General features: G+C 57.8%; 52 protein-coding genes (1 of these 52 running past the window's edge). 20 read left to right on the top strand and 32 right to left on the bottom strand.

The features are described from left to right. A protein-coding gene (locus tag VMY05_02765; GenBank protein HUV30003.1) for a fibronectin type III domain-containing protein crosses the window boundary here: on the top strand, positions 1-578 show its 3' end. The gene continues 2,596 nt to the left of window position 1, outside the view; only the last 578 of its 3,174 coding nucleotides appear in the window; its start codon lies beyond the left edge, outside the window; it ends in the stop codon at positions 576-578. Positions 579-684: 106 nt separating this feature from the next. On the opposite strand, the gene VMY05_02760 is transcribed toward VMY05_02765, so the two are convergent. From VMY05_02760 to VMY05_02745, 4 genes are all read right to left on the bottom strand, one after another. Next, complete coding sequence (locus tag VMY05_02760) at positions 685-2,250, bottom strand: hypothetical protein (GenBank protein HUV30002.1); 1,566 nt, start codon at positions 2,248-2,250, stop codon at positions 685-687. A 58-nt stretch (positions 2,251-2,308) separates the two neighbouring features. Further along, complete coding sequence (locus VMY05_02755) at positions 2,309-5,299, bottom strand: PEP/pyruvate-binding domain-containing protein (GenBank protein ID HUV30001.1); 2,991 nt, start codon at positions 5,297-5,299, stop codon at positions 2,309-2,311. A gap of 133 nt (positions 5,300-5,432) precedes the next feature. Next, positions 5,433-6,794 (bottom strand): NADP-specific glutamate dehydrogenase, encoded by a 1,362-nt coding sequence (gdhA, locus tag VMY05_02750; protein HUV30000.1) that lies wholly within the window; start codon positions 6,792-6,794, stop codon positions 5,433-5,435. Positions 6,795-6,986: 192 nt separating this feature from the next. After that, complete coding sequence (locus VMY05_02745; GenBank protein HUV29999.1) at positions 6,987-7,682, bottom strand: response regulator transcription factor; 696 nt, start codon at positions 7,680-7,682, stop codon at positions 6,987-6,989. On the opposite strand from VMY05_02745, the gene VMY05_02740 reads away from it, so the two are divergent. From VMY05_02740 to VMY05_02695, 10 genes are all read left to right on the top strand, one after another. After that, complete coding sequence (locus VMY05_02740; protein ID HUV29998.1) at positions 7,681-9,900, top strand: alkaline phosphatase family protein; 2,220 nt, start codon at positions 7,681-7,683, stop codon at positions 9,898-9,900. The two genes, VMY05_02745 and VMY05_02740, sit on opposite strands and share 2 nt — an antisense overlap. A 199-nt stretch (positions 9,901-10,099) precedes the next feature. Continuing rightward, positions 10,100-10,753 (top strand): TetR/AcrR family transcriptional regulator, encoded by a 654-nt coding sequence (locus VMY05_02735; protein ID HUV29997.1) that lies wholly within the window; start codon positions 10,100-10,102, stop codon positions 10,751-10,753. After that, positions 10,750-12,048: a TolC family protein gene (locus VMY05_02730; protein ID HUV29996.1), complete on the top strand. Its 1,299-nt coding sequence runs from the start codon at positions 10,750-10,752 to the stop codon at positions 12,046-12,048. Before VMY05_02735 ends, VMY05_02730 begins: the two co-directional genes overlap by 4 nt. 1 nt (position 12,049) lies before the next feature. Next, a complete protein-coding gene (locus VMY05_02725; protein ID HUV29995.1) occupies positions 12,050-12,937 on the top strand; it encodes an HlyD family efflux transporter periplasmic adaptor subunit in 888 nt (295 codons plus the stop codon). Continuing rightward, positions 12,934-13,848 (top strand): ABC transporter ATP-binding protein, encoded by a 915-nt coding sequence (locus VMY05_02720; GenBank protein ID HUV29994.1) that lies wholly within the window; start codon positions 12,934-12,936, stop codon positions 13,846-13,848. Before VMY05_02725 ends, VMY05_02720 begins: the two co-directional genes overlap by 4 nt. Then, a complete protein-coding gene (locus VMY05_02715) occupies positions 13,845-14,591 on the top strand; it encodes an ABC transporter ATP-binding protein (protein ID HUV29993.1) in 747 nt (248 codons plus the stop codon). The genes VMY05_02720 and VMY05_02715 overlap by 4 nt, the downstream gene beginning before the upstream one ends. Further along, the gene (locus VMY05_02710; GenBank protein HUV29992.1) at positions 14,584-15,690 is read left to right on the top strand and encodes an ABC transporter permease; all 1,107 of its coding nucleotides are present in this window, start codon (positions 14,584-14,586) and stop codon (positions 15,688-15,690) included. Before VMY05_02715 ends, VMY05_02710 begins: the two co-directional genes overlap by 8 nt. Before the next feature lie 2 nt (positions 15,691-15,692). Next, the gene (locus VMY05_02705) at positions 15,693-16,805 is read left to right on the top strand and encodes an ABC transporter permease (protein HUV29991.1); all 1,113 of its coding nucleotides are present in this window, start codon (positions 15,693-15,695) and stop codon (positions 16,803-16,805) included. Between the two features lie 127 nt (positions 16,806-16,932). Further along, on the top strand, positions 16,933-17,421 hold the full coding sequence (gene bcp / locus VMY05_02700) for a thioredoxin-dependent thiol peroxidase (GenBank protein ID HUV29990.1): 489 nt from the start codon (positions 16,933-16,935) through the stop codon (positions 17,419-17,421). A gap of 19 nt (positions 17,422-17,440) precedes the next feature. After that, entirely contained in the window at positions 17,441-18,340 is a 900-nt protein-coding gene (locus VMY05_02695) for a TIGR01777 family oxidoreductase (GenBank protein HUV29989.1), read from the top strand. A 58-nt stretch (positions 18,341-18,398) separates the two neighbouring features. On the opposite strand, the gene VMY05_02690 is transcribed toward VMY05_02695, so the two are convergent. Continuing rightward, entirely contained in the window at positions 18,399-19,877 is a 1,479-nt protein-coding gene (locus VMY05_02690) for an RtcB family protein (protein ID HUV29988.1), read from the bottom strand. A gap of 50 nt (positions 19,878-19,927) precedes the next feature. Further along, positions 19,928-20,353 carry an archease gene (locus tag VMY05_02685; protein HUV29987.1) on the bottom strand — a complete coding sequence of 142 codons (426 nt, stop codon included), beginning with the start codon at positions 20,351-20,353 and terminating at the stop codon, positions 19,928-19,930. A gap of 175 nt (positions 20,354-20,528) precedes the next feature. On the opposite strand from VMY05_02685, the gene VMY05_02680 reads away from it, so the two are divergent. From VMY05_02680 to VMY05_02655, 6 genes are all read left to right on the top strand, one after another. Further along, the gene (locus VMY05_02680; GenBank protein ID HUV29986.1) at positions 20,529-20,855 is read left to right on the top strand and encodes a metalloregulator ArsR/SmtB family transcription factor; all 327 of its coding nucleotides are present in this window, start codon (positions 20,529-20,531) and stop codon (positions 20,853-20,855) included. Between the two features lie 76 nt (positions 20,856-20,931). Beyond that, on the top strand, positions 20,932-22,230 hold the full coding sequence (locus VMY05_02675) for a permease (protein HUV29985.1): 1,299 nt from the start codon (positions 20,932-20,934) through the stop codon (positions 22,228-22,230). Positions 22,231-22,243: 13 nt separating this feature from the next. Next, positions 22,244-22,483, top strand: a complete 240-nt coding sequence (locus tag VMY05_02670; protein HUV29984.1) for a thioredoxin family protein — start codon at positions 22,244-22,246, stop codon at positions 22,481-22,483. A gap of 65 nt (positions 22,484-22,548) precedes the next feature. Next, the gene (locus tag VMY05_02665; GenBank protein ID HUV29983.1) at positions 22,549-23,070 is read left to right on the top strand and encodes a nitrophenyl compound nitroreductase subunit ArsF family protein; all 522 of its coding nucleotides are present in this window, start codon (positions 22,549-22,551) and stop codon (positions 23,068-23,070) included. Further along, positions 23,070-23,762, top strand: coding sequence for an aromatic aminobenezylarsenical efflux permease ArsG family transporter (locus tag VMY05_02660; protein HUV29982.1), 693 nt, complete (start codon positions 23,070-23,072; stop codon positions 23,760-23,762). The genes VMY05_02665 and VMY05_02660 overlap by 1 nt, the downstream gene beginning before the upstream one ends. Positions 23,763-24,078: 316 nt before the next feature. Further along, positions 24,079-24,987: a mechanosensitive ion channel family protein gene (locus tag VMY05_02655; protein ID HUV29981.1), complete on the top strand. Its 909-nt coding sequence runs from the start codon at positions 24,079-24,081 to the stop codon at positions 24,985-24,987. A gap of 37 nt (positions 24,988-25,024) precedes the next feature. Here VMY05_02655 and VMY05_02650 read toward each other — a convergent pair whose 3' ends face one another. From VMY05_02650 to VMY05_02615, 8 genes are all read right to left on the bottom strand, one after another. Beyond that, complete coding sequence (locus tag VMY05_02650) at positions 25,025-27,049, bottom strand: S9 family peptidase (GenBank protein HUV29980.1); 2,025 nt, start codon at positions 27,047-27,049, stop codon at positions 25,025-25,027. A 156-nt stretch (positions 27,050-27,205) separates the two neighbouring features. After that, a complete protein-coding gene (locus VMY05_02645; protein ID HUV29979.1) occupies positions 27,206-27,736 on the bottom strand; it encodes a nucleoside-triphosphatase in 531 nt (176 codons plus the stop codon). Positions 27,737-27,755: 19 nt separating this feature from the next. Next, positions 27,756-27,959 (bottom strand): DUF6485 family protein, encoded by a 204-nt coding sequence (locus VMY05_02640; protein ID HUV29978.1) that lies wholly within the window; start codon positions 27,957-27,959, stop codon positions 27,756-27,758. A 316-nt stretch (positions 27,960-28,275) separates the two neighbouring features. Then, positions 28,276-28,773, bottom strand: coding sequence for a zf-HC2 domain-containing protein (locus VMY05_02635; protein ID HUV29977.1), 498 nt, complete (start codon positions 28,771-28,773; stop codon positions 28,276-28,278). Further along, on the bottom strand, positions 28,770-29,282 hold the full coding sequence (locus VMY05_02630; GenBank protein HUV29976.1) for a sigma-70 family RNA polymerase sigma factor: 513 nt from the start codon (positions 29,280-29,282) through the stop codon (positions 28,770-28,772). Before VMY05_02630 ends, VMY05_02635 begins: the two co-directional genes overlap by 4 nt. Positions 29,283-29,324: 42 nt before the next feature. Further along, a complete protein-coding gene (locus tag VMY05_02625) occupies positions 29,325-30,353 on the bottom strand; it encodes a hypothetical protein (GenBank protein ID HUV29975.1) in 1,029 nt (342 codons plus the stop codon). 169 nt (positions 30,354-30,522) lie between these two features. Further along, positions 30,523-31,176, bottom strand: coding sequence for an isochorismatase family cysteine hydrolase (locus VMY05_02620; GenBank protein HUV29974.1), 654 nt, complete (start codon positions 31,174-31,176; stop codon positions 30,523-30,525). A gap of 212 nt (positions 31,177-31,388) precedes the next feature. Further along, positions 31,389-32,576 carry a glycosyltransferase gene (locus tag VMY05_02615; protein HUV29973.1) on the bottom strand — a complete coding sequence of 396 codons (1,188 nt, stop codon included), beginning with the start codon at positions 32,574-32,576 and terminating at the stop codon, positions 31,389-31,391. Between the two features lie 326 nt (positions 32,577-32,902). On the opposite strand from VMY05_02615, the gene VMY05_02610 reads away from it, so the two are divergent. Both VMY05_02610 and VMY05_02605 read left to right on the top strand, forming a co-directional pair. Next, complete coding sequence (locus VMY05_02610) at positions 32,903-33,214, top strand: metalloregulator ArsR/SmtB family transcription factor (GenBank protein ID HUV29972.1); 312 nt, start codon at positions 32,903-32,905, stop codon at positions 33,212-33,214. A gap of 74 nt (positions 33,215-33,288) precedes the next feature. Then, positions 33,289-33,459, top strand: coding sequence for a hypothetical protein (locus tag VMY05_02605; protein HUV29971.1), 171 nt, complete (start codon positions 33,289-33,291; stop codon positions 33,457-33,459). Positions 33,460-34,133: 674 nt separating this feature from the next. Here VMY05_02605 and VMY05_02600 read toward each other — a convergent pair. The 4 genes from VMY05_02600 to VMY05_02585 all read right to left on the bottom strand — a co-directional run bounded on the left by VMY05_02600 (position 34,134) and on the right by VMY05_02585 (position 36,552). Then, positions 34,134-35,105: an alpha/beta hydrolase gene (locus VMY05_02600; protein ID HUV29970.1), complete on the bottom strand. Its 972-nt coding sequence runs from the start codon at positions 35,103-35,105 to the stop codon at positions 34,134-34,136. A gap of 192 nt (positions 35,106-35,297) precedes the next feature. After that, on the bottom strand, positions 35,298-35,690 hold the full coding sequence (locus tag VMY05_02595; protein HUV29969.1) for a VOC family protein: 393 nt from the start codon (positions 35,688-35,690) through the stop codon (positions 35,298-35,300). Between the two features lie 170 nt (positions 35,691-35,860). Continuing rightward, entirely contained in the window at positions 35,861-36,274 is a 414-nt protein-coding gene (locus VMY05_02590) for a hypothetical protein (protein HUV29968.1), read from the bottom strand. 17 nt (positions 36,275-36,291) lie between these two features. Then, positions 36,292-36,552 carry a helix-turn-helix transcriptional regulator gene (locus tag VMY05_02585; GenBank protein ID HUV29967.1) on the bottom strand — a complete coding sequence of 87 codons (261 nt, stop codon included), beginning with the start codon at positions 36,550-36,552 and terminating at the stop codon, positions 36,292-36,294. Between the two features lie 490 nt (positions 36,553-37,042). On the opposite strand from VMY05_02585, the gene VMY05_02580 reads away from it, so the two are divergent. Then, positions 37,043-38,845, top strand: coding sequence for a glycosyltransferase family 39 protein (locus VMY05_02580; protein HUV29966.1), 1,803 nt, complete (start codon positions 37,043-37,045; stop codon positions 38,843-38,845). 127 nt (positions 38,846-38,972) lie between these two features. Here VMY05_02580 and VMY05_02575 read toward each other — a convergent pair whose 3' ends face one another. From VMY05_02575 to VMY05_02510, 14 genes are all read right to left on the bottom strand, one after another. Continuing rightward, positions 38,973-39,590, bottom strand: a complete 618-nt coding sequence (locus tag VMY05_02575) for a class I SAM-dependent methyltransferase (protein HUV29965.1) — start codon at positions 39,588-39,590, stop codon at positions 38,973-38,975. 164 nt (positions 39,591-39,754) lie between these two features. After that, entirely contained in the window at positions 39,755-40,039 is a 285-nt protein-coding gene (locus VMY05_02570; protein HUV29964.1) for a PaaI family thioesterase, read from the bottom strand. Positions 40,040-40,172: 133 nt separating this feature from the next. Continuing rightward, positions 40,173-40,592: a NifB/NifX family molybdenum-iron cluster-binding protein gene (locus VMY05_02565; GenBank protein HUV29963.1), complete on the bottom strand. Its 420-nt coding sequence runs from the start codon at positions 40,590-40,592 to the stop codon at positions 40,173-40,175. Then, a complete protein-coding gene (locus VMY05_02560) occupies positions 40,573-40,920 on the bottom strand; it encodes a DUF134 domain-containing protein (protein ID HUV29962.1) in 348 nt (115 codons plus the stop codon). Before VMY05_02560 ends, VMY05_02565 begins: the two co-directional genes overlap by 20 nt. A 142-nt stretch (positions 40,921-41,062) precedes the next feature. Then, entirely contained in the window at positions 41,063-42,217 is a 1,155-nt protein-coding gene (locus tag VMY05_02555) for a peptidase C39 family protein (GenBank protein ID HUV29961.1), read from the bottom strand. A gap of 4 nt (positions 42,218-42,221) precedes the next feature. Next, entirely contained in the window at positions 42,222-43,100 is an 879-nt protein-coding gene (locus VMY05_02550) for a RimK family alpha-L-glutamate ligase (GenBank protein HUV29960.1), read from the bottom strand. After that, the gene (locus tag VMY05_02545; GenBank protein HUV29959.1) at positions 43,088-43,738 is read right to left on the bottom strand and encodes a hypothetical protein; all 651 of its coding nucleotides are present in this window, start codon (positions 43,736-43,738) and stop codon (positions 43,088-43,090) included. Before VMY05_02545 ends, VMY05_02550 begins: the two co-directional genes overlap by 13 nt. Positions 43,739-44,147: 409 nt before the next feature. After that, positions 44,148-47,165 (bottom strand): protein kinase, encoded by a 3,018-nt coding sequence (locus VMY05_02540; protein ID HUV29958.1) that lies wholly within the window; start codon positions 47,163-47,165, stop codon positions 44,148-44,150. After that, on the bottom strand, positions 47,155-49,824 hold the full coding sequence (locus tag VMY05_02535) for a protein kinase (GenBank protein ID HUV29957.1): 2,670 nt from the start codon (positions 49,822-49,824) through the stop codon (positions 47,155-47,157). Before VMY05_02535 ends, VMY05_02540 begins: the two co-directional genes overlap by 11 nt. Then, complete coding sequence (locus tag VMY05_02530; protein ID HUV29956.1) at positions 49,814-52,420, bottom strand: protein kinase; 2,607 nt, start codon at positions 52,418-52,420, stop codon at positions 49,814-49,816. Before VMY05_02530 ends, VMY05_02535 begins: the two co-directional genes overlap by 11 nt. Before the next feature lie 367 nt (positions 52,421-52,787). Continuing rightward, complete coding sequence (locus VMY05_02525; protein HUV29955.1) at positions 52,788-54,644, bottom strand: glucodextranase DOMON-like domain-containing protein; 1,857 nt, start codon at positions 54,642-54,644, stop codon at positions 52,788-52,790. Positions 54,645-55,187: 543 nt separating this feature from the next. Then, on the bottom strand, positions 55,188-56,018 hold the full coding sequence (locus VMY05_02520) for a phosphotransferase (GenBank protein HUV29954.1): 831 nt from the start codon (positions 56,016-56,018) through the stop codon (positions 55,188-55,190). Between the two features lie 583 nt (positions 56,019-56,601). Further along, positions 56,602-57,027, bottom strand: a complete 426-nt coding sequence (locus VMY05_02515) for a nuclear transport factor 2 family protein (protein ID HUV29953.1) — start codon at positions 57,025-57,027, stop codon at positions 56,602-56,604. A 74-nt stretch (positions 57,028-57,101) separates the two neighbouring features. Beyond that, positions 57,102-57,671 (bottom strand): hypothetical protein (locus VMY05_02510; protein ID HUV29952.1); only part of this gene is annotated, 570 nt, incomplete at its 5' end.

Below are 57,671 nucleotides of genomic sequence, written 5' to 3'. Positions count from 1 at the left end.
CCACGATCGACAGCCCCCTGCCCGGTGAAATCGTGACCTCGCTCACGCCGACCCTGTACGTCCAGAACAGTGCCGACCCGGAAGGAGACTCGCTCACTTACGAATTCCGGCTGTACAACGAAGACGGCACGGTTCTGCTGGCCTCGGCCACCGACATCCCGGAGGACCTGGACGTCACGGGATGGACGGTCCCGGAGGGAATCCTCCAGCGCGGCCAGCCGTACGGCTGGCAAGTGCGCAGCCGCGATGACTCCCTTTACTCATCCTGGATGCCTTTTGCGCTGTTCTCCGTGCTCATTCTCGGAGCAGAGTCTCAGGCGCAAAATCTTGTTGTCTACGCCTATCCCAACCCGGTCAGCTTCAGCCAGGGGGGACATGTCACGTTTGTCCTGCCGGTCGAGCCGGTCGAGCTCGTCATCAAATCCGTCTCGGGCGGCACCGTCCTGGCCAGGAGCGGTCTCTCGGGCAACTGGATGTGGGACGGCAGAAACGCCGAGGGCTATGAGGTCGCCACCGGTATCTACCTGTGGTACGTTGCCGGCAGGGATCGTAAAGGGAAGCTGATGGTCGTGCCGTAGCGGCTCACCGCACTCCCGGTCAGCACCCCCGCTCTCGCTTCACGCCCCCCGCCCCCCAAAAGTTCGCTCTTACCGCCCGAATTCGGTACCATGTACGCCGGCGGCGCTAAGGCCCGGCATTAACCGGCCGTGCGTCCCTGGTGACATCGACAAAGTCGTACAACCCTTCCCAGCTCGAGTAATAGCATCGATCAGGCAGCAACGGCAGCTCGGTGCCGAAGTAGCGGTCGAAGATGACCCGAAAGTTGTTGACCGGCGACAGGTCGTCTCGCAAAAGGCGCAGGCAGGGGTCCGGCACGTAGAGGGCGTTGAGAATGGAGAACAACCGCCGGTGATACGCGGGGTTGAAGTCGAGGCTGTCCGGCCGGATGCGGGCGCCGTGGTCGGCCTGAAGGACTATGATCGGCGGGCGAACCGACCGGGCGAGAATCGTATCGATGGCTGCCAGCGTCAGCGCGTTGACGTACTCCAGTTGCGACGGATAGTCCAAGAGGTACTCTTCATAGGTGCCCCCCAGCCTGAGGAAGTCGTCACCGTCGTGATAGAAGAACATCCGATCAGCGCTGACCGCCCGCCCGTCGGCGCCGAAAACAAACGGCGGATGCGGAGCCAGGATGTGAGCGAAAACAAAGACCGGCTCATCCGAGCGAGCCCAGTCACCCAGATGGTCAAACGTGTACAACAACGACCGGCGGTGCCAATCGTACTGCAGCGACGAGAGAGCGGGCGAGGCCAGAGCCAGGAGACCGGGAATCGGCGTGATGTTCAACAGTGCGTTACCTAACTGGCCCGGCGACCACCGGGGCGCGACATAGACCTCCGCCGCCGCCCGTTCGGTAGTCGGCAACGGCGATGCGAAAACAACACTCTTGTACCCCGCCAGCCTGAGGCTCCGGGCGAGCCGACTGCTCCAGATCATGCGCAGGAGCGGCGAACGGTCGGAAGCGTCCCAGCCCGCAAGGCTGTCAAGATAGGTCAAGTTCAGTGAAGAGGCCAGCGAGAGCAGTGTCCGGCAGTAATTGGACCGGCTGCTCCTGGAGACGAAAAAGCCCCGTTGCTCAAGCTGGCGGTAAAACTCGCTGTTGTCATAGTTGAACGTCTCCGCCAGAACGTCCTCACCCGCGTAGCCGTCAAGGATCAGGTAGTAGATGTCCGGCACCGCCTGCGGATCGGAAGGCGGTGAGAGGCGAACAATCCCGGCCTCGGGAACGGCCTTTCGTGCCAGCCGTGCATACCCGATCTGCACCACCGACAGGCCCACCAGGATGACCGCAGCCACATTCAGAAGCGGCGTGAGCCTGCTGACCGCCCGGCGAGTCCTCACGACGACGTATACGACGGCAAGGAACATGACACCGAGGAGCGGAAAGAGATACCGGTTTCTTCCCAGGACAATGTCACCGGGCGTTAGCGCCAGCACGGCGTTCTTCACGTGCCCGTAGGAGAAGAAGAACAGCACTGCCAGGGAGACCAGCAAAGCAGCCTTATGCGGGTCGCGGACGAACAGGCGTAGCAAAAGCCACGCCGCCATCGCCGGCAGCAGCACGAACAGCAACGGCACGACGATCTCTCGAAACCGGAACAGATCGGCATTCCGGGCAAAGAGGTACAGAACCGGGTAGAGCATAAAAAGGAGCGGATGAAACGCGCGAGCCCGTCTGGTCGAATCCATGCGGTGGTCTGCCTCTTAACTTTGTACCCGTGCCCGCCCGAGGGCGGTCGACAGGCACTCACTCGGAATACTGATTTCCGGCCTGATTCACAACTCCCGGCTTGAGAATGACACCCTTATGCTGGTGGCCGTTCATCTTGACCACCAGCGGCTGGTCGAAATAAAGGTGGCGCGTGTATGCTTTCCGGTTGGCGGTCCTCTGCTGCAGCAGCCACGACCAGTCAACAAACCCGTCGCCGATGTCGACCGAGAAGTAGCCGACCATGAACGATGTGATATTCTGGAAGAAATGCGAACCCTGCGACGGCACGACCCGCAGATCGGCAAAACCGGCTTCAATGATGACACGGGCACCTGAAATCTCATCCCAGCCCACGGGAATACCCAGCCAGGGATCAGAGGATCCCCAGCGGCCGACACCGATGAGAAGGTAAGGCCGGCCTTTGTCGGTAAGGACGGCGTTGTAGATGCCCACCTCCCTGGCCACCTCACGGCTCCGGGAACGCTCGAACGCCTCCGTGTCCACCATAACGACATCGTGAATGCCGTCAATCAGGCCGTTGCCCAGGACCTGCGAACACTGGCAGATGCAGTCCCCGGGGTCGATGCCTTCGACGTCGACGTCGTCGGACTCACGGCTCTGGACGAGCGGCCGCATCTGGAGAAGCGCAAACTCCTTGGGCTGGCCCTCGGGGACCTGGTAACTGACCGCAAACTCCATCTCCACCGGTGAGCTCATGCCCCAGCTCCCCAGATCGAGCGAGAGGCGAAGTATCTCCGGCAGGGGAAACAGGCCGTTCTTCAGGATTGGCGCAAAGGTAACCAGCCGCGTGCCCGGGCGCGCCAGACCGTCGTACACGGCATTGTTTTCCGCCGAATGGGTCGACGCCACCGGGGCCAGGGTGTTGTCCATCTCGGCCGTCTCGAGTCCGTACTTGCGCAACTGAATCTCACGGCTGAGATCAGGCCGTCCGTCCGGTTTCTCCAGTTCCAGGGCATAGAACTGTTTCTGTGAGTACTCCAGAGTGCTTTCGATGTCCGAGAACTGGATCAGGTGCCTGGGATAGCGGGGACAGAAGCGCACGGCCAGGCCGCCTTCAGCCACCGTCTTGCCGAGTCCCAGGGCGACCGAGGCGATGCCGTCGGAGGCGGACATGGGCGGTGTCGGATAGAAATTGTGCGAACGGGCGACGCCTGAGAAATCAGGGTAGAATCGCCGCTCATGCCGGTTGCCGACAAGCCTCTGGAGAATCACCGCCATCTTCTCCTCCTCGAGGCGGTAGGGGGTGGCCCGCATGTAGTTCTTGGCATGGTGCGAAAAGGTAGAGGCGTACACCCGCTTGATTGCAGCAGCCAGTTCTTCCAGTCTGACAGTCATGTCCCGGTGGGTGTTTGGCAGCATATACGTCTTGTAAACGCCGGCGAACGGCTGGTACTTGGAATCCTCCAGAAGACTGGAGGACCGCACCGCCAGCGGAAACCGGATGACCTCCAGGAATTCCTGGAGTTGCTTGATCACCGCCTCGGGGAGCCGAGCCTCGAGAAACCGCCGGTATATCTCCTCGTCGTCAGTCGACTGGATAGCGAAGCCATACAGACGGTTGCCCGCCACGAACTCATCGAACACGTCGGTACCGATCACCACCGCCGCGGGAACGCCGATCTGGACGCCGGCAAAACGGTTGCGGATACCGTAGCTGCTCAGCAGTGAGTTCACGAAGCCAAGCCCGCGCGCCTTGCCGCCGAGCGAGCCTCCACCGATCCGGGCGAAACTCGAGGTTATGTCAAAGCTCTGAATGTCGAAGTCCGAAACCAACCCCAGTTGCTGCTCCCGGCGAAAATCACGCAGCGAACCTATCAGCGAACGGCGCAGTTCCTCCGTGGTTGCATAATCGCTGGCCCGCTGGGGCCGTAGCTTATGGGCCAGCCAGAACTCCGTCCTGGCTTTCAGCCAGTTGGAAAAGTGGTTTCGTTCGGAATGATACAGCAGCGACTCGTCCGGAACGGTGTGAAGTTTCTCCTCGAGAGATTTCAGATCCGTTGCCCGACCCGCCTCGCTGCCGTCAGGAAGGCGGAAGATAAAGTCACCGAAGCTGAAGTGTTCTTCCATGAACCGGCTCAGTTCGTGCAGCAGCAACGGCGAGGTCTTGATCAGGAACGACAGGTTCATTTCCCGGGCGACTTTCTTGAACCGAGGCGAGTCCGATTGCAGGAGAATGGGGATGTCGAAGTGCAGGGCCTTTACCGCCTTGGCAAAGCGGATCCCGGCCTCCGGGTCAAGCTGCCCCTCCCGTGGGAATTCGATATCCGCTACAACGCCGAGAACGCTGTCTTCGTAGCGCTTGTAGTAAGCCCACGCCTCCTCGTAGGTAGAGCACAGGAGTATTTTCGGGCGGGCCCGCATGCGCAGCAGCTTATGCGAGATATTGACGCCTTCGGAGATAAGATTCTGGGTATGGCGGACCAGCTCGGTGTATATCATCGGCAGGAACGACGAGTAGAAGCTGACGTTGTCTTCAATTACGATGATCGACTGCACGCCGACGGACCGCGTGTCGTGGTCGAGATTCTGACGATCTTCAATGTACTTGATGATGGCGATGAGGATACGATGGTCCCCGTGCCATATGAAAACCTTGTCAAAGACGGAGGCATCATACCGGGACGTCATTTCGGTCAGTTCCCGGTTGTCGTACGTCAGAAGCACGACCGGCACCTTGAGATCCTCCTGCTTGATGCCCGCGGCCAGTTCAAAGGCGTTCATGTCGCCAAGGTTCATGGTCGTAATGATGAGGTCAAAGCGATCCTGCTCGCGGGCCATCCTGATCGCCTCCGCACCGCTGGCGACGCGCGTCAACCCGGGCGCGTGGGAGAGATTAAGGTCAATATACTCGGAGAGGATCATCTCGTGCAAGCGGCCGTCCTCCTCGAGGATAAAGGAGTCGTACAGGCTGGACACCAGCAGAATCTCATTGACGCGGTAGCGCATGAGATCCTGGAATTCCTGGAAGCGGCGGACGTACTTACGCCCTGTTACCTGTTCGTCCAATCTTCCCTACCGCGTTTCCGAGTGAACAGTTGCCGGGCCGGGTTGCGGAGGATAGCACGGCCATATCGGCCAAAATACAAAACGGAATGGCCGAAAGCCACTCCGTTTTGCTATGGAAGGGCAAAGGCCGGACTCACACGACTCCCTGGTCCATCATCGCATCGGCAACCTTGAGGAAACCGGCGATGTTGGCTCCGTTGACGTAGTTGCCCGGCGTTCCAAACCGCTCAGCGGCCTGGACACACGCCTGGTGAATACTCTTCATGATAAGTCTCAGGCGGTCGTCCACCTCTTCACGCGTCCAGCCGTACCGCATCGAGTTCTGGGCCATCTCAAGGCCCGAAACGGCGACACCGCCGGCGTTGGCCGCCTTGCCCGGGCCGTAGAGAATCCCGCGCTCGAGAAACAGTTTCACGCCCTCAGGCATCGTCGGCATGTTGGCTCCCTCAGAGACGACGTACACACCGTTGTCCAGCAGATTCCGAGCGTCCCTGGCGCCGATCTCGTTCTGGGTGGCGCTGGGGAAGGCGCAATCCGCCTTGTGATTCCACAGCGGATTGTAGTCCAGACCCGGGTCCAGGGTGGCATATGTCGCTGCCGCGAATTTCTCGGCGTACTCCTTGATACGACCGCGACGAACGTTTTTGAGCTCTTTGATGAAGGCAAGCTTGTCACGATCGATACCTTCAGGGTCATGCACGTAGCCGCCGGAATCGGAAACGGTGAGCACGTTGGCTCCCATGTCCAGCAGCTTTTCGGTCGTAAACTGGGCAACGTTGCCGCTGCCGGAGACAAGGCACGACTTGCCCTCAAGTGTCTCGTTGCGACTGGCCAGCATCTCGGCGGCAAAATACACCGAACCGTACCCGGTGGCCTCGGGACGAATAAGTGAACCACCCCAGTTGAGACCCTTGCCGGTCAACACACCCGTGAACTCGTTTCTGATCTTTTTGTACTGCCCGAACAGGAAGCCGATTTCTCTGCCGCCGACGCCGATATCACCGGCCGGGATATCGGTGTTAGGGCCGATATAGCGCTGCAGCTCCGTCATAAAGGCCTGACAGAACCGCATCACTTCGTTGTCACTCTTGCCCTTGGGATCAAAATCCGAACCGCCTTTGCCGCCACCTATCGGTAAAGTAGTCAGGCTGTTCTTGAAAACCTGCTCGAAAGCCAGGAATTTCAGTATGCCCAGGTTAACCGACGGGTGGAAACGGAGACCTCCCTTGTAGGGACCGATGGCGCTGTTCATCTCGATCCGTATACCCCGGTTGATGTGAACCTCACCCTGATCGTCCACCCACGGGACGCGAAATATGATGACTCGCTCCGGCTCAATAATCCGCTCCAGGATCCTGGCTTTGCGGTACTCCGGGTGCTTGTCGAGCACGAGCGTCAACGACTCAACGACTTCATGGACGGCCTGGTGAAACTCCGGCTCTGCGGGGTTCTTGGCCCTCACCTCTGACATGACTTCATCTACATAAGCCGCCATCGAATACTCCTTGCTATGCCATTAGCCGTTTCTGTCGTTTTGCACCTTCCCGCTGCGCGGGGCGGTCGATACGATCCCGTAAATCTATGCAATAACCCGAGTCCGACAATAGGGATAAGACCCCATTCTGACGAGGAAAAGTACCTAAATGCGTCCTGAACGGACAACCGCTCCGGTCATCCGGTCATGCGCTCAGGGCTGAATGATGTGGTTGCGAATACAGTACTTGACGATGTCCGTTACGTTCTTGGCGCTGAGTTTCTTCATGATTGAGGCCCGGTGAGTCTCGGCCGTCTTCGGCGAGATATTCAATACCTCCGCAGCTTCCCTGGTCGAGTATCCATCGGCCAGCAGACGTGACAGCTCTTTCTCGCGCTGCGTCATAATCCCGCCCGGCTGCTGCTCTTTGACAAGCGGTTTGACATACTCGGCCACCATGTCCTGGCTGGCCGGTCCGGAAATATAAAAGTCTCCCGCCGCCGCTTTCCTCACGGCGTATATCAGTTCCTCAAACTCGCAGTCTTTCAGCAGGTACGCGCGCCCGCCGGCTTCGAAGGCTTCGCGCATATGATTCTCGTTCCGGTGGTCGGAAAGAAACAACACCTCTGAGCCGGGGTACATACTCCGAATACGGCGGCAGGCGGCCAGGCCGTCCAGCACCGGCATGAGAGCATCCATGATAACGAGATCCGGCTTCAGGAGAGCCGTTTGCTCCACGGCCTCACGGCCGTCGGCGGCTTCGCCGGCCACTTCGACCCCCTCTTGTTGCCCCAAAAGCGCGGCCAGGCCGCGGCGAAACAGCCTTTGGTCGTCAGCGATAAGGATACGTATCATCTTGGATTGCATGAGAACCTGCCAGCCGGGAAAATAGCACTCGAAGCCGCCCATGGCAACTGTTTGCCCTTCCGAACTGCCGGCCCTGGCCGGCCGGGCCCACGGCAGCACGGACCTGCATCACCCGGCCATCCAAATCGATTGCCTGCTGCCGGACCGGCAGTTATACTGCGGCGCCCGTAAGTCCAGCGGGAAAGTCACTGACCAAAGGATTGGTTTGTACACTCGATGTATTGTCCTGGTGGCGGATGGCGGTCGAGCTGACCTGACCCAGCAGTTGCTCGAAGCCGGCCGGCTGCCGAATATCAAGACCCATATCACTGACCGGGGCTGCTACCGCACGGCGCTGTCGGTATTCCCGAGCACCACCGGGCCGGCGCACATCCCGTTCGTATCCGGCCTTCACCCGGGCACGGCCAACGTACCGGGCTATCGCTGGCTGTGCCGACGCACGCATGACGCCAGGCGGCGAGACGTCTACCGCCATCGCAGCCTTAATAGCCCTCGCGGTCTCATGCTGGGCCGGGACATGGACCCGGAGAAATCCATCTCCCTGTTCGAGTATTTCGACAAGCCCAGTTCCATCCTTGAGTTGGTCGATTACTGCCCCAACCAGCATCTCTACAAGCTGATCGCACGCCGGCTGTATCGCATCGTGCGTGCCCACGGCAGCGACGACTGGGACCCCGTTGACCGGATGGTCGAACGCCTGGTGATCGAGCGGATCCGCGCCGGCAGCCATTGCATCATCGCCAGCTTCTTCGGCATCGACGAATACTCGCACCTGTACTCCCCCTTTCACGACAAGACCGTCGGCGCCTACGAGACAATTGACCGCGCCGTCGGGAACATTGCCGACGTGCTCAAGCAGAACGGGTCCTACGACGAGACCATTCTCGCCGTGGTCAGCGATCACGGCCTCTCGGCGACCACCGTCCATATTCCGCTGGTCGATCTGGTCAAGGCTCATGAGTTCAACCCTTACTACTATCCGAAACTGTACCGCAGCCGGCATGACAGCGCCGTCATGGAAAGCGGCAACGCCATGGCACAGATCTATTTCAAGCGCGGCGAGAAGTGGGGAGCGCACTGGCAGTACGACGAGATGATGAACGATTCACGCATCGGCCGACTGTTTCGAACGCTCGTCAACACCGACGGGGTCTCGTTCGTTGCCGCCCGGGCGGGCGAGAACGGCATAATCTTCGCCGGTAAACGGGGCCGCCTTCGGGCCGTTCGAAACGACGGCCGGTACGAGGTGACCGTCGAGGATGACAACCCGTTGCGCGAGCACCCTGCCGGCACCTTTACCGCCGACGAGTTGTTTCGCCTGACGTACTTTCATACCTATCCCGACGCCGTCAACCAACTGTTCATGCTGCTGGCCAGCCCCCGAAGCGGCGACGTGGTGCTCAGCAGCGAGCCGTCGTACGATCTGCGCCTGCAGCACGAGGACCCGGAACACCACAGCTCGCACGGCTCCCTGCACCGTGAGCACATGCTCGTCCCCCTGGCCCTGAGCGTACCGTTCAAAGACGATTACGTGTACAATTATGACCTCGTGCCGACCATTCTGGCCCTGACCGGCCGGCAGCCCGCCCGTCCGCTAGACGGCCGCGTGCTGCAAATCCAGGACGGCCACATGCTCAGACCGCAGGCCGCTGATGAGGCGGCCGTGAGGAAGGAAAAAGACAAACCCGGCCCGGAGGAGAAAAACGGGCTCTCGTCCGTCGTCATCACCATCGGAATAATCCTGACCGGCCTCATACTGGTCGGATTGTTCAAGGAGCCGATCAACGCCTTCGGCCTCGACCTGATGACCCGCTACGGCCAGCAGTGGGTGGACGTGATTCTCTTTCTGGTGACCGCCGTTTCCTCGACGCCGCTGGCCCTTCCGATCTGGGGCTACGCCGTGCTGGGAATCGCCCTGGGATATAATATCTTCCGGCTGGCTTCAGTGATGGCCGTCGGCTCGGCGTTAGGATCATTCGTCACGTTCTCGCTGGGCAGATACTTCGCCGACCGGCCCTGGGTCCAAAAGCGTTTCCCCAACATACGCCAACACCCCTGGACACGGGGAAAGTCGAAGAAATACGTGACCCTGATCCTGTTTCTGGGCACGGCGTCACCGATACCGTGCGACGTCCTGTACGTAGCCTGCGGCGCCAAGCGGTTCCCGGCACTGCTGTTTCTGGTCACCATGGTGGCCGCCCGTTTCGTGCGGTATGTGTACCTGGGTTACGGTTTCGCTTACTTCAGCAAATGGATCTAAGCCTGCAGCCAAGCTTGTCGAAACTGAGAAAACGGAATTGATACTCGCAAATTACCGGCTGTCAATATACCTAACTCATTGCTTTGTAAATCATTAAGACCAGCCGGAAACGCGTCTGTCCAGGCGGAGGAAAACCGCTTGACACGAGTTGCAACAGTCGTATATTAACTAACAAGTCAGTTTAACTTACTGGTTAGTTATGAACAATGCAAAACCACCCTTACCGCTCGATCCTGACACCGGCCCGTCCCTCTCCACCCGCGAGAGAATCATCATTGCGGCCCGGGCTGAGTTTGCCCGTCACGGACCGGCCGGGGCGCGAGTGGAGCGGATTGCCCGTAACGCCGGTGTCAACAAGGCGATGATTTACTACCACTTCAACTCGAAAGATCAGCTTTACCAGGCCGTCTTTGAGCACCATTTCGAGATCATCAGCCAGCGACTCAAGAGCCGACTGGCCGAGCCGGAGACGGTTGAAGACACGTTGCGGGCGGCAACTGATTTCTGGGCCGAGACATTTTCCGAAATGCACGAATTCCGCTCCCTCGTCCTGCGCGAGCTGGCCCGCCCGTCCGAGGAAGTCATCGGCCGAATCGCACAGTTGATGTCGGCGTCCGGCCTGCCACAGGCGATTCAGCAGACCTTCGCCGAGGAAACGGCCGCCGGCAGGTTTCGCCGTGCGGATCCTCGCCAGGCGTTAACGTCATTCCTGACCATGAATCTCGGCTACTACTTCCTGGCCCCGATCATCGACCGCGTCCTGCAGATCGATGACCACGAGCAGTTTGTCGGCGAACGCAAAGAGGCCGTGGTCGACCTCTTTCTGAACGGTATGAGAGCGAGGCAGCCATGAGATACGTGCTTGTGGTTCTCCTGCTGATAATCGGCGCCACGCCGGCGGCGGCCCGTGACCTGTCTCTCGGGGAGGCGCTCACACTGGCCCAGCAGCACTCTCTGGCGCTGAAGAAAGCCTCAGCCGAAACTCAGGCGGCCCGGCAATCGCTGCAATCAGCTCTCGCTGAAAGACACCCGACGCTGTCCCTGACCGCGCTTGCCCTGTACGTTGACGACATCGCTACACTCGACATCGACCTCTCGCCCGGCCCGTCGTTCTCACGTCAGATTGGCACCAGGGAATCCTACCAGACGGACATCCGCGTCGGCGTACCGCTTTACACCGGCGGGCGAATAAGCGCCGGCATCGGCGGCGCCCGCTCTGCGCGTGATTACTACGTTGCCCTTGAGCTGGCCGGCCTCGATCGGGTCCGCTACCAGGTCCGAAAGGAATATCTGACCCTTCTGGCGGCACATCGGCTTGTCGAGACCGCTCTGGCCTCGTTACAGCGCACCAGGATAATCAGCACGGACATCACGGCCATGTACAAGGCGGGGGCGGCCGATTCCGTCGATCTTCTTCAAGCACGACTGGCCGTGACCCAGGCACAGTTCGGTCACGAGCGCGCCCTGATCGAACGGCGGTCGGCGGAAATTCGCCTGCTGGTCCTTCTCGGGCTTGATCCGGGTGAACCGTTAAACCTCACAACCTGGCCCGGTCCCCCCGTGCTGCCGGAAGAGCCTCAACCCGTCCCGGCGACCAGGCCCGAGCTTCTGGCCGCCGATGCCGGCATCCGCCTGAGTGAGTCCCGCGTTGATCTTGCGGCCTCCGAATACCTCCCGAACCTGTCGGCTTTTGCCGGGTACTCGTACGGCAGGCCCAACCTTGATCGGTTCAACAATACGTGGAACGATTACTTCACGTTCGGTGGCCAACTGTCATGGTCTTTGAATCTCTTCAAGAACCGGTCACGGCGCTCAGCGGCTTTTCACGGCGTTCAAGCGGCAAGGCGGGAGCGTACTCGACTGGGCGAGCAACTCGATGTCCAGGCCCGACTGGCTTACGAGCAATTGAAACTCAGCCACATCAGGTACCTGTCCGCTCGCGACGAGTACGAAATCACGTCGGAGAGCTACCGGCTCGCCTGTGAGAAACATAAGGAAGGACTGCTCTCCTCCAACCGGCTGCTGGAAATCGAGACGACCCTTACGGCGGCCCAGTCCAATTTGGCCGCCGCCCTGGCGAATTTCTATATCGCGGCTGCCGAGTACTACTATGCCATCGGCTCGGACGAACTTGAACGAGGTATGTAGAATGTTCCATGTGAAGAATATCATCACCCTTGCCGTCCTGTACACGTTTGTTTCGTGTGGCGGGCTGGGCGATTCCTCAGGCGGTTCCGGTCTGGTCGAAGCCGATGAAGTCATCGTCTCGGCGGAAACATCCGGGCAGATTCAGGCCGTCTTCTTCGGTGAAGGCACGGCGCTGAAGGAGGGAGACACGCTGCTGGTAATCGACGGGAGCCGACTTGAACTGCAAATGGCTTCCATGCGGGCGGGGCGCGAGGTTGCAACGGCCAACCTGGAGACCGCTCGAATCAAGGTGCAGCAGGCCACCGAGGCCGAAGAGTACGCCAAGTCTGAATTCGAGCGTGCCAGCCGCCTGCTCAAATCGGGGACCGCCACTCAGAAGCAGTTCGAACAACTCCAGTTCGAGCATTCGCAGGCCGTATTGTCAAAGCAGGCGGCTCTCGCCAATGTCAGAACCCTCGACGCCGAGATCAAGAAGCTCGACAGCGACATCGACCGCTTTGCCCGCGAGTTGAAAGACTGCTACCCACTGGCGCCGCTCTCCGGGACCGTCACCGAAAAGTACATCGATGCCGGCGAACTGCTGGCCGTTGGCAGGCCGGTGGCCAAAATTGTTCGTCTTGACACTGTCTGGGTTAAAGTGTACCTGCCCGCCGCGACATTCGCCAATGTGGTTTCGGGCACCGGCGCCAGGATCAGCACCGAGACCGGAGGCCGTGAGTACGACGGCACGGTCGTCTGGACCGCCGATGAAGCTGAGTTTACACCCAAGAACGTGCAGACGGCGGAATCAAGAGCGGGTCTGGTCTATGCCGTCAAAGTGAGGATTCCCAACACCGACCGTCGGCTCAAAGTGGGAATGCCGGTATTCGTCTCCCTGGAAATACCATGAGTTACGTGTCGGCCCAGGAGTTGTGCCGGACGTATGGCCAGGTTGCCGCCCTCGACCGGTTCACGCTTGACGTTCATCAGGGAGAGATTTTCGCCCTGGTCGGCCCGGACGGCTCCGGGAAGACTACCCTTATCCGCATCCTGTGCGGACTGCTCAGCCCCGACAGCGGAACGGCCATGATCGCCGAGCACGACGTCACCAGGCAATTCGACCACATAAAGCCGCTGCTCGGTTACATGCCGCAGCAGTTCTCGCTGTATCCCGACCTGACGGTGGAAGAAAACCTGGTCTTTTACGCCGGCATCTATGGCGTCACCGGTGATGCCTATCGGCAAAAAAGGAAGCTGCTGTACGAGTTCTCCAACCTTGGTCCGTTCACCGACCGTCGGGCGGCGGATCTCTCCGGAGGAATGAAACAGAAACTGGCCCTGTCATGCGCCCTGGTCCACGATCCCCGCCTGCTGATTCTCGACGAGCCGACCACCGGTGTCGACCCTCTCTCGCGGCGCCAGTTCTGGGAGATCCTGCTTACGCTTCGAAGCCAGGGCGTGACGGTACTTGTCAGCACACCGTACATGGACGAAGTCGCCCGGGCCGACCGCGCCTGCTTCGTGCTGGGCGGCAGGAAACTCACACAAGGAACACCGCAAGATCTTTCCGCCGAGTTCACCGGGCGCATCTTCTACCTGGATCGCGAACCGACCACGCGGCTTGTCGAACAGGTGAACCACATAGAGGGCCTGACGGGGCGTCGCTTCGGCGCCGGCCTGCACCTGTACATCGGCCCGGGCCAAGCCATTGGGAATTATGTGGATGCCCTGGGCAGGATCGGTGTTGAAGTGGCCGAACTCACGGCCGTCGACCCCTCGCTCGAGGATCGCTTTATCCAGTTGATGGAGGGCGCCTCGTGACTGACAATACGATCGTGCGCATCAGCGATCTCACCCGCCGATTCGGCACGTTTACGGCCGTTGACCGCGTCTCACTGACCGTCCGGCGCGGGGAGATTTTCGGATTTCTGGGGGCCAACGGGGCCGGCAAGACAACGGTCATCCGCATGCTCTGCGGCCTGCTCATGCCCAGTTCCGGCGCGGGTACGGTGGCCGGGTACGACGTCCGTAAGCAGCCTGAACTGATAAAGCGCTCGATCGGGTACATGTCACAGAAGTTCTCGTTGTATCCCGACCTGACCGGTGGCGAGAACCTGCGCTTCTACGGCTCCGCGTACGGGTTGAACCGGTCGACCGTCGATCGCCGCGTGGCCGCCCTGTCCGACCGGCTGGCCCTTCACGGCTTCCTTGACAGGACTGCGGGTTCCCTTCCGGTGGGCTGGCGACAGCGACTGGCCCTGGCCGCCGCGATGCTGCACCGGCCCGAGATCCTCTTCCTTGACGAACCCACCGCCGGCGTGGACCCGGTCTTCCGCCGCACCTTCTGGGGAACCCTCTACGAGTTGGCCGACGAGGGCGTCACGGTCTTTGTCACCACCCACTACATGGACGAAGCGGAGTACTGCGGCCGGATCTCAATCATGCACTGCGGGAGAATCATCGAGCTGGGCAAGCCGCTCGAACTCGTCAAAGAGCACCGGGCCGTCACCCTCGAGGATATGTTCGTGAGCCTCATTGAGTCTCAGGACCAATGCAATGCATAGAATCCGCTTCATAGTCCGCAAGGAAATCCTCCATATCCTGCGTGACGTGCGTTCCCTGATCATCGTCATCGCCATGCCCATCATGATGACGTTTCTCTACGGCTACGCCATCAACCTGGACATCGAGAACGTTACCATATCCATTGTCGATTTCGATCACTCGCGTGAATCCCGCGACCTTACGGGCAGTTTCTACAACTCGCCGCACTTCAGCAGGCCGAAAGTTCCAGTGGATCCGCTCGATCCGGAGTCAATTCTTCGGTCCGCCCGATCCAGCGCCATCCTCTACATCAAACCGGGATTCGGGCAGGCGCTCGGAAACGGTGAGGAGCATACGCTGGGCATGACGATCGACGGCTCGGACGCCATCCTGGCGGCCGCGGTGCAAAGCTATTCGAACGTTGTCCTGCGGGATTTTCTGCTTGAGCGCGTGCCACATGGTGTGCCGGTACCGGGCATCATGATCTCGCCGCGCGTCTTTTACAATCCCGACCTGAAATCGGCGCATTTCTTCGTTCCCGGCCTGGTGGCTATCCTGATGATGATGATCTCGGCGCTCCTGACTTCAATCACGATCGCCAAAGAAAAAGAGACCGGCACCATGGAACAACTTCTCACGGCGCCGGTCCGACCGTCGGAAATCCTCGTCGGCAAGCTGCTCCCGTACATCCTGATCGCGCTGCTCGACGGCATTCTGGTTCTGGTTTTTGCCAAGGTCGTCTTCGGCGTGCCCTTTGTCGGAGCGCCATTGTTGCTTCTCGGATTCGGTCTGGTCTACGTGGCCGCCGCGCTCTCAATCGGCATTCTGATCTCATCCCTCGTGGCCACGCAGCAGGTGGCGATGATGATCGCCCTGCTGACCACCATGCTCCCGTCCGTAATGCTGTCGGGCTTTATATTCGCGGTGAAAAACATGCCCGTACCGTTGCAGGCGGTCAGCTATCTCATCCCGGCCAGGTATTTTGTGGCCATCATTCGAGGCATCATGCTCAAGGGAGCCGGCGCCGACGTTCTCGCCGTTCACGGCCTGGGGCTCGTCGTATTGATGGCTTCGCTGCTGCTAGTGGCCGGACGCAGATTCAAGACGAGGGTGGACTGATCATGCGGCGAGCGTACCTCGGCCTGATCCGCAAGGAATTCATCCAGGTCTGGCGTGACCCCAAGATGCTGGGAATCATCTTTGCCATGCCGGTCGTGCAACTCCTGCTCCTCGGCTATGCCGTCAATGTCGACGTCAAGAACATCACGCTCGACGTATACGACTTCGACCGCAGCCGAACGTCGCGGGAACTGGTCAGCGCCATGAAAGCCGGCGACTACTTTCTCCCGACCGAAGAGGCGTTCGTGCGAGAGGCGACTCCCGTCTGGGATCTGGACGCTCGTTTCAAGGACGGCTCGGCGGAAATGGCCCTTATCATCTCCAACGGTTTTTCGTCCGGGCTTGCCAGGGGAGACAGCGTAACGGTGGGTGTTCTGGCCGACGGTGCGGATGCCAACTCCGCCCGTACGGGCCTGGGGTACTGCGCCCAGATCGTGAACCGATACTCCCGCAGGGTGACCGGCGTGAGTCCGCCCGTGGAGATCCGACACCGGTTCCTGTACAATCCGGAGGCGGAGTCGGTCAACTACATGGTGCCGGGGATCGTGGCCACGCTGTTGATGATGGTGACGGTTATGTTGACGTCGATGGCGATTGTCCGCGAACGCGAAACGGGCACGCTGGAGCAACTGATGGTCACACCGATAAAGGTGCACACGCTCCTGCTGGGCAAGCTCACCACCTTTGCCATTCTCGGGCTTTTCGAGGCGACGCTGGCCCTGACGATCGGGGTGCTGTGGTTCGGCATTCCCTTCGTCGGCTCCCCGTTGCTGCTGTTTGCCCTGGCCGGCCTCTTCCTGCTCACGACGCTCGGGATGGGTATGTTCTTCTCCACCATCACCTCGACCCAGCAGCAGGCCATGTTCCTAGCCTGGTTCTTCGCCATCTTCGCCATCCTGACGTCCGGCTTTTTCACCCCCATCAGCAACATGCCCCCGCTCATCCAGCGCATCACCTACCTTAACCCGATGCGCTACTTCATGAGCATCATACGCGGTATAATGATGAAAGGGGCCGGCCTGGTCGACCTGCTGCCGGAGATCGGGGCGCTCATCGTATTCGGCGCGGTCATATTCAGCTTTTCCATGATACGCTTCCACAAGCGAGTCGGCTGACGCCGACACGACGCCGGGCCCGCGTCCCGGCAAAACACGGGGCTTGATTTGTGAACAACCACGGCCTTGATTGTGTTAAGACCTTACAGATCCCGTCTGAGCTATCAAAACATGAGAAAGGACCACGATGAGTACATCGGATAATCAGATACCCGCTGCGGGTACCGGCGCGCCGGACTTCACGCTGCCCGGCCAGGACGGCGCCGACGTCTCGCTGACCGACTTCACCGGAAAGTGGGTGGTGCTCTATTTCTACCCCAAAGATGATACGCCCGGATGCACCACCGAAGCGTGCGACTTCACGGCAGGCATCAAGGCCTTCGAGAAACTCAACGCCGTGGTGCTGGGCGTCTCACCTGACTCCGTCGCCAGCCATCAGAAATTCACCGCCAAGCACAAGCTGGACCTGACGCTCCTGAGTGACGAGGACAAGAGCGTCCTCCGCAAATACGGCGCCTGGCGCCTCAAGAAGATCTATGGAAAAGAAATGATGGGGGTTGCCCGCAGCACGTTTCTGATCAGGCCCGACGGTACCATCGCATACGTGTGGAGTGATGTGCAGGCCGCCGGGCACGCCGACGAGGTGAAAGAAAAGCTGGCCGAGCTGTCGCAGTAGCCCGGCGAGGAGGGCGGACGTGAGAATTCTTGTCTCGGGATCAACCGGATTGATCGGATCGGCGCTGGTGAAGTCATTGGCCGGTCGGGGACACGAGATCACGCGGCTGGTTCGACCCGGCCGGGCAGTGGTCCCGGGTTCAGTAATGTGGGACCCGACCTCGGGCCTGTTGGAGTTGAAACCGCTGGAGGGATTCGACGCCGTAATCCATCTGGCCGGAGAAAACGTGGCCGCTCAACGCTGGACGCCCGAGCAAAAACGGCGCATCCGTGACAGCCGTGTTCGGGGCACGTCGCTGCTGTGCAGCCGGCTGAAGGAACTGGCCAATCCCCCGGCCGTCGCGGTCCTGGCCTCGGCCGTGGGTTATTACGGGGACCGCGGTGACGAAGAGCTGACCGAGGATGCCACCCCCGGGGACGGCTTTCTGGCCGATGTCACACGAGAATGGGAAGAGGCGTCAGCGCCGCTCGCCCACACCTCCATCAGGGAAGTCAGGCTCCGAACCGGCACGGTTCTATCAACTGGGGGCGGCGTGCTGCCGAGACTGCTGCCGCTGTTCAAGTCCGGGCTGGGCGGAACACTCGGTACGGGGCGGCAGTACATGAGCTGGATTGCCATCGACGACCTGATCGGGATAATCGACTTCGCCATGTCCGGTCACAGCATGTCCGGAGCCGTCAACGCGGTGGCGCCGCATCCGGTGACAAACAGGGAATTCACCAGGGCGCTGGCAAAGGCGCTCGGCCGACCGGCCCTGCTTGCAGCACCCCGATTTGCCCTCAGGCTCATCTCGGGCGAGATGGCCGATGATCTCCTGCTGGCAAGCACGCGGGCGGTGCCCGTGAAGCTGATAGAGGCAGGTTACCGTTTCATGCACCCCGAACTGAAGAGTGCCCTGGACGCTTTGTTCGGAAAGTAATCGGCCGCGAACACACTGCCGCCTGCCCTGCCGGAGACGTGCGGGCGACGGCCGCTCGTTACCCCTTGACGACGCCAAGTGGACGGAACCGGGCCACCCTTCGGGCGATACCGGACCTGTGAGACACGTCTACCACGTTGTCGATGTTCTTGTACACGCCCGGTGCCTCCTCGGAAATGCCCCGCCGGCTGGCTGCCTTGAGGTAAATGCCCTTCCGTCGCATCTTTTCCAGGACCTCGCTGACAGGGAACTGCTTCATTGACTGGCGGCGGGACATCAATCGCCCGGCCCCGTGACAGGAAGACCCGAACGTTTCCTTCATGGCCGTCTCGGTGCCGACCAGCAGGTAACTGGCCGTGCCCATGTCCCCCGGGATCAACACCGGCTGGCCCACCTCGCGGTAGTCGCCCGGAAGCACCAGGTTTCCGGGGCCGAACGCCCTGGTGGCCCCCTTTCGGTGAACGTACAGCCGCCGCATCCGACCGCCCACTTCATGCTCCTCGAGCTTGGCAATGTTGTGCGCAATGTCGTAGACCATCCGCAATTCAAGGCTCCTGGCCGACTTCTGCATCACCCGTTCGAACGACTCCCTGACCCAGTGAGTGATCATCTGTCGGTTCGCCCACGCGAAATTCGCACCGCACTTCATAGCCGTAAAATACCGCTGTGCCTCCGGCGATGAAGCCGGCGCACAGGAAAGCTCCCGATCCACCAGGGGGATGTTGTACTTCTGATTGGCGTGACGCATCAGGTCAAGGTAGTCGGTGCAGATCTGGTGGCCGCACCCGCGCGACCCGGTGTGGACCATAATGGTCACCTGCCCGACTTCGAGAATCCCGAACGCCGCGGCAGCGACCGGATCGTAGATCTGGTCCACCTGCTGTATCTCGAGGAAATGGTTCCCGGCGCCGAGTGACCCCAGTTGCGGTGCACCCCGCTTCTTGGCGCTGTGGCTCACCACCGAAGGGTCGGCCCCTTCGATGCAGCCGTTCTCTTCTATCCGCTCAAGGTCCTCTTCCCATCCGTATCCCTGGGACACGGCCCATCTCGCGCCGTTTATCAGGACGCCGTCAATCTGATCGATCGTGAGCTTCACGCGCCCGCCCACGCCGACACCTGAGGGAATGTTGGTGTAGAAGGTATCGATCAACTTCGTCAGACGGCTCTTGATGTCTTCGGCGTGCAGACTTGTACGGATCAGGCGAACGCCGCAGTTGATATCATAACCGACACCCCCCGGCGAGATAACACCCTCGTCGGCATCGAAGGCCGCCACGCCGCCGATGGCGAAGCCGTACCCATGATGGATGTCCGGCATCGCAAACGAGTTCTTGACTATGCCGGGCAGGGTCGCCACGTGCGCCACCTGGTCGGGCGAGTTGTCGGCGGTGATGCTTTCGACCATCGTCCCATCGGCATAGATCAGCCCCGGAACCCGCATCGACAGGCCGTGCTGCTTCATCGACTCGCTCTGGTAGTCCATTGGAATCTCGTACCGGCACTCACCGACTTTGTGGAGTTTTCCCTGCCAGGCCATAATCACTTCCCGTGTCTGAACATTTCAATCACACCGGCCGCGGGGTTCGATCAGATGTCGAACAGCACCTGGACGTAACCGGGTTTGGCCGGCGTGCCGTCAACGATCTCCATCATATGATACGATACACCTTTGACCTGTGTGCCGCGACCATGCTTTTCGGGCACATATTTTTCGCCGCGGACCACGGCCGTCAGGTGACGTTCATCTTCGAGCGATACCTGAAACCTGCCGAAGACCCACCCGTCAGCCTCGTGCAGGACAATCAGCTGCGACAGGAAACCGACAAGCAGACCCTCCCGGTCGAGCGACTCGACGCTCAGAGATATCTCCTCTTCCGGCTCTACTGTTGTAGAGCCGTCCGTAATGATCGCAAACATCGCCTCGGCGGCGACAGCGAACGCTTCCTCGAGCGACCGGCCATACGCCTTGATCGCGATATCCGCCGTGTGGTCAATGAATTCAAACCGTCCCATACACGCCCGAAAGCTCCACCACAAGGTACGGCCGGCCGGCTGCGGGGGTCAAGAGCCAAAGAAATCAGCCCCGGCCCTGCAAGAAAGGATCTTCGGCGGTTTCAAAACCGCTTGCGCCTGTCTGGCTATTTGGCTATATTGCCAAATAGTGAATTCAAGTTAAGGGAAACCGACGATGCAGCCACGGAAATATGCCCACTATGAAGCCCGGGCCCGAATTATCAAGGCCATGGCCCACCCGACGCGGCTTTTCATAGTCGACGAACTCTCCCGCCGGGAGAGGTGCGTCCATGAGTTGACCGACATGATCGGGGCCGATACGTCAACGGTCTCCAAGCACCTTTCGGTCTTGAAGAATGCCGGCATTATCGAGGACGAAAAACGCGGGTTGCAGGTACACTACCGGCTGAGAACGCCCTGCATGCTGAATTTCTTCAGTTGCGTGGAAACCGTGATCAAGTCAACGGCGAAGGAGCAGAAGGCCCTCGCTCGCAAGCTATAGCACCTTGGTGCACCCGGGCGTTGAACAGGCTAACAAAGGGATTGGCGTACCGGCGAACCGGAAGCCGCACAGCAACATGAACTGGAAGAACGAGTTAAGACCGCTCACCCTGATTACGGCCGTTTTCTTGGTCTGCTTTTACCTTCCGGTCGGCCAGACGCGCTTTGACAACGCCATCTCGGAGGCGCTCGCGCTCGTCAAGTGGTATGCGCGAGAACACGTGATCCTGTGTCTTATCCCCGCCTTTTTCATCGCCGGCGCGATTGGTGTTTTTATCAGTCAGACGTCGGTCATGAAATACCTCGGGGCGGGCGCCCGGAAAGTCCTGGCCTACGGTGTGGCCTCGGTATCCGGCACCATTCTGGCCGTCTGCTCGTGCACCGTTCTGCCGCTGTTCGCGGGCATATACCGCATGGGCGCCGGGCTCGGCCCCGCGACCACGTTCCTGTACTCGGGTCCGGCGATCAACATCCTGGCCATCATCCTTACCGCCCGGGTCCTGGGCCTGCAACTCGGTGTGGCTCGCGCCGTCGGAGCCGTGGTTTTCAGCATCGTTATCGGCCTGCTGATGCACGCCTTCTTCAGGCGCGAAGAGATCGAAAAAGTGAAGGCACAACTCGGAGCTGAAGAGCCGCAAGTCAAACGATCCCTGTGGCAGAACGCCCTGTACTTTGCCGCCATGGTGGCCATACTCGTTTTCGCCAACTGGGGAAAGCCCGAGGCGACGTCAGGTTTATGGTACGCCGTTTACTCGTCCAAATGGGTCATTACATCCGCCGTCGCCGTTATTCTGGCCGTCATGCTGGTAATCTGGTTCCGGCTGAGGTGGTGGAAAGTACTGGCAGCCACGGCACCGCCGGCCGTTCTCGCGCTGACCGTTCCGCACGAGCCGCTCATACCGTTCGCCGCCGCCGTGATAGGCCTGTCCGTCATCACCGGCAAGAGCGGCGGCGAGACCGAAGAGTGGTTCGACCAAACGTGGGGATTCGCCAAACAGATATTGCCGTTGCTGTTTATCGGAGTCGTCGTGGCCGGGGTTCTTCTCGGCCGGCCGGGACAGGAAGGCATCATTCCGTCCGAATGGATCAGCCGGTCGGTGGGAGGCAATTCACTCGGCGCCAACCTGTTCGCGTCCGTGGCCGGGGCGTTCATGTACTTTGCGACCCTTACCGAGGTCCCCATATTGCAGGGCCTGATAGGAAACGGTATGGGCAAAGGGCCCGCACTGGCCCTGCTCCTGGCCGGTCCCGCCCTGTCGCTGCCGAACATGCTCGTCATCCGGAGCGTGATGGGTACGAGAAAGACAGTGACGTTTGTGACGCTGGTGGTGGTGATGGCCACCATCACCGGCATGATATACGGAGCAATTTCGTGAAAGGAACCAGAGGATGACGAAAATCCAGATCCTCGGACCGGGCTGTGCCAGATGTGTGAGACTATACGAGGCCGCGCAGGAGGCCGCCAGAGACCTGGGGCTGCAGTGCGAGTTCGAAAAGGTCACCGACATTCAACGGATAACCTCGTTCGGCGTGATGATGACGCCCGCCCTCGTCGTGGACGGCGATATCAAGGTCAGCGGTAAAGTCCCGTCGGTCGAGGAGATCAAGAAAATCCTGGCGCCGGCGTAGCCGCGTGCCGCGTTCGCAGAAACGACCTCGAACAGATAGTGAGTAAATGGAGAGGAGTCTAAGGTATGAGATCCTGGTCACCTGTCGCAGCCATAGTCCTTGCCCTGATCTTTGCCGGAGCATCGCACCTTGTGGCCGACAACCCGGACCCGCAACCGGTAACACCGGCCACTCAGGAAGTATCGGCGGCGGCCGATTCAGCCGGTGCCTCGACCGACACGGCACAGGGCAAACAGCCCGATACCGTTTCGCCCAGCGTGGTAGCGTATTATTTCCACGGCAACCGGCGGTGCTCAAACTGCCGGAAACTCGAGGCGTACTCCCGGGAGGCCATCGAGACGGGATTTGCAGACGAACTGAAAACCGGCGCCTTGGAGTTCCGGGTCATCAACACCGACGAGCCCGAAAACAAGCACTACATCGTTGACTACCAGCTGTATACAAAATCGCTCGTGATTTCAGACGTGGTGAACGGCGAGCAGGCGAGGTGGAAAAACCTCCAGGGAGTGTGGCAGTATCTCGGCGACAAGGCGGCGTTCCTGAAGTACGTAGAGACTGAGGTTCGCGCTTACTTGAGAAAAAGCTGATGGATCCCTTCCTGCTGGGTGCCGCCTCCGCCTGCTGGCTCGGCATTCTCACGTCAATCAGCCCCTGTCCGCTGGCCACGAATATCGCCGCCATCTCGTACGTCGGCAAGCGCGTGGACAGCCCGTCGCTCGTCCTGCTCTCCGGCCTCATGTACATGGCCGGCCGGGTGCTGGTCTATCTGGTTCTGGGCATCCTGTTGGTGGCCAGCCTGCTGTCCGTGCCGGAACTGTCCTACTTCCTGCAGAACAACATCAATGCGGTCCTGGGACCCGTCCTGATAGTGGCAGGCCTGTTCCTGCTGGAGGTAGTGCGCCTGAAGTTCGCCGGCCCGGGCATAAGCCGGAGAATTCAGGAGCGTGTTGCCGGCTGGGGACTCTGGGGAGCCCTGTTGCTGGGGATCGTATTCGCCCTGTCGTTCTGCCCGATCTCGGCGGCGCTCTTTTTCGGGAGTCTTATTCCCCTGGCCGTCAAACAGGGATCGCGGTTCATTTTCCCGTCGTTGTATGGACTGGGGACCGGCTTTCCCGTGTTCATATTCGCCATCCTGATTGCTTTCGGGGCGCACTCCATTGGCAGGGCCTTCAACAGGCTGACCCAGTTCGAGCTCTGGGCCCGGCGGGTCACCGGTCTCGTTTTCATCGTGGTCGGCCTGTATTACACGCTCGTGTATGACTTCGGCCTGCCGCTGTAAGTCTTACGGTACTGCTGCATTTCCCGCCCGGGCGCCGCTGCGGCAGCGGCCGTTGACGGCCGGCATTCCCGCACGCAGATTCAATCGGCACCGGTTCGAGATCAGAGCCTGCCCGGCCGGCTGTCGCTCACGTCCTGCTTTCGAGCGGGCCGACAGGCCATGCATGTTGCATTGTGTTTGAAAAGCGGCAGCCGTAAATTGGCGCGTGAAGGTTTCAACGACCCCATGTCCGGCGAGACGGTCGCTGCCGGCCGCGGGGTCAGCGTTGAACGTAAGGCCTGTCCGGCAGGACTAATCACTTGGCAAGGAGAGTGTGATGGACATTCATGCAGTGCTCGACCGGCTTGTCGCATGGCTCACCACTACCGGCCTGCGCATTTTCGTCATTCTGGTTCTCGCGCTGGTGGCGACCAGTGCGGCGAAGTGGCTGTCGCGACGGCTTCTCACTGTTTTCGGCAAGGTGAAGCTCGACGTTGAGATGCAGAAGCGCGCCGACACCCTCAGCTCGATGATACGGCACCTCTTGACGGTTACCATCCTGGCCGTGGCCCTGGTCATGGTTCTCGGAGAGGTAGGCATCGAAATCGGGCCTATTCTGGCCGCCGCCGGGATCGTCGGGCTGGCCGTCGGATTCGGCGCTCAAAACCTCGTCCAGGACGTTATCAGCGGGTTCTTTATTCTCCTTGAGGATCAGATCCGGGTGGGAGACGTCGTCCAGATCGCGGGCAAAGGCGGCCTGGTGGAGAAGGTGAACCTCAAGATGACCGTCCTGCGGGACCTGGCCGGCAACGTGCATTACGTTCGCAACGGCCACATCGACATCGTCACCAACATGACCAAAGAGTTTTCCCAGTACGTTTTTGACATCGGAATTGCCTACCGCGAGGACGTGGATGAGGTTATCTCCATCATCAAGGAAGTCGACGCACAGTTGCGGGAAGACCCGCAGTTCAGGGATGACATCCTCAGACCCATGGAGGTGTTCGGCCTTGACCAGTTCGCGGACTCGGCGCTTATCATTAAGGCCCGCACCACCACCAGGCCGATAAAGCAGTGGCGCATTGCCAGAGAGTTCAACCGGCGCCTCAAGAAGGTCTTCGAGGAAAAGAATATCGAGATCCCCTTCCCGCACGTCACCCTGTACATGGGTGAAGACAAGCAGGGCCGGGCGGCACCGATGCACGTGTCACTGAAGCGCGACGGCGCGGGCATATCATCGGGCTAACTGGTCATAGACAGCCCTGACCACCGGTTACTGTGGTTCACCTGGGCGTCAGCCATCGCGCCAGCCATTCGAACTGCTTTTCATAGACGTAGCGGAGGTTGCCGAGCTTTTGCACCTGGTGGCCTTCGTCCGGAAAACAGAGAAGCCGGGACGGCACACCCATCCTCTGAAGCGCCGTGAACATCTGCAAACCTTCGCTGAGGTCAACGCGGTAATCGCCTTGCCCGTGGATCACCATGGTGGGGGTCCTGAAGCTTTCCGCGTACGTCAGCGGAGATGACCGCACGTACTCCTGCCGGTTCGTCCACGGCGTGCCGTCAAATTCCGATTCCGGGAACCACAACTCATCGGTTGAGCCGTAGTTACTGAGGTGATTGCTGGTCCCGTCAACACTGACCAGGCACGTGAACCTGTCGGTATGGCCACAGATCCAGTTGACCATGAAACCGCCAAACGAACGTCCCAGAGCGGCCATCCGCGATGAGTCTACGTACGCAAAGTTGTCGACGACGTAATCCACACCCTTCATCAGGTCCTCGAAATCTCCCTTTCCCCAGTTGCCGGACACGTATTCCTTGAAGGTTCGGCCGTACCCGATACTGCCGTGGGGATTGACCTGCACCACCACGTACCCCTGGGCGGCCACCAATTGGGTATTCCAGCCGTAATAGTTGAAATCACGCAGCCAGCACCATTGCGGTCCGCCGTGAATGAGCAGCACGAGCGGATACGTGCGGGTCGGATCGAAGCCGGGTGGTGTGGTAATGAAACCCTGCACGGAGTCACCAAGCGCCCCGGCAAACCAGAAGTCGTCGGCGCGGCTCATCTTCAGCTCGCCCGCTATGTTGTCCGTGAAGCGGGTCAGACGAGTCAACGAGCGAGTGTCCAGGTCAAACCGGTACAACTCACCCGGCTGGTCGGGAAGCGATCTGTGAACGACCAGGTACTTTCCGTCCGGAGACATGCACAAGTCACCGTAGACCGCGCTGTCAAGGAGCATCTCCATCCCGCTGGATTCGATTTCGACCCGCCAGATCTTCCTGAACCCGTGCTCAATGGCGGCAAAATAGATATAACGCGAGTCCGGCGACCATGCGTACTCGCCCACCGAACGGTCAAACGCCGACGTCAGGTTTATCTCGCCGGAATCACGCCGGTTGCGAATCACGAGGTCATACTGGTCGGACTCGTAGGCGGCCCGCTCCGTCTTGTGGAAGGCAAGGTACCGTCCGTCCGGCGAATACCGCGGCGAGACTTCCTGACCCGGGTAGGCAGTCAACCTGACCGGTTCGCCCTCCGGCAGGCGGACCACCCAGAGGTCGTTGTTTACGCACACCGCCGGCATCGAGTCGGCGCTCATGGAAAAACAGGCTTCTTCTCCGTCGTGGGAGAAAGTGAAGTCACCGTAGCCGCCGAGAAGGGAGGTCGGCGCGTCAAACGGACCGGCAACCGGCATTTGACGAGCCTTGCCCGAATGATGCGTAAGAAACAGCTTGTTTATCCGTCCATCATCCCAGTGATCATAGCGGCGGAACAGCAGACGGTCGTACAGCCGAGGCTGCTCAGGATTTTCCTCCTGCCACGCCAGGCGAGCCCGGTTGCAACTGTCGGTCCGACAGTCCGGAAAGACGCGGGACACGAGCATGAGGTTGTCGCCCGACGGAGAGCAGGCGAATTCCTCCACGCCGGTGCCCAGGTCTGTAACTTGCCCGGCCTCACCTCCCTGTATCGGCAGGAGCCATACCTGGTCATCGCCCCCGCGATCGGAGAGAAACAGCAGTGACCGACCGTCGCTCGACCATCGCGGGTGCCAATTACTCGACGGCCCGAACGTGAGTTGCCGCAGATCGTCGCCGACATCGCTCATGATCCACAGGTGGCTCTGGCTGGTATTGTTTCCCAGGTCCGCCGTATTCAGGACAAACACGACTCGCTCTCCGTCCGGCGATATCTGCACATCTTCGCACCGTGGAAGGCCGTACAGGTCGTCAAACGTGATTGTTCTCGCCGAGAGCCCCGGGCAGGCAATAACGCCGATCAACAGGATAACGGTCAGCCTCATATGTCGCAATTCTCCCTACCTTGTCTGCGAAACGAAGTGATAATACATAGCGTCAGCTCATGACTTAAGTCAACTGAATCCTGCCGTGCCCGCAGTTGAGAAAACCGTCATCCTCAGCTAAGACCGGATTCGGGTCCTTCCCCGGGCGCACGCCCGTCAACGAAGGATGTGCTGTTCGAGATAGGCCACAATTTGAGCATGCAGAGAATCCCTGTTATGTCGCGTCATTTCGAAGAGGACTGCGTCGGGCCGCCGTTTCGTCGCCTCCATGATACCGCCGCCCTTCAGTGCGATAGTGGCCAGCAGGAGCTTCTCCGATTTCAACAGCCGGTCGAGGAGGTCTCTGAATCCGGCCGACAGGCACTCCATTTTTCCTATTTCATCGATTATCACCAGCCGGTCGGCCGTGCCGAGCAAACCCATGCCGTCGAGAAATTCTTCAAACCCCGGGACATCCACACGATACTTGCCCACTCGGTGCGGGCTCGCAATATCCGTGTGCGACAGAACGCTCTTCGCGCCGTCCAGACCCACGAGCGCGAATCCCCGGCGGACGCCGCGCTCCCGTATCTCTTCGGTGTAGAAGCCGACCGGATGAAGTGAGCGCAGGCTCCGGCACAGCGACCTGATCAAGGTCGTCTTACCCACCCCCGGAAGGCCGGTGATAAGAACGTTGGTTTTGACCATCTCGTCTTGACGCGAACGGTTACAATCTGTGCTCAGCTACCAGCCGCGCGAAATGCTGAAACGACCGATCGTACGTTCGCTCAGCGTCATCCGGAAAACAACATGCAGGCAGTTCCCGGCTCCTCAGGTGATACCTCAGGCAATCGCAGCACATACCCTTGCGCGAGCACGGCTCGTAACTGCAATTGCAGGCATCCAGATTCTGCTGCTGTTTGCACTCCATAGCGGACTCCTAAAGCTGAGAATCGATCAAACCCGTATGCTCGCGCCGTTCAGGTTCGCGTTGGTCTGTCAGCCGACGGCGGCGATCTGAACCGCAGCCAGAAGCCGTCTTCCATCAGAACCGGTTGCTAAAGCCCTGACGACGACTCAGCGTGGACCTAATGTAAGACATTTACCTGGCTGGAGTAAGTGCAAATGTTTCCGTTCAGGAGATTGGAGACCGTGCGGACGGAAAGACCGTCCTCACCGCGTTAAACGGCCGGAGTAATAAACACCAAGAAGCCCTCCACCACCGTCGGCGAGTGTGGATGGTGTGCTCACTGCGGTGCCAGCGCCGTCGTGCCCCTGGCGATTGCGCGCAGCCCGTTCGGTGATAACCTCAGTCCCGACGCTGATGCCTGCCAGTTCTCCGGGATACTGCCCCGTGACTCGACGAGCTGCGCCACCGACGCTTCGGGCCGACCGGGTGCCGTGAACAACGGGTGCGCTGCGTACCCGAGAGCGAAGATTGCTATGGCAGCGGCAATCCGTACCAAGGTCGAGATCACCCTGGAGGCTTTCTGCGTGCTCAGTCCGGTGGGCGGGCGTGCAGCGAGCTTGCGGTATATCTCGTTTTCCAGCCGCAGCCGTTCAATCTCCGTCAGGCCGTCGGCGCCCCCCGGTTCAAACATGGCAACCACCACGCGCAACTCTTCCAGTTCGGCCCGGCAAGCCGAACACTCTTTCAAATGCTGCTCAAGCTCCCGCTTTTCGGCAGGCTCGAGATCACCCGTGGCCAGTAAAGCCAGCTTATCCGTGTACTGCCTGCAACTCACAGTCTCTCCTTTCCCATCGCACCGTGCAAACACTTCTTCAAATTCCGCAGACCTCTGGCCAGGTGGATTTTCACCGACCCCTGTGAAACGCCCATAACGCGGGCAACCTCGGCCAGCGTAAGATCGGCATAGAATCTCAGCGTTACGGCCTCCCTCTGCCTGCCTGACAGCGACTCTACGGCCCGGTTGACACGGGACGCCGTCTCGGCGGTCTCGAACACGCGGTCCGGCTGCTCGGGAGCCTGCGCCGCAACGGCTTCCGCAAGAGAACCCTCTGCTGCATTCCTTCTCAGTCGGTTCCTCTTGCTGTTGAGCGCAAGATTGAACGCCGTGCGGTACAGGTACGCCTTCAGTTTGCCGCCGTCCCTGCTCCTGCGACCCTGGAAGACTCTTACAAACGCTTCCTGTGTGAGGTCGAGAGCCTCTTCCCTGTCAGAGACGATCCGGCAGGCCAGACGGAACACGCCGCCGGAAAACTCACGAACTGCCTCGGTTATGTCCTCAGCCACGTTGAATCTCCACTGACACCCTGTATCGACCGGCCCTCACCTTCAGTCCTCCACGACGGACAGCGCGTGCAGGGGGATGTCGCGGTCGTGCAGGTCCTCTCCTCCAAACGTCCAGCCGACCGCCCCGGGATTCTCTCTGTCCCTCTCGCCGTTGGTCGTGACTATCTCGCCGGGCAGGCGCACATGGACATCGAACCCGTTGCTGTTGAGAGCCTCGGTAAGTTTATACTCATGTTCCACGGCCCGCCGGGCGGTCTCAAACCTCGCGCCGCTTCCCGCCGGGTCGGAGCCCGCCGCGCTCATGACAAGCCCGGCGAAACTCTGCTGCAGGTCCCGGGCAAGCTTGTCGAATTCTGCGCCTATGGAATCCTCATCCATGGCCAGCACGGCGAGAAGCTTCGCGGGCGTGATTGCGTTAACGATGTACGGTTCGGCCTGCTGCTGGATGTTCACCTTGACCGAAACGGGCAGACCATGCTCGAGAACCAGCATGCCCAGAATCTCCGAAAGAAGTTCTCTTTGACGATGTTGTGCCTGCCGGGCGAGAAGCGCAAGGTACTTCGTCCGGTCTTCCTCTGACACCTCGAATATACCCTTCTCCAGGACGCGTTTTTCGAGGTCCTTGTCCATCATCGACTCGGCTTCCCCGTTGAACCGGAAATACCTGCGTGCAAGATAAGTCCGTTTGAACTCATAGAACGTACGCCCGCCTTCCTTCCAGTACCTGATTTCACCAGGGAACCGCAGGCTGGCCTTCGGGTCGCCGCGTTCGCCCGTCGCATACGTCTCGGGCAGAGGCTCCCCGTACGGCACGACCCGTCTCACCTTGAGGTTTCGCTCTATTTTGTCGGCATCGCTGGAATCAATGACGTCCGACAGGATTTCCCAGTCCGGCTCGGCCGGAAGGGAAATCGGTGGGCCGAAATCATCGACCTCTCCCTCGAACTCTGCAACGATTGTAGCCCGGCCGTCACGGTCGACCGTAATCTCTTCGGAGCGTGTCAGGCACCCCTGTGTCACGGCGAGCACTGCCAACATTGCCGGTATGAACAATCTGTGCGGCCACTTCATCGTTTCCTCCTTTGTTCGTCAACCCGCACCTGAAATATCTGTCCTCAGTCAACCTGAATGACACCTGAGGCCGGCAAAAAGGAGACACCGGTTCTGCCGGAAGTTCCGGAAATCAATGCTCTACCTGAAGAGAAAAGTGTCCGGCAGAATGAGTATCGGTCGGCTATGGTCACGCCATCTGAGCGGTAATTCGTGCCACCGTAGTAACATACGCGAAGCCAAAGCCGGCATTGAGCAAGCTGGCCAGATGCATTTGCTCATTGACGGAACCGGTCCCGTCCGCCAGGAAAAACACCCGATAGTCTCGGTAATAGGCGTCTCGAGCGGTCGATTCACAACACATATTCGTCATGATACCGCTGATAACGAGGTCTCGAATATTCAGACAGCGCAGAACCGTTTCCAGGTCAGTATTATAAAAGGCCGAATATCGATGTTTCAATATGATCTTCTCATGAGCCAGGGGCTCCACGTCCGGATGGAGTTCGCTCTCCGGGCTACCTTCAACGCACATTCCGTCCCACCACCATTCCATGATACCGGCATCAAGTCGAGCCGGATGATGAACGTGTCGCGTGAAGATAACCGGACGGTCAGCCGCTCGGAAAGCGGCCACAAGGCGTTTGACACCGGGCAGAATGGCGGCCCCCCCGCAGGTGTACGTCGGAGATTCCGGGTCGAGGAAGAACCGCTGCATGTCAATAACGAGGAGCGCGCAGGTGTCCTTGTCCAGTCGCATATTGTGCTCATTGAAAGGAGCGATTTCCTCCAGCCAGGCGGTTGTTCGTGCATTCAGCGTTTCGGGGGTAACGTATGCGCTCATATTGGACTCCTTTGCCTAACCGGTCCGATTTGATGTGTTCCGAAGGTACCTTTAAACATGTCGATCTGAGTGTAGTCGTGATCGAAGAAACAAGCGACCTCTTTCCGCTTCGTCAACTAAAGATGGGGCATTTGAGGTGCGTGCTCAACCGGTCGGCACCGTACGGCCGGCGACGGCAGGTCTCGGGCATAGTAAGTGCAGGAAGCGTCCGTTTACGCGCGCCGGTCGGGCCTGCTGCTGCTACGGTCGACCCTGTTGGCTCTCAGTTCGGACAGTGAATACGTGGTCCCACGCCACTGGATCTCCCGAGTGACCAGCGCCTTGAGCATGGATCGCCAGAGGATGTATACAAGAAGGAGTGTCCCGACCGGGAAACCGATGCTATGCCACCGCCGGCCGAAATGGAACGGCGCACCCTCCCAGCCGAGGAAAACGATCACGGCGACAATACCGGCGTTCAGGACCTGCGTGATGCCGCTTGTCAGCCCCAGCCCCAGAAACGGCCACACGAAGAACAGTAGTTGTCCGGCGGTAACGACGAGTATGCCCGTCACCCGGTATTGCACCGCGGCGAAGGCGTTTTTCTCCATACCGCGGGCCAGCGCACCAATCGACGTGTACCATGGAACGGCAATCAAGCCCCTGCCAAAGAGCAGTTCCTGGCGATACCCGGCTTGCTTGATTAACTGGCCGAGCTTCATGTCATCATCCGGCCGCAGCGCGATGGCCGAATGTCCGCCGACCGCCCGGTAAACGCCCGAACGAATCAGGTTAAAGGCGCCGATTCCGATATAACCGCGGCTTGCGGGGTCCCTGGCCTGCCACGGCCTGGCATACATGGCAAAGAAAAAGCTGAAAACGCGGCCGTATATCTGCAGGAGAAGGCCCGGCATCCTCACCTCCGGCGAGACGGCAAGATGCTCAAGTTCATGTGTAACCATATACCCGACCGCGCGGCTCACGGTGGACCGGTGCATCACGACATCGGCGTCCGTAAACAAAAGCAGTGCGCCGCCCGCCTGCCGCGCCCCGAGTTGCAGAGCGTGGTTTTTCCCCAGCCAGCCGGCCGGAAGTTCATCCACACGAATCAGTTTCACCGAGAGATTGGACTCTTTGAGGCGCCCCAGAATAGCCGATGTCCGGTCCGTCGAACGGTCATCGACAACTATAATCTCGAGGTTTCCGTAATCCTGATCGAGCACGGAACGCAGCGCCGGTTCGATGTTTTCCTCTTCGTTGCGTGCCGGAATGATCACGGATACGCGCGGAGGCGAAGGCAACCTCTGCGGGTACACGTCCTTCAGAAAGCCCGTCGAGCGGTTTCCCCGCCATAATTCGAAAGCTACGGCAAGAAGTAGAGGCAGAGTTGCCGCCGCGAGCACAAGCAAAACCATCGCCATCTGTAACCCGTCCTTACAAACTCCGTCCGGACGTTGCCATTCCCCCACGGACCACAATCCGCCAGCCGGCGGCATTGTCCCTTCCGCCTCGAACTCATCCTCAACCTCATGGCCGAACCTGCGTACGTCTTAACCACGGAGGTCCGGCACCATCGTAACACCAATGTAATGCTCATCCCTGTCATATGCCCCAACTTTGAAACCGGCCGGAGAATATGGAAAAAAAGCGCTTTGCCCCCGGTTATATTTGCGTATATATATATTGGTATGCAGTAATTCTCCGGATCAGCCCCGGGGCTGCCCCGGAATCGGCGAAGAGACAGAGAATGGATGAGAAGACATTTTCCAAGTATTTCAAGGCCTTCGGGGATCCCTCGCGGCTCAAGATCCTCACGTTGCTCTCAGCTAAGGAAATGACGGTTAACGAGATAGCGAAGGGGATCGGCATTTCCCAGCCCGCCACCAGCCGGCATCTGGCCATACTCAGGGAGGCCGATATCGTTATCGACCGGCGCGAGGGGCAGCATGTCTTTTACAGCCTCAACAAACAGTCCGTAAACAGTTGCTGCACGGGCTTTTGTGACTGCCTGAAGGTCACCGTAAAGGACGGCAGGAAGAAAAAAAAGAGCCGGGGATGATTTTTTTTGAAACAAATATCTGCATATGTGCATATAATGATATAGCCATTACTAAAAATAAAGGAGATCAGCAAATGGAAACGGAACGGCCCTGCATTACGATCACCAGAACCGAGACGGGTTTCCGAATCGACGTAACCGGCAAAGAGTTGGGCAATGCCTGTGTCGGCATATGCACTCCGGAGTCGGCCGAGGCAGGCAAAACGGCGACAGTCTGCTGCAAGCCGGAAGAAAAGAAGACGTGACTGACAAGAGCTTTCGGCACACCGAACCAGTGAACCGTGAGAACCCTGAAAGAGGAGGTTTGACATGAAGCGATTCATGACACCGCGGATCGCCCATTGCGGCGAAGGCTGTACAGGCCGGTCCCGGGCATGACACAAAACTGCCCGTACGCTTTGACAGCGAAGACGTCCCCGGAGTGCGCATTCCGGGGGCGTCAAGTCAAGCGCCGTAACGTGGCGACAGGTCGCACTACGGCGACCTCATGCAGATAACCTCAGGATGCCGGGGGAGGCCGGTTCTCAAGCCGATCCGGGAGACGGCCTGTGCCACGGCAACGAGGGGAGGTGTGACCAATGCAAAAGACCTCACAGTGCTGCGAAGATGCCGGCGCGCGCAAAGTCCGGAACAGGTGCGCAAGCAACTGCTGTCTGCGCCCGGCGCGACCGGAAACGGGTCCGGACATTCGCAGCTTCCTCCGGCTTGTTACGGGAGTCGAGGATTTCCCGACCGACCGATTGTTTCTCAGGTAGGATCGGTCATATTCCGGACGGTCCGACACTATCCCTGTCCCAGTGAAGGCCGGCCGCTCGTCGGCCGGCCTTTGATCTTCCGGGGCTGTCACGCCGCTGATCCGAAAAATACACTCACCGTTAGACAGGCCGGCGACCACACGTCCGTCCCGGGCCTTGCGTTGCTACTCGGCAGGTGGGCCGCCCGGGAACTCGTTCAGTACCTGGCGAAGCAGCCGGTTGAACGTAACGGGATCCTCCATGTGCACGAAATGACCCGTGCCGGGCATGATGACGACGTCAAACGACTCCGCCACTTGACGATTCCCCTCGACGTCGGTTGGCACTCTGTCGGAATTGATGCAACGAACCGGAACGCGGACTTCGCGCAGTGCCTCAGCGTAGTCATACGCCAGGACGTCTGCTATGGCGCTTATGCTGACCTCATCCGGGGACGCAGCCATATCGGTGGCCACGCGGTTCACCAGTGACGAGTCGCCCGTCGGCGGAAACATGCTTCTCACGAACTGCTCGGTTGTGGCCGGGAAATCGGACCTGAACGCCGCCAGAAATCCCTCGATCTGTTCCGGCGTGAACTTCTGTCCGAACGACTGATAGGTGTCCACGCCCACCAGGGCTACTACCCTTCCGGGCAGTCGCCGCGCCGCCTCGAGCACGACCGCTCCCCCCATCGAGTGGCCGATCAGCACCACGTTCTCCAGGTCGAGTTTCTCGACCACGGCGGCCACGTCGGCGCCGAACCAACCCATCGTCCATTCCTCGCGACCCAGACCCGACTGACCGTGACCACCCAGATCGACCGTAACGACCGTGTAATCCTTGGCAAACTCTGACGTCTGGGCGTCCCAGTAGCCGCGGTCACAGCTCCAGCAGTGCACGAACACCAGCGCCCTATCGCCGCTTCCCTGCACCTGGTAGTAGACCATCAGCCCGTCCTCCGACGCTACGCTGTCGATGACGGCTGCGGAAGATCTGTCGGCTGTGTCAGTCTTCTGGCACGATATCAGGAACCCGCCGCATATCAGCAGAAGGAACAACGCCCACTGCAATACGAGCCTCGCACACAGCGATGACCCTGTGCGCACGCGGCGATGTTGGCTGCTGTTACTGCCGCTCAATTCCCATCCGATTTGCATGCTCTTGTTCTCCTTCGCAATTGATCTCACCAGGCGCTACCATAGCATCCCGCCGGATCGATAGCAATGAGGAAATAGAATGCCCGCCCGCGCAGACAACGCTATTACAACTTGGGTTCCTAACGCGCCGCAGGCAGCCGAAAAACCCCACCATGTTTCAAACAAGACCGTAACGGAAACACACTTCTGCGGCTACTGCCCGCTGTGCATTGTCATCGCCGACACCACACCGCCGGTCGGGTCCTGGATAATGCAGAACCGCCCCACGCCCGGAACATCCTCCGGCCCGTGCAGGACCTGGCCGCCCAGTGCCTCGACTTTAGCCGCCGTCGCGTCAACGTCATCGACGGCCACGTAGGCCATCCAGTGCGACGGGACCTCCTTCGGTATTTCCGACGGCATTTCCATCATCCCTCCGGCACTTTTGTCCCCAATCTTGAACATCGTGTACTGCATGCCGGGCATGCCGCTGTCAACCGCCTGCCATCCGAACAACTCGGAATAGAACTTCCCGCCCGCAGGGACGTCACGCGTCATCAACTCGTTCCAGCAGAAGGTTCCATGCACATACTCACTGTTGGACATCGAGATTCTCTCCTTCCTACGTTGGTTGCTCCGGATGTTGATGAGTATACGCCCTCCGGTGGGATGCGTCCATCACTTTTCGGCCGGGACAGTCCGGCCGCCAACCGTGGTCGGGCGGGATGTTACATGGTGCAGGCGGCTGTGTTACACCATTCTCTCGATTCCGCCCCTCAGACCTCTGTCTCTGTCCAGGCGACAATCGACGAAGGCAGCGTGTGGGCCAGGTACAGCAGGGCGGCGAAAACAATGATCAGGTTCGGGTCGTATCCCTGGAAGAGCGACTTCCACAACAGCACCAGCAGGCAGATCACCGTAAAGATACTGTACGAGTGTCTCAACGAATCGTGCGTAACCTGGATCTGCCGCTCGTCGAGCTTCTCTACCTTCGTGTGCACGAGTTTCCAAAGGCCGGTAAGAACGTGGTACTGAAGGAAAGTGACCAGCGCCACGACCAGGCAGACGATCTCCAGGACCGTTGCAATCCCGCTCCACCCCCCGATACCACGCACGTACGCAAAAACGAGCACCAGGACCACCGCCGCGTAGTTGATCACCATGCCCGTTCTTCTGTGCGCTCTTGACATTGACAGACTCATTTAGACTATTCCCTTTCTCTCTTGCTTCGTTCAAGCAGTTCCTGGCTCAATGGTTTGAGCGGTTGGGTCGAGAAGATCATCTTGATCGGCAGGCCGAAAAACTCGCTTATTCTGATAGCCAGGTCCAGGCTGGGGTTGTACTCCTCGCGTTCCAGGTAACCGACCGTCTGAAAATTGACGCCGATCTTCTCGGCCAGTTCCTTTCTGGAGATGTTGCGTTCCTCTCTGAGCACCGAGATTCTGTTGTATATCTTTCGGGTCTTCATACGGGCAATATAACGATATGTTGTACAAATACAACAAAAACTTCTATAAAAATAACAGATTCCGCAGGCGGTTACCCGACAGGAATCCTGGTAAGTTCATATGTAATAATAACTTGGCTCGAAAAGTGCACATGTGCGGGAAATCTGGCATTCCCGTGAATACATGTAACTCACTATGTAGCAGGCAGTTAGTTGGCAATGGCCGCGGCCGGACCAGCGACTTTCGCGGCATCAGGCGCCCGTCTTGTTCAATCACTCAGTACATGCTCAATTCGGCAATCGGCACAAAGCTATGGTGTTGCTATGATACCACACTGCTGCTATTGTATGACGGTTTCCTACAGTAAGAGGCTTACCGTTCTGAAAAACGCTACGACGTTTCTTTTTGTGATGGCAAACAGCCTGTTGCATTTCACCCCCGACAAGGCCGCAAAACTGTCAGCAAACATTCTTCCGAATAGATGTCAATCCTGGATACGTGAGTGAGATCATGACGTCTACAAGAACCCGCACCGTATACGCCCTGGCGCTGCTGTTTCTTCTCGCGTTCTTTTTCAACTGGCCCTATCTGCTGGGAGGCTTCAGTGGCGACGACCTGATTTTCCTTAACCTGCTGGACAATGATCCCCGGCCGTTTTCGCGGTTGCACGGCATGTGGTCGGTAAACCAGTTGCCGTTCATAGATAACACCTGGTGGAAGGACTGGACCCATCCGGGTGACGCCGGTGTTTTCTGGCGGCCGATCCCGAGTCTTGTTTTCGAAGGCTCGATCAGCCTTTTCGGCAGAAACGCTTTTCCCTTGCATCTGCTTTCGATCCTTCTGCACGCCGGTGTTGCCATGTGCCTGTATCTGCTGGTTCGGCGTGTAACTGGCCGGAGGATCTTAGCGCTGTTGTCCGGACTGTTCTTCGTCACCTGCGAAGATCACAGCATGCAGGTTGGATGGATAGCCGGCTTTACCGATCTGCTCTGCGTACAGTTTATCATGCTGGCCCTGCTGGCCCACGTCAGTTGGCTGCGCCGTCGCAAAGCCCTCGCTCTGGCCGGATCTCTATCAGCGCTGATCCTGGCTATGGGTTGCAAGGAATCCGCCTCGGTGGCGCCGCTGGCCATGATACTGTTGAGCTTCCTCATGCCCTCGGGATCCTCCGATGATTCCTCCCGCTATGGAGGACTTCGATCCCGGTTCATCACAGTTCTGAAAGCTCCGTCAACGTGGCTGCCATCAGTCGTTGTTCTCGGCGGTTACCTGATCACGTACCGGCTGCTGGACATGGGGGGATTCGACAGCCTCGTCTACGTCAACCCGCTGGCCCATCCCGGCCGGTACCTCGCGCGCCTGGTGACGCAACTCCCCGTCTTGTGGACCGGCACCTTCTCACCCATCCCGCCGTCGCTGACGATGTTCTGGCCCGACCTGCTTGCACCCCTGGCCGTGTCCGGGTTGGTGCTTTTCCTGGTATGGCTGGTCGCGCTCCGGCCGTTCAGGAGCGCGCCGCTCGTGCAGTGGGCGATGATTCTTTACCTTGTGGCGCTGCTGCCGCAACTGGCCGCCGATGCAAGTGAAAGAGCTTTGTATTTCCCCATGATCCCGGCCGCCATCCTGCTGGCAACCGTTGCGGCCACGATCGCCCCCATTGCCCGGCGCGGTGTTCAGGCGGCCACGCAGCTTCCACGCTTCACGCGCGTGGTTGGCTGGATTGCCGTGCTGGGTGTCCTGCTTCCGGGCGTTCTCGCCTCAACCGCAGCGCCCTGGACTTACCGGCCGAGTTTCGAAATGCCCCTGGCCGATTTGAGGACCGCGATGCCGTTCATCGAAGAACATCAACCCCGGCATACCATGCTGTTGAATACGTCGGGGTTTATGCTGACTTTGTATACGTGGGACGCCGTCAACTACTTGTCCGAGGAACCGCAGGACGTCTGGACGCTGTCTTCCGCGAATGCCGTTTTCACACTGGAGAAGACCGGTGATTCGTCATTCGTCATCTCGGCCGACCGCTCCGGCTGGCTGGGTAACATGTTCGCCCGTATCCTGCGCACAAAACCGACCCTGGCCGCGGGAGATCAATACCATACGCCGGTCTTCGACGCCACGATTGTCCGCACCACCGCTACGGGACGCGATGCCCTGGCCGTTAGGTTCGATCTGGTCGGTCCGCTCGATGATCCGCGCTGGCTCTTTCTGCGCTGGAACGGCAGACAATTCGAACCCCTAAATATAGCGGCGCTTCCGCGTGACAGCACAATCGAGCTGGCCAATACATCCGATATGTGGAAAAGCATGTATTGAACGTGCGGGCCTGGCAATCCCCCGGACCAGGTTTGCTGATACACTCGGATGGGGGGTACGGGAGCCGCTGCTAAACGGCAGAACCCAAGCGGTTCTGCCGTGCCCGTCCAGGTCGCCCGCTTCGGCCCTACTTCCGCTCTAACCAGGCGAAATTGGCCACGTGCGGGTTGGGCCTTCCGGGGATCTGGACCGTGCGCAACTCGACGACGTCAAACAGCGGCGTGTACAGGGCCTTGAGTTCCTCCAGTGACGAGAAGTACAGTGTCGTGCCTAGCGGGGTATCGCGATACTTGCCGACTCCTCCAAAGGCCGTGTCCCCGTCATTGAAGCAGGCCGAAACATACGTGCCGTGCGGCACAAGCAGGCTGTGGACGTTGCGAATGTAACGCGGTCGATCCTTTGGAAAGACGTGGTGCAGAAGCTCCCAGTCGAAAGCGAGGTCGAAGGCGGCGTGATATTCCTTCAGATCGCCCAGCAGATCGGCGACAACAAAGCGGCATGACACGCCTTGCCGCGCGGAAAGGTCAGCGGCAAGTTTGACGGCCTCACTGCTGATGTCGATTCCGGTTACATCAAATCCCTGTCGGGCCAGCCAGACGGCGTAGTTGCCCGTCCCGCATCCCAGATCGACCGCCCGGCAGGGCTTGATCCTTCCGGTTTGAACAGCCTCAGCCAGTAGTTCAGGCGGGTCGGGATGATTCCAGGGAATGCTCTCGGGCGGAATGTCCCGGTATATTCGCTCCATTTGTTCACGAATGCCCACCGCACTCCCCGCGTCGTTTCCGAATAACCGCCATTTGTCCCGCAGTACGGGTTACAATGCGACCACGAGGAAGAACATACGCCCGAACGATATCCATGGCAAGTCGCCGGTTTCGGGCTCTCAGATGGAACGACGTGCTATTCCCGTCAGCCCGAAGCGGCCCGACGGTCCACAAAGCTGCCCACGGCCGTGACTTTCACCTCGGATTCCTGCACCAGTTCTGCCTCGACGTAATGCAGCGTCCGTCGGGATTTCAAAATGCGAGCGGAAAGGTGTACAGTCTGGTCGATGGCGACGGGACGAAGGTAGCGCACCTCCAGCCGTCCTGTCACGGCCGTTATGCCTGCGGAAAACAGACAGTTGGTCATCACCCCGTCAAGCAGCAGGGAAACCACTCCCCCGTGCAGGATGGCGGGGTAGCCTTGCAACACGCGGCGGCAATTGACGTGAGCTGATATTTCACGCTCGCTGCAGTCATCGATGTTCAGTCTCAGACCGAGACTGTCGGCCGGACTTCAAAGCGGGCAGTCCGGGTGTGCGCACGCCCGGGTCTGAAGCAGGCGGTTATCCACGATTGCGATGCCGTTGGCCGTCCCCGGCTCCCTGATGACGCCCCGTCCCGCGGCCCCACACACGGCGGTCGGTTGTGCCCTCATAACGCTGGCCGCGACCGTGACAGGCACGTGCGGACTCGATATCGGACAGGCTCCCTTCGGAAAACATTCTCACGGCTTCCCTCGTGGCGGTAACGTCAGTGTCGAGGGTTCTGATTCCCTCCGCGTTGAGCGCCTCGATGGCGCGCCGCCCCATGCCGCTACACAGTACGGCATCAATATGATACCGGGCCAGCTGGCTCATGGGGTGACACGTGCCGTGACTGTGATGAGCATTACGGTTCTCAATCACGTTGATTTCCTCGGTTTCGGTATCATACAACGTGAAATACGGCGCCGATCCAAAGTGTTCATGAATGGTGCTGTCCATCCCCCCGTCGTCTCCTGACGGAATGCATATCAGCATGCTGATCCTCACTCTCTTTGAGATTGATGATTACCGCAGAGTTTTTCAGAATCGCCTCCAGAAGCTGTTTGCGACCCTGATATAACAGCCGTTGTACCGTACCGCGCGAAATGCCCATGCGCATGCCGGCCGCCTCCTGGTCAAGCTGCTCGATGTCACACAAACGCATGGCCTCAAACTGATCGAGCCCCAGCACCACCGTATCGATCTGCCGCAGGGGTATGCCCTGGGGCTTGTAGACTCTGTCAGCCTGATATCGTCGGCAAAATCGTCTTTTCCTCGGTCGCGGCATTCAGAACTCCCTTAGTAATGTGCATATGCACATAACAAGTATCGGCGATCCGGTGGTTGTTGTCAAGGGGTTTTAAGGAGAAAACGGGTCTCGGGCCTGGCCCGCTGTGTGACCGGGGTGTATTATATTGTGGCGGACAGGCTTACGACGCATTGCGGCCGGAGCGTGGTCTTGACCTGTCAGGCTTCTGTAGTGGCCCGATCAGCAGAAGACACCGATACGCCTCTTTGCCGTAGCGACTCATTCGCAGAAACTCAGATTTCTCAATACGCAGATGGCGGGCCCGCGACCTGTTCCCGCTGTAGGACGCCACGTCCGGATCATGGATATACACGTGATCGGCGTCAAAACCGGTAACCACAACCCAATGCGGTACCTGATCGCCCGTCAGCCGATACGTGCTGATCAGGGCCACCGGAATCAAGCCTCTGAACAGGGCTGAGACGATCTCATCGATGCCATACTCGCACACGGCGCCGGTCACGCCCAGCTTCCGGGCCTGGCGTTTCATGTCGTTGTGCACGATTTTCATGATCTCACGCTTGACCGGGATACGTACTGATCTCAGCATCGGCGTGGTGTCCATCGAGATAATCACACGGCAACCCAATCCTCTCTTGACAGTGGAGAGCGACAGGCCGTACGGGTCGGTGCCGCCAAACCCGGACGTCATGAATATCAGCGTGGCTTCCTTCCAGATTTGCATCTCCAGAGTACGGGTCAGTTCGATCCGTGAGAAGAAGTACCTGAGCGCCATCATTAGACAGGCGGGGCCGCACGTGAAATCGAGCGTCTGGGCGTGGTACGGAATGCCGAGCCTCAGCTTTTTCTTCGCCACCGGGTCCAGCTCCTTACGCATCTTGAGTCCGGCCATGCCGTCTTCATAGTAGTCCGGCAGGTTTCGAACGACTACGAAACCGTCTTTCTCATAGAACCTGATGGCGCCTTCGTTATCCCGGCGTACCTCCAGCGTCATGCTGCGGCAATCGCGCCGGGCCGCCTCCAATTCACACTCCCGAAGCAATTTCAGGCCGTACTTCATCCCCTGGAAGGCCGGGTCCACGGCCAGGTTGTAAAGTCTTGCGCCCTGGTGCGACTTTCTCCACAGGATATAGGCCGCGCCTACCACGGTCGAATTCCGCACCAACACAAACACGGTCGCACGGGAACGGGTCAGAAGGTAATCGATCTGGTCTTCTCTGAAGCGATCCGTTTCAAAGGCGGCATGCTCGAGTCTGAGCAGATCCTTCAGATCGTGGATGCCGGCCGGGCGGATGGTGGTTCGCCGGTTCATCATGATCTCACGACGCTAATAAATGTCTGACCAGCCGTTCGTACAGATCTCCCTCAAGCATGTCCTCTTCGCCGGCGTTGATGGTAGGATTATCGTTCACCTCGATAACGATGAACTGATCCGCTACCTGTTTGACATCTACGCCGTAGAGCCCCCGGCCGATCGCATTGGCCGCTTGCACGGCCGTCTGCAGCAGCAACGCCGGTGCCTCGGCGATGCGGAAGGGCCTTATGGGACCATATGCCGCTTTACCGTCGCTGGTGTAGGTCAGTATTTTCCACCTGTTCTTCGGGATGACATACTGACACACGTAGAGCGGCTCGCCTCCAAGGGTGCCTACGCGCCAATCGAATGATGACTTGACAAACCGCTGTGCCAGCACCCGGTCGGACCGTCGCAGGAATCGTCTTGCTATCGTGCTGATCTCCCGCGGTGTGGATGCCTTCTCGACGTACATCGAGAAGCTGCTGTTTGGAGCTTTGAGCACCACCGGATCGCCGAACCGATCAAGGAGCCGCTGCCCCAGTTCCAGGCTGATCTCATTCTCATCAATTATCTCCGTCTCCGGAATAGGCACGCCGTGCCGCATCAGGTGGCGGTACATGCTGACTTTGTCACAACATATGCGAATGGAGTCAGGATCATCGACGACGAGCAGTCCGTGCATCTCCGCCGTCCTCGACGCCACGTAGGCGGAGTTCAGCGGGTCGGTTAAGGCGCGGATGTAGATGGCGTCGTATTCTGGTATCTTGTACATGTCAGGACGAAACAGAAAATCCACGCGATGTCCCAGCCTGCGACCCACCTGACTGAGACGCATGAGCGAGTTCATCTCGTCCGAACTCGAAATAGTGTAACGCTCGACGTAGATGCCTAGTTGCCCCATATCACGCGCTCCTGAATGTACGCGATCTCCCGCAGGGCCAGGTCGGCAAACGGGAGCAGGCCAATATCACTAAGCAGCAGTTTGTCATCGGCAACTCTGATCGCTCGCACCCGGGCCACCGGAATGCTGAACACGTCCCAGATGGTCCTGGCAAGTTGCCCGAACCGGCCAATAGCGCACCAGCCGAGAATCGCCTTGAAGTAGACAATTTGACTTCCATGCGGCAACTCCTGGCAGCACACGGCATAGGTGTAGTTGCGTGTCAGGGATTTCGCTATGCTCTTGGCCCGGCTCGGCTTGAGAACCACCCGCCCCTTCAACGTGAATGGATTGATGGGATCGACAATGACGGGCGGCTCGAAATAGCCGTTGCTTATGTAGAACTCGGGAACGGCGACACCGGCCAATCTGGCTTTCTCCAAGAAAAGAGGCGGTACATAGGCGTCAATCATGTCCTTGCAGGTCGGCCGGATCGGCTTGCCCTCGTTTTCGTAGTCTTCAGACACGTAATACGGGAGCTGCAGGTAGTCATAGTTCCCGGCCAGGTTGACCAGACAACCGTCTTCGGACAACCGGCCGACAAAGCGATTTTTCCGGGCATTTTCTATGAGTGCCCTGCTTTTGCTCGATCGGCTCATTCAGAGTTCCCGTTTACACGTGTTTTCAAGCCATCTTTCCCCGCAAAAGCAATATAATGTTCTCCACGGCGTAGATGCGGTGGGATTGTGGCAGTCCGGGGAATCAGGTGCGGCCGCCCATCCGTGGGAAGCAAGCGGCCGAGCTGCTACGACATCCGACCGGGCACCAATGAGGGCCTACGTCGCCGGTTACTGTACCTGGCCGGGTCGCCCAAAAGGAAATGCTCGGCGCTCTTGGGGGTGATCTTGATCACAGTTGAGGCGCGCAGCGGCGGGGTGCTTATCTGCTGCCGCAACCGTAAGTAATTGTGTTGTGTGGGCCCATCGTGACGCGGCACGGAATTATCCCTGCTCGCGTTCTGGCACAAGGACTTGCACCGTACTGTGACCACGCTGTGATCGTCTCGTCCTATTCGCGCCTGACCGCCCCCATGGTCTCATTCAGCCATTTCTCGATGACCGGGACCCTCACCTCCAGCGGCGGGCAATGTCCACCTTCAAGAAGGGCAAGTCTCTTGGGCTCCGGAAGAAGATTATACAGGGCACGACCTTCAATCTCGTACGTTGTGGTCTCATCATATTTTCCGTTGAGGAGCATTACCGGACAAGTAACATATGGAGCAAAGTTCATGGGATTCGCTTCGGGAAGTTTTCGCGAATCTGATTCGCTGAAACCACCGCCAATAAAAACAACCGAACGGTATCGGTTGTCGACAGAAACGAAAATCGGGCCATCCTCGGCGCCCCAGCTTAATCCGACATAAGCGATTCTGCCCATGTCTATGTCGCTCCGGCCGGATAGATAATCAAGCCCCAGGCTGAACTCCGTCGCATAGAGAATTATCTGCTCACGGTATTTCACCGTGTGGAGGTCGGGATCGCTGTGATGGGGACCCCATCCTCTTTCCACTGCTCCTTTCGGCACCACCGCCAGTACGGCTCGTCCCGCCTTTATATGAGGTGCAAGCAGCCATTCGGCGTTCCAGGGAACGGGCGACGCCCAAAACACATTCGCCCCCGGAATAAAACTCAGGCACTGGTACGGCTCGGCCGCCTGCCGGGGAAGGTACATATAGGCAATGATGGTATCACCATTCACGCCGTTGAAAGTCACTTTCTCTCTGACCCAATCCGCTGTTTCTTCTACTTCCACGACTCGAGCATCAAGCGGTTTGCGATCGTACTGATAATGGCTCAAGAAGGTCTGAAATGTCTCCTGATCAATTGGCGTATGAGCAGGAATTGCCATCTCCGGATTGAACGCGAATGCCCCCTGGTCACGGTCATCATCCGTGGTGTTGCGGACACAACGAAATCCGAGTGAGCCAGATGAGTGAAAACCCGAGACAGATCCGTAATAGGCAAACATATACGCAGGATCCTCCCAGGAACCCCCCGTTACCACGTAACCTTCCTTCGATCGATTCCGGCACCACTCTTTGACGTTACCGGCCATGTTGTAGCAACCGTAAGGACTGATGCCAAATTCATACGCGTCAACGGGACATAGTCCCCGCCCCTCAAAATTCGCCCGCATCTTCACTGTCTCATTGGGATCGATATATCCCCAGGGCATGACTACGCCAAACGTGTGAGTGAATTGGCCGGCTCTTGCGGCCATCTCCCACTCAAAAGCGGTAGGCAGGCTCTTGTCGGCGAATTCGGCGTAAGCCGCCGCTTCATACCAGGTGATACCGGTCACCGGATAGTTACCCTGACCTTCAGCGTATACCTGGTTGATCCACCCACGCGGACCGGGAAGACCGGTCCGGTCCTTGAAAAAACCCATGGCCTGTTCTCTGGTCAGATTTGCCCCATCCCTGGTAAAGGGAAACCTCCAGTATTCCGCACTCAAATAGCCTCCGGCATCGACGAAGGCCTTGAATGATTCGTTGCTTACCTCGTATTCATCAATGAAGAATCCCGCCAGATTAACCTCGGCGGCCGAGGGCGCTCCCCATCCGACCAGTCTGTATTCCCCTCCCGGAATGAAGACCATGTTCTCAGGGGTTGCCCCCGCTTCAGTCAACCGGATCTCCATCTGAACACTGTTAGCGGATGACCCGAACGCCCAACCCTCGATTCTGTTCAGCCGACTCGTTACAAGGCGGGTCAGCGGGGTATATCCCTCCTTCTCCAACCGTACGATGTGATCTACACGGGCGATGGGCAAGTCACTGACGGGCGTAACACCGACATATCGCTCCTGCTGTTCTTCACTCTCCGTAAACGCAATCGACTTCAGATAGACTCGCGCTCCTTCGGGCTGCGTGCTAACAGAGAGTATATCGGATACTACCGGCATCAGGCTGTCTAGTTTCGGATTATTCTGAAGATACTCGCCGGCCCTCACAGCCAGGTCAAATGCCCGGCAGTACTCCTCTGCCTGGGCCAGCCGCTCAATGTCCGGCAGGAGCGCTCCCGCCTCCCGCACGTTCATTCTGTGTTGATATCCCAAGAATATGGCTACCGCCACAGCGCCAAGAGTGACAGTCAGAAGGATCGCGACACGCGGCTTCTTAAGGATACGCCAAACTGCCTTGAGATCGACTGCTCTTGACTCGGTCACCGACAATTGCCTGCGCAGATCCCGGAGATCCAGCAGCATCTTTTCCGCAGACTGGTAACGTTTTGCGCTGTCTTTTTCAAGCGCCCTGCTCACGACGTTCTCGAGCCTGCTCGGAACATCCGCACGCCAACTGGATAGCGGCTTCGGAGTTTCGTGCGTGATGGCGTGCAGGGTCGCCGCCTCGGAATCTCTTTGGAACGGGCCTTTCAGCGCAGCCAATTCGTACAGCACAACACCGAGCGAGAACAGATCGCTGCGGAAGTCGACCGCTTCACCCCGCACCTGCTCCGGCGACATGTACCCTATAGTACCGAGGGTCGATCCGGTCTTGGTCAGTTGATCCGCACCACTGACGGTCGCCAGCCCAAAGTCGACAATCCTCGCCCTCCCACGTTCATCAATAAGCACGTTCGACGGCTTAATATCCCGATGGATGATCCCTTTGTCGTGTGCGGCCCGCAGACCCTCGCAAACTTGAATGCCCAACTCGAGTACGCGTTTAATTGACAGTTGCTTTCCCGACAGGTATTCCCGTAGCGACTGCCCGTCAATCGCGGCCATGGCGAAATACGGACGACCCTGATATTCACTGACTTCATGTACGGGAACGATATTGGGATGATCCAGACCCGCGGCCGCCTGGGCTTCGCGTGTGAAACGGGCCCTGCAGTCTCTCTCCTGACACAAGTGATATGCCAGGAATTTCAGGGCGACCTTGCGATTAAGTTTTGTATCAAGGGCAAGATACACTTCACCCATCCCACCGGCGCCGATCTTTTCGATGATCTTGTAGTGACCGACCTGTGTGCCCTGTGTCAGGACCACGTGAGTCTGCGTCTTGTCGTCGTCAGGTCCCATGTTCCTTCTCATACTTCTCGATCAGCGCCTGGAAGCGCGGGTGGTCACGGAGGGGGATAAACTCCGGGGCAATCTTCAGCCAGTTGACGGATACTTCGCTGGGAATAAGGAAAAGGGAATCCAACTGGTCGATAGCCAGATCACGTTCGCCAACGCGGGTGTATACCGTTGCCAGGTCCCAAATGCGGTCCGGGCCATCGAGGGCATCGATACTAACCGGGAGCAATTCAACGCCGCGCCGTGCGGCGGCAATGGCTTCGGCATTTCGGCCGAGGGCCGCATAAATCTTACCCAAGTAACTTTGATCGGCAGCGACATCCGGGTCGGTCGAGACCATACTTTCTATGATGATACGGGCCGAGTCGAGGTACGGACGCGCCACATCTGGTTGTTGCATCAGTGCATATGTCATGCCCTTCATATAATAGTAGTCTACTCCATCCTGGTATTGCCATAAGAAAACGTCCTTTGGACCGGTCATCAGGTCGAGCGCACGTTGGTAGTTGCCGGTACAGAGATTACAATAGACTGCCAAGAAAATGAGCGAAGCTGAACGGGGACTAAAGACGAAGCCTTCGTTAATCACCTGCAGGGCCGCCTCCGGGTCACCTGTGGCGTTTAGTACCGCCCACGATTTTCCAAAAAAAGCCCATTCATTGTCAGGTTCGAGATCAATAGCCTGCTCATAGCTGACAATAGCTTGTTCAAAGCGGTGACTGCTATTGTAGGTATTGCCCAGCTCGTGGTAGTACCAGGGCTCTCGGGGGTCCAGTTGCACAGCTCGGAGCAGGCCGTCAACTGCCTTCTCCCACTTGCCCTGTCGCCGCTCAACCCAGGCCACACTGGCGATAGCAAGGCTGTTGTTTGGTTGTCGTTGCAGCACCGTGGAAAAGGCGTCGAGGGCACGATCGAAATCATGCAGACCGTGGTAGTAGTACCAGCCGAGTGCCTGGTAGGGTTCAGGGGACTCGGGCGCCAGACCGACTGCAATATCAATGAGTGCTTTGGCACTATCTAGTATTATCTGAGTAGTATCGATGCCATCCCAGTGTATCTCCGTGTAAAGGCCGCCGAGTTCGGCATAAGGGGGAGCGAATGCGGGCGCCAGCTCAATAGCCTTGAGGTGCATCTGCTCTGCGGTCCGCAATTCATCCTGACGGTAGCGGGCTATTGAGAAATACTGCTTGCCCCGCAGGTAATAATCGTATGCCTTAGGATCAACCTCGGGCCGGTCAGCGAGCCCTATCCGCTCTGACTGCAAGAGCGCCACGTCAAGTGCGGCGGCCACCTCGCGAGCAATCGTAGACTGCACTGCGAATATGTCCATCAGGATAGCATCGTAACGGTCTGCCCACAGGTGCAGGTCATCAGCCACCCGAATCAATTGCGGATTGATCCGCACCCTGTTATTAGCTCCCGACTTGTCCCAGCGGATAGTCCCCTCAAGGACGTAATCCACCTTGAGTTCCTTCCCGATCTGCCGCAAGCTCTTGTCTGTGTCCTTGTACTGTATGGCACTGGTACGCGAGATAACACCCAAACCGGACAGGCGCGCAAGACTTGTAGTGATCTCTTCCGTGACACCATCCGCAAAGTACTCATCTTCCGGATCACCCAGGTTCTCGAAGGGCAGCACGGCCAGCATGACCGTCCCGGATCGATCTGCGTCAGTTTTCGTGCTCCATGGTTTGGTTAGCAAGACCGCAACCACGCCTACAATGACAATCAGAGCACCTGCACCCCACCATGTTTGCCTCAAATGGGGATCGGGTGACGACACTGATATTGCTGATTGCCCCGATTCCAGTGACCGTTTGATTCGCATGAGATCAGACAGCATCCCGTCCGCATGCTGGTAGCGCGTCTTGACGTCCTTCTCCAAGGCTTTGTCAATGATAGCTTGCAGGCCATCCGGGACATCGGCTCTATATCGTGCCATGGGATGCGCCGTGTCATCACTCACCGCCTTTAGCGTAGCCGCCTCACTGTCACGCTTGAACGGATTCTGTTTGGTAATCAACTCGTATAGGACCACGCCGAGCGAGAACAGATCACTGCGATGGTCGATCGGTTTCCCCTGCACCTGCTCCGGTGACATATAGCCAACCGTACCCAGAGTGGAACCGGTCCTGGTTAGCTGATCTGATCCTACCACGGATGCCAGACCGAAGTCGACGATCTTCGCCCTGCCATGTGAGTCAATGAGGATATTTGATGGCTTGATATCCCGGTGCGTCACGCCCTTTTCGTGCGCGTCGTGCACTCCTTCGCATATCTGGATACCCAATTCAAGAATCTGTTCGATAGGCAGGTCTTTTTCAGCAGAAAACTCCCGCAGGGACCGGCCCTCAACATGCTCCATGGCAAAGAATGGACGGCCCTGATGCTCTGAGACTTCGTAGACATGAATGATGTTGGGATGGCTCAGTTTGGCGGCGGCCTGAGCCTCACGCTTGAACCTCTTCCGACAGTCTTCCTCCTGGCACAAATGCGGCGGCAAGAACTTGAGCGCTACCTTACGACCCAGTTCGGTATCCTCAGCCAGATAGACCTCACCCATTCCACCGGCACCGATCTTTTCGATGATCTTGTAGTGACCGACCTGTGTGCCCTGTGTCAGGACCACGTGAGTCTGCGTCTTGTCGTCGTCAGGTTCCATGTTCCTTCTCGTACTTTTCGATCAGCGCCTGGAACCGCGGGTGGTCGCGGAGAGGATCGTACAGAGGATGCCCCCGCAAATATGCCACGGAAAGCTCTGATGGGATCGACAGTGACTGATCGAGAAGATCGATCGCGCTGTCATAATCGCCAAGTGCCAGATGAATCCACGCCATCCGCAACACTATTCGAGAACCCTGGTGAGCATCAACTGATAGCGGAAGCAAGTCCATAGCTTTTCTTCCCAACCTGAGCGCATCTTCCGCACGACCGAGGTAGGCATAGACTACACCGAGCGATGCCTCGCGGAGACCATCGTAGGCACGACCGATGGATGTTTGCTGCTCCAAGGCCAGGCGCACCTTATCATAGCAGACAGCACTCCTGCTGGTGTCGCCCATAAGGTAGTAGATCAGACCTCGGGTTGACCAAAAGCCATCCGATGGTAAACGATCAAGGGCGGCTTGGTATCTGCGGGAAAAAATATCAGGCGATGCCCACAGGTATACAAGTTTCTCAGTATCAATGGTCCTGCTGGCAGACTCAAGAACACTACTTGCCGCCGCATAATCCCCCTTGCGCAGAAGGTGGACAAAAGCTTTGGCGTTATGGGCGCTGGGCCAGTGCGGATCCAGAGTAATTGCGCGATCAAACCACTCATTGGCGAGTTCATAATCCCTCATGCACATATAGGTTTCTCCGATGTCCCAGGCGTATCTGGGCGAGCGAGGATTAAGTGCCAACGACTTCTCCTGGTACTCCACTGACTCTTGCCACCTTCCCTGGCGACGCTTAATGTAACCAATTGTGCCCAAAATCTCGAAGTTATTGGGCAACCGCAACTGTGCCAGAGCGAGTTCCTCCAGCGCGCGTTCGTAGTCACGATGGCAACGGTAATAGTAATTGGCCAGGGCCTCGTGAATCATGGGGTCATCCGGAGATAGTTCCACAGCTCGGTCGAGCGCCAGCTTGGCCCTTTCCTGAATCTGCGCATCCGCGTCATGAAGCCAATAGACCAAACTGAGAGCTTTCGACAGCCGGGCATAAGCTAACGCGAAATTGGAATCAATCTCGACCGCCTTCTCGAACAACTCGAGCGCAACGTCAACATCGCCGCGACTGAAACTTCGGTCTATGTATTTCAGCCCGAGCAGATAATAGTCGTACGCTTCTGTGCTTTCAGTCAACCGCTCTTCGACTGCCTGACGCTCTGATTCAAGTAACGTAATATCCAGCGCCTTCGCCACATACGTCGCGATTCCTGCCTGTACGGCAAATAACGCCGTTAGTGGACGCTCGATCTTGTCGGACCATACGTGAACATCGTTCTTCACATCGATTAGCTGCGGAATTATCCGTACCCTGTCAGTGTCGCTCGACTTGTCCCAGAAAATTGTTCCTTCCAGCACATACTCAACACCAAGCTCGGCGCCGATCTGGGGAATCGTCTTGTCAGTGTTCTTATATCGCATTGCGCTGGTGCGGGAAATGACACCGAGGCGATGAACCATGCCCAGGCGCGACGTGATTTCATCGGTTATACCATCCGCGAAGTACTCGTCCTCTGGATCACCCAGATTCTCGAATGGCAATACCGCCAACATGATGTTTTCTGTTTTTCTGTTTGTTCGCTTATCCAACCAAAGTGTGGTAATGATCACGGCGATGGCTACAATCGCGACGACCACGGATGCGCCCATCCAAAAACCCGCCTTGCGTTTCTCGATCGGCTTGCCGGGGACGGAAAGACGCTTGAGATCGCTTATCACACCGGCAGCAGTCTGATAGCGAAGCGCAGGATCTTTTTCGAGGAGCTTGGATACAATCTGTTGCAGTTCGGCTGACACGCCGCTCTTGTATCGCGCCAGAGGCTCCGGAATGTCATTCAGCACCGAGTGCAAGATCCCCGCCTCTGTATCTCCCTTGAATAGCAAACGGCCGGTGATCATTTCGTACAGTACAACGCCAAACGTAAACAAATCCGAACGCTCATCAATCTTCTTGACCTGGATCTGCTCTGGAGACATATACCCAATCGTACCGAGAGTTGAGCCACTCCTGGTGAGTTTCTCGCCTCCCTGGATCGTGGCCAAACCAAAGTCGACCAGCTTCGGTCGACCTTTCTTATCCAGAATGATATTGGATGGTTTGACATCACGGTGAACGATACCGGCCTCATGCGCTTCCTGCAAACCCTCACAGATCTGTAGAGCCAGATCAGCAATCTGGGACAGCGTCAGCTTCTGTTGCTTGATCATGTCGCGAAGCGACTGACCTTCACAACACTCCATGGCAAAGAACGGCCGTCCCTGATACTCACTGACTTCGTAGATAGTGACTATATTGGGATGCTTGAGAGTTGCGGCGGCTTGTGCCTCACGGGTAAAGCGAGCTTTCATTTCCTGATTAGCGGCAAACTGGGCCTGAAGAAACTTCAACGCAACCTGACGCTTGAGCCTAGTATCCTCAGCCAGATAGACCTCACCCATTCCACCGGCACCGATCTTCTCGATGATCTTGTAATGCGAAACCACGGCGCCCGAGGTCAGGGCAATGAATGACCGTGTCCGATCATCATGTAACTCATCTGCTGCCATGGGCATGAATCCTCATTCGGATATTTGCATCGCCCCACAAGAAACGCAAGAGTGCTCCACGTTGCAACCTAAACAAGGGCTGGCTCAACTGTGCCCAAATCGTGACCGAAATGATATCACGTTATTCGGTGTTATTGGGGGATATAGCAACGAGATATTCGGTAAGCTATTACTGCACAATGATTTGGAGGTGGGGGGAATCGTCGAACATGCTGAGCGCAGCGAAGTAAACCCCCGACGCCTTTCGTGACACCGGGACCTGCACTTTATCGTGGCCATGTCGTGACCGTTTTTCTCGGCAATACTACCCGCAAACACTCAATAGGCCGTATCGCCAATTCTACTCACGGGCTTTCAAGGCATCTGTCTATCTGGTGACACTACTGACCAGCGGTACAATCAATGGTTTGCCCCTTTGCGGGTCGTACTCCTTGAATAAATCAATCTGTTCGACGCCCGTGGGTAACACCAAATCAACAAATGGACTTGCATGTGGCGAGCTTGCCCCTCCGACTCGGAATGCGGATGGCTGCGATTCGACCGGGCATGGAAAGCTGCGCAGGAACCCGAAACCGTAATCCGTCACGAGCATCGAACCTGCGAAAAATCCCCAATCGGCCTTCGGGTTTCCAACTAATTCGACAGGAAGACCAAAAGTCAAAGTGTTGTCCGTGTAGTCGGAAATGATGTCCCGGATTGTGCCCGAGGAGAAGACTGCCTGTCCATAGCTGTCGCATACTACAATCCCCAGGCCTATATCCAGACGCAAGTCAATACCACTGCTGTCCGCAAAGCGAACTCCGGAGTATTGTCTCTGAAGATGACCATCACCTCGTTTCATACCAACGGTTAATCCCGGGACCGCAGTGTGACCATTAGAATCGTCAAGCACCGGTTTTCCCAGGTCTCTGAATTCAACCTGAAAATAAACCGTCTCCTTATCTACCCGGACCTCAAATCGAGTAATATCCAGACAGCCGTCGCCGAACCGACTATCTGTCGGATAGTAATAATCCCCGCCGCCGTGATCGTCACCCGTTGGGTCTATAACTGAAGCAACAAGTTCAGCGGTACCTGGAATGTCGCCCGAAACCACAACAGGGATACTCGCACTATCGTTAAAATGATACCATTGTTTTTCAAGCTTTTCAACAGTCGCGGAATACGTCGATCCAATACAGGTCCCCAGGTCTCCCGTTTGCTCATTGCATTCCTGTAAGCTCTTCAGCATAGGCAGCCCATATTTATCGATAAGGAACTTCACAAACGAACCCGTCTCCTGATAACAGACCTGGCTGTTCGACAGAAACGAAGAATCGTCAAGAAACAGCAGCTCGCTAATCGGAATATACTTGTCACTGGCGGCAATGTTCCTTGCCTGGGCGACGGCGAATTCGGGTCGAGAAAAATATGTTCCACCGAGGGCCACACAAAGCCCTTCCCCAAAGGCGGCATTGATGAATAACCCGCGCTTTCCTCCGGTCGAGAGTAAATGAACCAGCTCATGCGGATTGATAAACGACGTTGTGACCACAAGATTTCGTTGCATACAAGCGTATGCGCCGGCAGGTGGGTAAAGAAGCAGTTCGCCGCACTCTGGGCCTGAAGGTGTGACATAAACGTCGGTCCTGAAATCATCCGGCGCATGGAACAGCTTCACCAGGTCGCTGCACAGTGAATCCATTCTTTGCATGGCCGAGACCTCGTCGCCGTCAGCCGCTTGGGGAGAATAGTGAAAAGTACAAACGTCACCTTCGTGGTGCAGCCAATCCTGTGTCAGGATATCTATGGGATTGATCAGGACGAGTTGATCGCCCTCATGTACAAAATAATAGTGCATCGGGATAGGACTTGCGGATGTATCAGGATCACCCTGCAAAGGCATCCAATCGAAATACACGATAGTGTACGTCCCTCGTGATTCGATTTCGGTTACGGAAGGAGTGTACCTCTGAGCGAAGTCACGAAACTCATCCAAAGTCCCGATATTACCGATGACAATGTGCATAGATTCCCAAAAACCGTGCTGCGCGGTTGAAACAGGGCTGCATAGCCGGCGGATAGAGGTCGTGTCAGCCGCGATAATCGCCTGACGGTATTCAACCAACCATTCCTGCACCTGCTGCGCCGTTGGTTCAGTCGTACAGGATAGCAACGGACCAGCAAGAATGAAGGCACAGGGTAGTATGCTTCTTGTGATTGTACGGACAGACTTGGATTTCACTCATCCCTCCGTGTAAACACAAGCATAATCAGGGACGGTATTCAAAAAACAAAGTTCCTTTTGCCGGGAAAAGAGCCTTGAAATCAGTTCGCTCTTTTGGACATACGAACGTCCACTCGGAGATTCTCTGACATAGCGATCCTCGGCACAGCTACTGTGGCTTGTTTTAATCACTCCGAGTCTCTGTGACGGTCTTTCCATTGTGACGGAATCGTGCCCATAATGGTTGCACGCTATTCGGGCTTATTGGGGGCTATGCACTTACAAACCAAAGGGTAAGGTTATTTAGCCCCCATTCCCTTAGTAAGCTGTTGTATGCTAAAGGCCTATATGGTGGGGGGAATCGTCGCAGATGCTGAGCGCAGCGAAGTAAACCCCATACTCGCATCCTGGCACAGAGACTTACACCGTATTGTGACCAAATCGTGACCGTTTTGCATGCAAAGATTTGATCGGAAATTCTGCAGTCGGACTGTGTCAGCCTTTGGTAGAGTAAATGACCGTCTGGGCCAGACAATACCAATTGCGGGCGCAGGATACGCGCTAGGTACGAATGTCTCTTGCGCAACCTAAGTGCGCTATGAACCAGAAGTTCTCTTTGAACTCGAGACCCAACCAGGCCCACTGTAGCTCGAGCGCTTGAGCGTAGAATCTCGCACGCGGCATGAACTCTTCCAGATCAGGATAGGTGTTCTTCATCTTGACTACGAAACTCTCGCCATAGGTGTTTATCAGGGTTCCGAAGTCTGAAGCCGGGTCTCCAATTCCAGCCACGCCGAAGTCAATCACGCCTGTTATCTGGCAGCCTTTGCGGTCCGTAAGAACATGATACTGTCTGAGGTCACCGTGAATCAGAGCCGGCTTGTACTCAAAGAAACTCTCGTTATCGAGCACGCAATCGAACACACCCTCAGCCCATCGCACCTGATGCTTCCATAGCAGTGGATAGACTGTTTCTTTTACTTTGCTGTAGATCTTCAGCCACCGGTCACGTGTGATCGGCGCCAAGGTGGCAGGCAACTCTGGTTCAACCTGAGATACATCTACAGCATGCAGGTTGAAAAGGAACGTTCCCAGCGCCTCGGCCAAATGAACCTGAGCGCTACCATCCAATGCCCTGATTTTCTCAAGGAGCAAGGGTTCACCATCAATGAATGGATACACCATACAGTCTGTATCATGGTACTCTGGCGCCGGAACGTTCACACCAACCTTGGATCGAATAAGGTCGAGGATTCTCGTTTCTACAATCAGAGTCTCGGCATATTCCTTCGTCTTCGCAAACCGAAAAACGTACTTCCCGTTAACGATCACAACATCGTTTATCAACCCATCGTTGTTCACCTCGAACTGTTCTATCTCCAGGTCCGGCATAATACTCTGGACACGTTGTCGAAGAATCTCCGAGCTATTTGACAAAACTCTCTCTCCTTACGTACAGTTTGACGGACTCAAATCACAACGCAATCGTACCTGGGAGTCACCGAACCAGAACGACCGTCAGAGGCACGCAAATCGCAGAGGTTCTTTTGGATTTTCTCGGTACCCTGATCCTGTTGTCTAACCACAGCAGGTGACGTCGGTTTGAACTTAGCCATTAGAGGTGACTCGTTCAACAACAATCAACAACGTGTCCTGTTCAACCCATTATCAAGAGAGGGTGTCGTCGTGACACTGTGACCGAATCGTGACCAATACGTTGTCACGTTATTCGGTGTTATTGGGGGATATAGGCTTACAAAGGCAAGGGTGGGGGGTATAATACTCCCGTCCCGCTTGCAAGTTGTGGAATTGTAATAAGTTAAATTGGTGGAGGCGGGGGGCGTCGCAGATGCTGAACTCGGCGAAGTAAACCCCCATACTTGCGTTGTGGGACAAGGATTTACACCGTATTGTGACCAAATCGTGACCGTTTTTTTCGGCCCAATTGGGTCAGCGCATTGGGCTTCAAAGCTATTCAGTCTACTTTACTCAGGGGAGAAGTGTCGTAAACCTGATTTGTTATTAACCAGCCGCTTTCCATTTCAAGAAGATTGTAGAAGTCTATAATCTTGGAGCTCTCGAATTCCCACTCAACCTTGGCGCTCGCCGCGGTGCCGGCTATATCGATATTCAGAGTCTGGACTGAGAACTTCTCTCGGAAAAGGTGATCGCTATCTTCCCTTGCCTTCCTGAGTATCTCCGGCCAAGCTTCCACGGGTTCTATGCAAATACCACGGGGGGTAATGCTGAACGACAGAGCTTTAGGATGAAATACCGAGGAAACCAGGTGTGGATCCAGTTTGCGAATTCCTTCGGCGAACTGCTCTATCACCTCCAGAATTGCCTTCTCGTCCTGCTTAGCAGTCGCATCTGAACCGAGGTTCTGATCATCTGTTTCCATCTATTTTCTCCTTACTACTACTGTATGAATGTAAGCGCTAAGCTGACCCGCGCCGATTGTACCGGCCCGATAACTCACGATCGAGGGAGTACTATCCTGTATTTGACGATTTTTTTGTCTCCTGCGTCGTTCTCCTGCACCGCGTAAATAGACCCATGGGCCAATTGCAGGTTATCAGGGCCGGAATAGATATGCCACCCTTCCTCCACCTGAATTCGGCCATAGTACAGATGCCGACCATCCGGGGAAAAGACATTGACGACCTGCCCTGTCTGAGCGTGACTAATACTTTCGGCACTGAACATGTACACCAGACTATCTACAACCTGGATTCGATTGTAGTAGGCCATCTGGTCAGGAAGCGCCCCGATCATCGGGGCCATTTGTTCCTCCGGGATGTCGAACTTGGCGAAGTGGTTCTTCTTGTCCGCCTCACTTACTGGTCGCCGTTCCCCGGTGAACGAAAAAGACTCGACCTTGCCCCCGTCACCGGCGAGCCAGTGGATCACCGTGTCGCTGTTCTTTCCGAAATAGACCCGGTTGGACTGCCGGTCAAAACCCATCTTCGCTTGCGGTGTCAGGCCGACAATCACGCCACCTCCGGTTGGCTCGTTCTCTTCATCGGAAAGTGCGAAATTGTGGAC

The organism is Acidobacteriota bacterium (assembly GCA_035529075.1).
Classification (GTDB): domain Bacteria; phylum Zixibacteria; class MSB-5A5; order GN15; family FEB-12; genus DATKXK01.
Note: the sequence above shows the minus strand (reverse complement) of the source record. Positions and strands in the feature narration are given on the sequence as shown.

Bases quoted from the DNA above. Each gene is read 5' to 3' on its own strand.
- VMY05_02760 (HUV30002.1), bottom strand. From the start codon at position 2,250: ATGGATTCGACCAGACGGGCTCGCGCGTTTCATCCGCTCCTTTTTATG.
- gdhA (HUV30000.1), bottom strand. From the start codon at position 6,794: ATGGCGGCTTATGTAGATGAAGTCATGTCAGAGGTGAGGGCCAAGAAC.
- VMY05_02740 (HUV29998.1), top strand. From the start codon at position 7,681: ATGGCAACTGTTTGCCCTTCCGAACTGCCGGCCCTGGCCGGCCGGGCC.
- VMY05_02745 (HUV29999.1), bottom strand. From the start codon at position 7,682: ATGGGCGGCTTCGAGTGCTATTTTCCCGGCTGGCAGGTTCTCATGCAA.
- VMY05_02735 (HUV29997.1), top strand. From the start codon at position 10,100: ATGAACAATGCAAAACCACCCTTACCGCTCGATCCTGACACCGGCCCG.
- VMY05_02730 (HUV29996.1), top strand. From the start codon at position 10,750: ATGAGATACGTGCTTGTGGTTCTCCTGCTGATAATCGGCGCCACGCCG.
- VMY05_02725 (HUV29995.1), top strand. From the start codon at position 12,050: ATGTTCCATGTGAAGAATATCATCACCCTTGCCGTCCTGTACACGTTT.
- VMY05_02720 (HUV29994.1), top strand. From the start codon at position 12,934: ATGAGTTACGTGTCGGCCCAGGAGTTGTGCCGGACGTATGGCCAGGTT.
- VMY05_02710 (HUV29992.1), top strand. From the start codon at position 14,584: ATGCATAGAATCCGCTTCATAGTCCGCAAGGAAATCCTCCATATCCTG.
- VMY05_02705 (HUV29991.1), top strand. From the start codon at position 15,693: ATGCGGCGAGCGTACCTCGGCCTGATCCGCAAGGAATTCATCCAGGTC.
- bcp (HUV29990.1), top strand. From the start codon at position 16,933: ATGAGTACATCGGATAATCAGATACCCGCTGCGGGTACCGGCGCGCCG.
- VMY05_02690 (HUV29988.1), bottom strand. From the start codon at position 19,877: ATGGCCTGGCAGGGAAAACTCCACAAAGTCGGTGAGTGCCGGTACGAG.
- VMY05_02685 (HUV29987.1), bottom strand. From the start codon at position 20,353: ATGGGACGGTTTGAATTCATTGACCACACGGCGGATATCGCGATCAAG.
- VMY05_02680 (HUV29986.1), top strand. From the start codon at position 20,529: ATGCAGCCACGGAAATATGCCCACTATGAAGCCCGGGCCCGAATTATC.
- VMY05_02675 (HUV29985.1), top strand. From the start codon at position 20,932: ATGAACTGGAAGAACGAGTTAAGACCGCTCACCCTGATTACGGCCGTT.
- VMY05_02670 (HUV29984.1), top strand. From the start codon at position 22,244: ATGACGAAAATCCAGATCCTCGGACCGGGCTGTGCCAGATGTGTGAGA.
- VMY05_02665 (HUV29983.1), top strand. From the start codon at position 22,549: ATGAGATCCTGGTCACCTGTCGCAGCCATAGTCCTTGCCCTGATCTTT.
- VMY05_02660 (HUV29982.1), top strand. From the start codon at position 23,070: ATGGATCCCTTCCTGCTGGGTGCCGCCTCCGCCTGCTGGCTCGGCATT.
- VMY05_02655 (HUV29981.1), top strand. From the start codon at position 24,079: ATGGACATTCATGCAGTGCTCGACCGGCTTGTCGCATGGCTCACCACT.
- VMY05_02650 (HUV29980.1), bottom strand. From the start codon at position 27,049: ATGAGGCTGACCGTTATCCTGTTGATCGGCGTTATTGCCTGCCCGGGG.
- VMY05_02645 (HUV29979.1), bottom strand. From the start codon at position 27,736: ATGGTCAAAACCAACGTTCTTATCACCGGCCTTCCGGGGGTGGGTAAG.
- VMY05_02640 (HUV29978.1), bottom strand. From the start codon at position 27,959: ATGGAGTGCAAACAGCAGCAGAATCTGGATGCCTGCAATTGCAGTTAC.
- VMY05_02625 (HUV29975.1), bottom strand. From the start codon at position 30,353: ATGAAGTGGCCGCACAGATTGTTCATACCGGCAATGTTGGCAGTGCTC.
- VMY05_02620 (HUV29974.1), bottom strand. From the start codon at position 31,176: ATGAGCGCATACGTTACCCCCGAAACGCTGAATGCACGAACAACCGCC.
- VMY05_02615 (HUV29973.1), bottom strand. From the start codon at position 32,576: ATGGCGATGGTTTTGCTTGTGCTCGCGGCGGCAACTCTGCCTCTACTT.
- VMY05_02610 (HUV29972.1), top strand. From the start codon at position 32,903: ATGGATGAGAAGACATTTTCCAAGTATTTCAAGGCCTTCGGGGATCCC.
- VMY05_02605 (HUV29971.1), top strand. From the start codon at position 33,289: ATGGAAACGGAACGGCCCTGCATTACGATCACCAGAACCGAGACGGGT.
- VMY05_02600 (HUV29970.1), bottom strand. From the start codon at position 35,105: ATGCAAATCGGATGGGAATTGAGCGGCAGTAACAGCAGCCAACATCGC.
- VMY05_02595 (HUV29969.1), bottom strand. From the start codon at position 35,690: ATGTCCAACAGTGAGTATGTGCATGGAACCTTCTGCTGGAACGAGTTG.
- VMY05_02590 (HUV29968.1), bottom strand. From the start codon at position 36,274: ATGTCAAGAGCGCACAGAAGAACGGGCATGGTGATCAACTACGCGGCG.
- VMY05_02585 (HUV29967.1), bottom strand. From the start codon at position 36,552: ATGAAGACCCGAAAGATATACAACAGAATCTCGGTGCTCAGAGAGGAA.
- VMY05_02580 (HUV29966.1), top strand. From the start codon at position 37,043: ATGACGTCTACAAGAACCCGCACCGTATACGCCCTGGCGCTGCTGTTT.
- VMY05_02575 (HUV29965.1), bottom strand. From the start codon at position 39,590: ATGGAGCGAATATACCGGGACATTCCGCCCGAGAGCATTCCCTGGAAT.
- VMY05_02565 (HUV29963.1), bottom strand. From the start codon at position 40,592: ATGGACAGCACCATTCATGAACACTTTGGATCGGCGCCGTATTTCACG.
- VMY05_02560 (HUV29962.1), bottom strand. From the start codon at position 40,920: ATGCCGCGACCGAGGAAAAGACGATTTTGCCGACGATATCAGGCTGAC.
- VMY05_02555 (HUV29961.1), bottom strand. From the start codon at position 42,217: ATGATGAACCGGCGAACCACCATCCGCCCGGCCGGCATCCACGATCTG.
- VMY05_02550 (HUV29960.1), bottom strand. From the start codon at position 43,100: ATGGGGCAACTAGGCATCTACGTCGAGCGTTACACTATTTCGAGTTCG.
- VMY05_02545 (HUV29959.1), bottom strand. From the start codon at position 43,738: ATGAGCCGATCGAGCAAAAGCAGGGCACTCATAGAAAATGCCCGGAAA.
- VMY05_02540 (HUV29958.1), bottom strand. From the start codon at position 47,165: ATGGGACCTGACGACGACAAGACGCAGACTCACGTGGTCCTGACACAG.
- VMY05_02535 (HUV29957.1), bottom strand. From the start codon at position 49,824: ATGGAACCTGACGACGACAAGACGCAGACTCACGTGGTCCTGACACAG.
- VMY05_02530 (HUV29956.1), bottom strand. From the start codon at position 52,420: ATGGCAGCAGATGAGTTACATGATGATCGGACACGGTCATTCATTGCC.
- VMY05_02520 (HUV29954.1), bottom strand. From the start codon at position 56,018: ATGCCGGACCTGGAGATAGAACAGTTCGAGGTGAACAACGATGGGTTG.
- VMY05_02515 (HUV29953.1), bottom strand. From the start codon at position 57,027: ATGGAAACAGATGATCAGAACCTCGGTTCAGATGCGACTGCTAAGCAG.